This is a genomic window from Priestia sp. TSO9, assembly GCF_021029645.1.
Lineage (GTDB): Bacteria > Bacillota > Bacilli > Bacillales > Bacillaceae_H > Priestia > Priestia megaterium_E.
The window spans coordinates 57672-114072 of record NZ_JAJEKD010000008.1 but is presented as its reverse complement, the minus strand read 5'-3'; the positions used below and the strand labels follow the sequence as shown (position 1 = coordinate 114072).

64 protein-coding genes and 1 riboswitch (1 of these 65 running past the window's edge) are annotated in these 56401 nt (G+C 38.2%); of the genes, 24 read left to right on the top strand and 40 right to left on the bottom strand.

The annotated features are described in order from the left end of the window. Positions 1 to 308 precede the first annotated feature (308 nt). Entirely contained in the window at positions 309 to 743 is a 435-nt protein-coding gene (locus LJC66_RS02780; RefSeq protein WP_014461670.1) for an HIT family protein, read from the top strand. A gap of 102 nt (positions 744 to 845) precedes the next feature. On the opposite strand, the gene LJC66_RS02775 is transcribed toward LJC66_RS02780, so the two are convergent. From LJC66_RS02775 to LJC66_RS02765, 3 genes are all read right to left on the bottom strand, one after another. Continuing rightward, positions 846 to 2741 (bottom strand): acyltransferase family protein, encoded by a 1896-nt coding sequence (locus LJC66_RS02775; protein WP_195695443.1) that lies wholly within the window; start codon positions 2739 to 2741, stop codon positions 846 to 848. Between the two features lie 303 nt (positions 2742 to 3044). After that, the gene (locus LJC66_RS02770) at positions 3045 to 3488 is read right to left on the bottom strand and encodes a GNAT family N-acetyltransferase (RefSeq protein ID WP_195695444.1); all 444 of its coding nucleotides are present in this window, start codon (positions 3486 to 3488) and stop codon (positions 3045 to 3047) included. Between the two features lie 17 nt (positions 3489 to 3505). Then, complete coding sequence (locus LJC66_RS02765) at positions 3506 to 4060, bottom strand: PadR family transcriptional regulator (protein WP_025752934.1); 555 nt, start codon at positions 4058 to 4060, stop codon at positions 3506 to 3508. A gap of 253 nt (positions 4061 to 4313) precedes the next feature. Between LJC66_RS02765 and serC the strand changes: the two genes are divergently transcribed. Both serC and LJC66_RS02755 read left to right on the top strand, forming a co-directional pair. After that, positions 4314 to 5411 (top strand): 3-phosphoserine/phosphohydroxythreonine transaminase, encoded by a 1098-nt coding sequence (gene serC, locus LJC66_RS02760; protein ID WP_195695445.1) that lies wholly within the window; start codon positions 4314 to 4316, stop codon positions 5409 to 5411. A gap of 124 nt (positions 5412 to 5535) precedes the next feature. Beyond that, positions 5536 to 6066 carry a tryptophan transporter gene (locus tag LJC66_RS02755; RefSeq protein WP_153253357.1) on the top strand — a complete coding sequence of 177 codons (531 nt, stop codon included), beginning with the start codon at positions 5536 to 5538 and terminating at the stop codon, positions 6064 to 6066. Between the two features lie 246 nt (positions 6067 to 6312). On the opposite strand, the gene yhzF is transcribed toward LJC66_RS02755, so the two are convergent. Beyond that, the gene (gene yhzF, locus LJC66_RS28080) at positions 6313 to 6486 is read right to left on the bottom strand and encodes a membrane protein YhzF (protein WP_465119511.1); all 174 of its coding nucleotides are present in this window, start codon (positions 6484 to 6486) and stop codon (positions 6313 to 6315) included. Between the two features lie 119 nt (positions 6487 to 6605). Here yhzF and LJC66_RS02750 point away from each other — a divergent pair, with 119 nt between their 5' ends. Continuing rightward, positions 6606 to 7001, top strand: coding sequence for a YtxH domain-containing protein (locus tag LJC66_RS02750; RefSeq protein ID WP_050689473.1), 396 nt, complete (start codon positions 6606 to 6608; stop codon positions 6999 to 7001). A 113-nt stretch (positions 7002 to 7114) separates the two neighbouring features. After that, positions 7115 to 7711, top strand: coding sequence for an HTH-type transcriptional regulator Hpr (locus LJC66_RS02745; protein WP_014461677.1), 597 nt, complete (start codon positions 7115 to 7117; stop codon positions 7709 to 7711). Positions 7712 to 7714: 3 nt separating this feature from the next. Here the strand turns inward: LJC66_RS02745 and LJC66_RS02740 are convergent, their stop codons facing one another. Further along, entirely contained in the window at positions 7715 to 8059 is a 345-nt protein-coding gene (locus LJC66_RS02740; RefSeq protein ID WP_013081673.1) for a DUF1878 family protein, read from the bottom strand. Between the two features lie 476 nt (positions 8060 to 8535). On the opposite strand from LJC66_RS02740, the gene LJC66_RS02735 reads away from it, so the two are divergent. After that, positions 8536 to 8715 (top strand): hypothetical protein, encoded by a 180-nt coding sequence (locus LJC66_RS02735; RefSeq protein WP_013055312.1) that lies wholly within the window; start codon positions 8536 to 8538, stop codon positions 8713 to 8715. A gap of 35 nt (positions 8716 to 8750) precedes the next feature. Here the strand turns inward: LJC66_RS02735 and LJC66_RS02730 are convergent, their stop codons facing one another. Together LJC66_RS02730 and LJC66_RS02725 are read right to left on the bottom strand one after the other, a co-directional pair. Further along, complete coding sequence (locus tag LJC66_RS02730; RefSeq protein ID WP_016762974.1) at positions 8751 to 8846, bottom strand: YjcZ family sporulation protein; 96 nt, start codon at positions 8844 to 8846, stop codon at positions 8751 to 8753. 36 nt (positions 8847 to 8882) lie between these two features. Beyond that, positions 8883 to 8972, bottom strand: a complete 90-nt coding sequence (locus LJC66_RS02725) for a YjcZ family sporulation protein (RefSeq protein WP_016762973.1) — start codon at positions 8970 to 8972, stop codon at positions 8883 to 8885. A 307-nt stretch (positions 8973 to 9279) separates the two neighbouring features. On the opposite strand from LJC66_RS02725, the gene LJC66_RS02720 reads away from it, so the two are divergent. Further along, a complete protein-coding gene (locus LJC66_RS02720; RefSeq protein ID WP_193420836.1) occupies positions 9280 to 10203 on the top strand; it encodes a peptidylprolyl isomerase in 924 nt (307 codons plus the stop codon). Between the two features lie 42 nt (positions 10204 to 10245). Here LJC66_RS02720 and LJC66_RS02715 read toward each other — a convergent pair whose 3' ends face one another. From LJC66_RS02715 to LJC66_RS02700, 4 genes are all read right to left on the bottom strand, one after another. Next, positions 10246 to 10428, bottom strand: coding sequence for a sporulation YhaL family protein (locus LJC66_RS02715; protein ID WP_013055310.1), 183 nt, complete (start codon positions 10426 to 10428; stop codon positions 10246 to 10248). A 65-nt stretch (positions 10429 to 10493) separates the two neighbouring features. Next, positions 10494 to 11435, bottom strand: coding sequence for a 3'-5' exoribonuclease YhaM (gene yhaM / locus LJC66_RS02710; RefSeq protein WP_013055309.1), 942 nt, complete (start codon positions 11433 to 11435; stop codon positions 10494 to 10496). A gap of 426 nt (positions 11436 to 11861) precedes the next feature. Beyond that, entirely contained in the window at positions 11862 to 13115 is a 1254-nt protein-coding gene (locus LJC66_RS02705) for an ABC transporter permease (protein ID WP_195695446.1), read from the bottom strand. Next, positions 13108 to 14007 (bottom strand): ABC transporter ATP-binding protein, encoded by a 900-nt coding sequence (locus LJC66_RS02700; RefSeq protein ID WP_230931754.1) that lies wholly within the window; start codon positions 14005 to 14007, stop codon positions 13108 to 13110. Before LJC66_RS02700 ends, LJC66_RS02705 begins: the two co-directional genes overlap by 8 nt. Before the next feature lie 141 nt (positions 14008 to 14148). Between LJC66_RS02700 and LJC66_RS02695 the strand changes: the two genes are divergently transcribed. After that, complete coding sequence (locus LJC66_RS02695) at positions 14149 to 14334, top strand: YhzD family protein (protein ID WP_013055306.1); 186 nt, start codon at positions 14149 to 14151, stop codon at positions 14332 to 14334. A 40-nt stretch (positions 14335 to 14374) separates the two neighbouring features. Here the strand turns inward: LJC66_RS02695 and LJC66_RS02690 are convergent, their stop codons facing one another. From LJC66_RS02690 to LJC66_RS02665, 6 genes are all read right to left on the bottom strand, one after another. Continuing rightward, complete coding sequence (locus LJC66_RS02690; RefSeq protein WP_013055305.1) at positions 14375 to 14647, bottom strand: HU family DNA-binding protein; 273 nt, start codon at positions 14645 to 14647, stop codon at positions 14375 to 14377. Between the two features lie 112 nt (positions 14648 to 14759). Next, positions 14760 to 15563, bottom strand: a complete 804-nt coding sequence (locus LJC66_RS02685; protein WP_230931753.1) for an enoyl-CoA hydratase — start codon at positions 15561 to 15563, stop codon at positions 14760 to 14762. A 5-nt stretch (positions 15564 to 15568) separates the two neighbouring features. Continuing rightward, a complete protein-coding gene (locus tag LJC66_RS02680) occupies positions 15569 to 17182 on the bottom strand; it encodes a long-chain fatty acid--CoA ligase (protein WP_230931752.1) in 1614 nt (537 codons plus the stop codon). Positions 17183 to 17297: 115 nt separating this feature from the next. After that, positions 17298 to 18797 carry a coproporphyrinogen III oxidase gene (locus LJC66_RS02675; RefSeq protein ID WP_230931751.1) on the bottom strand — a complete coding sequence of 500 codons (1500 nt, stop codon included), beginning with the start codon at positions 18795 to 18797 and terminating at the stop codon, positions 17298 to 17300. A gap of 442 nt (positions 18798 to 19239) precedes the next feature. After that, complete coding sequence (locus LJC66_RS02670) at positions 19240 to 20118, bottom strand: Cof-type HAD-IIB family hydrolase (RefSeq protein ID WP_013055300.1); 879 nt, start codon at positions 20116 to 20118, stop codon at positions 19240 to 19242. Between the two features lie 180 nt (positions 20119 to 20298). Then, a complete protein-coding gene (locus LJC66_RS02665) occupies positions 20299 to 20649 on the bottom strand; it encodes a YlbF/YmcA family competence regulator (RefSeq protein ID WP_013055299.1) in 351 nt (116 codons plus the stop codon). Between the two features lie 187 nt (positions 20650 to 20836). Here LJC66_RS02665 and LJC66_RS02660 point away from each other — a divergent pair, with 187 nt between their 5' ends. The 7 genes from LJC66_RS02660 (at position 20837) to LJC66_RS02630 (ending at position 28227) form a co-directional block, all read left to right on the top strand. Next, positions 20837 to 22183, top strand: coding sequence for a YheC/YheD family endospore coat-associated protein (locus LJC66_RS02660; protein WP_230931750.1), 1347 nt, complete (start codon positions 20837 to 20839; stop codon positions 22181 to 22183). Next, positions 22180 to 23259 (top strand): YheC/YheD family endospore coat-associated protein, encoded by a 1080-nt coding sequence (locus LJC66_RS02655; protein WP_230931749.1) that lies wholly within the window; start codon positions 22180 to 22182, stop codon positions 23257 to 23259. The genes LJC66_RS02660 and LJC66_RS02655 overlap by 4 nt, the downstream gene beginning before the upstream one ends. Positions 23260 to 23263: 4 nt before the next feature. After that, positions 23264 to 24613, top strand: a complete 1350-nt coding sequence (locus tag LJC66_RS02650) for a YheC/YheD family endospore coat-associated protein (protein WP_230931748.1) — start codon at positions 23264 to 23266, stop codon at positions 24611 to 24613. After that, positions 24610 to 25770, top strand: a complete 1161-nt coding sequence (locus LJC66_RS02645; RefSeq protein WP_153253347.1) for a YheC/YheD family endospore coat-associated protein — start codon at positions 24610 to 24612, stop codon at positions 25768 to 25770. Before LJC66_RS02650 ends, LJC66_RS02645 begins: the two co-directional genes overlap by 4 nt. A gap of 66 nt (positions 25771 to 25836) precedes the next feature. Then, the gene (locus LJC66_RS02640) at positions 25837 to 26046 is read left to right on the top strand and encodes a YheE family protein (protein WP_013055294.1); all 210 of its coding nucleotides are present in this window, start codon (positions 25837 to 25839) and stop codon (positions 26044 to 26046) included. 29 nt (positions 26047 to 26075) lie between these two features. Next, positions 26076 to 26978: a PucR family transcriptional regulator gene (locus LJC66_RS02635; protein ID WP_195695453.1), complete on the top strand. Its 903-nt coding sequence runs from the start codon at positions 26076 to 26078 to the stop codon at positions 26976 to 26978. 139 nt (positions 26979 to 27117) lie between these two features. Next, positions 27118 to 28227, top strand: coding sequence for an ABC transporter ATP-binding protein (locus tag LJC66_RS02630; RefSeq protein ID WP_016762961.1), 1110 nt, complete (start codon positions 27118 to 27120; stop codon positions 28225 to 28227). Between the two features lie 24 nt (positions 28228 to 28251). Here the strand turns inward: LJC66_RS02630 and LJC66_RS02625 are convergent, their stop codons facing one another. Further along, positions 28252 to 28416, bottom strand: a complete 165-nt coding sequence (locus LJC66_RS02625) for a hypothetical protein (protein WP_308201975.1) — start codon at positions 28414 to 28416, stop codon at positions 28252 to 28254. A 371-nt stretch (positions 28417 to 28787) separates the two neighbouring features. On the opposite strand from LJC66_RS02625, the gene LJC66_RS02620 reads away from it, so the two are divergent. Continuing rightward, positions 28788 to 29006 carry an alpha/beta-type small acid-soluble spore protein gene (locus tag LJC66_RS02620; RefSeq protein WP_013055290.1) on the top strand — a complete coding sequence of 73 codons (219 nt, stop codon included), beginning with the start codon at positions 28788 to 28790 and terminating at the stop codon, positions 29004 to 29006. Between the two features lie 65 nt (positions 29007 to 29071). On the opposite strand, the gene LJC66_RS02615 is transcribed toward LJC66_RS02620, so the two are convergent. Further along, positions 29072 to 30337, bottom strand: coding sequence for a hemolysin family protein (locus LJC66_RS02615; protein ID WP_050689458.1), 1266 nt, complete (start codon positions 30335 to 30337; stop codon positions 29072 to 29074). 184 nt (positions 30338 to 30521) lie between these two features. On the opposite strand from LJC66_RS02615, the gene LJC66_RS02610 reads away from it, so the two are divergent. After that, complete coding sequence (locus LJC66_RS02610; RefSeq protein WP_013081655.1) at positions 30522 to 31142, top strand: NAD(P)-dependent oxidoreductase; 621 nt, start codon at positions 30522 to 30524, stop codon at positions 31140 to 31142. 38 nt (positions 31143 to 31180) lie between these two features. On the opposite strand, the gene LJC66_RS02605 is transcribed toward LJC66_RS02610, so the two are convergent. Next, the gene (locus LJC66_RS02605) at positions 31181 to 31378 is read right to left on the bottom strand and encodes a hypothetical protein (RefSeq protein ID WP_016762958.1); all 198 of its coding nucleotides are present in this window, start codon (positions 31376 to 31378) and stop codon (positions 31181 to 31183) included. Between the two features lie 181 nt (positions 31379 to 31559). Here LJC66_RS02605 and gpmA point away from each other — a divergent pair, with 181 nt between their 5' ends. After that, positions 31560 to 32285, top strand: coding sequence for a 2,3-diphosphoglycerate-dependent phosphoglycerate mutase (gene gpmA, locus LJC66_RS02600; RefSeq protein WP_195695456.1), 726 nt, complete (start codon positions 31560 to 31562; stop codon positions 32283 to 32285). Positions 32286 to 32315: 30 nt separating this feature from the next. Here the strand turns inward: gpmA and thiD are convergent, their stop codons facing one another. From thiD to LJC66_RS02555, 9 genes are all read right to left on the bottom strand, one after another. Then, a complete protein-coding gene (gene thiD / locus LJC66_RS02595; RefSeq protein ID WP_230931747.1) occupies positions 32316 to 33125 on the bottom strand; it encodes a bifunctional hydroxymethylpyrimidine kinase/phosphomethylpyrimidine kinase in 810 nt (269 codons plus the stop codon). Between the two features lie 22 nt (positions 33126 to 33147). After that, the gene (locus tag LJC66_RS02590) at positions 33148 to 34167 is read right to left on the bottom strand and encodes a thiazole biosynthesis adenylyltransferase ThiF (RefSeq protein WP_050689454.1); all 1020 of its coding nucleotides are present in this window, start codon (positions 34165 to 34167) and stop codon (positions 33148 to 33150) included. Then, positions 34164 to 34931: a thiazole synthase gene (locus LJC66_RS02585; protein WP_230931746.1), complete on the bottom strand. Its 768-nt coding sequence runs from the start codon at positions 34929 to 34931 to the stop codon at positions 34164 to 34166. The genes LJC66_RS02590 and LJC66_RS02585 overlap by 4 nt, the downstream gene beginning before the upstream one ends. 5 nt (positions 34932 to 34936) lie before the next feature. Then, the gene (thiS, locus tag LJC66_RS02580; protein ID WP_050689453.1) at positions 34937 to 35140 is read right to left on the bottom strand and encodes a sulfur carrier protein ThiS; all 204 of its coding nucleotides are present in this window, start codon (positions 35138 to 35140) and stop codon (positions 34937 to 34939) included. Beyond that, the gene (thiO, locus tag LJC66_RS02575) at positions 35137 to 36264 is read right to left on the bottom strand and encodes a glycine oxidase ThiO (protein WP_230931745.1); all 1128 of its coding nucleotides are present in this window, start codon (positions 36262 to 36264) and stop codon (positions 35137 to 35139) included. The genes thiS and thiO overlap by 4 nt, the downstream gene beginning before the upstream one ends. Next, positions 36248 to 36871, bottom strand: coding sequence for a thiamine phosphate synthase (locus tag LJC66_RS02570; RefSeq protein ID WP_195697128.1), 624 nt, complete (start codon positions 36869 to 36871; stop codon positions 36248 to 36250). Before LJC66_RS02570 ends, thiO begins: the two co-directional genes overlap by 17 nt. 122 nt (positions 36872 to 36993) lie before the next feature. After that, positions 36994 to 37095, bottom strand: a riboswitch (TPP riboswitch). 158 nt (positions 37096 to 37253) lie between these two features. Beyond that, positions 37254 to 37469, bottom strand: coding sequence for a hypothetical protein (locus LJC66_RS02565; RefSeq protein WP_013055279.1), 216 nt, complete (start codon positions 37467 to 37469; stop codon positions 37254 to 37256). A 47-nt stretch (positions 37470 to 37516) separates the two neighbouring features. Next, complete coding sequence (gene crcB, locus LJC66_RS02560; protein ID WP_230931744.1) at positions 37517 to 37906, bottom strand: fluoride efflux transporter CrcB; 390 nt, start codon at positions 37904 to 37906, stop codon at positions 37517 to 37519. Continuing rightward, on the bottom strand, positions 37907 to 38323 hold the full coding sequence (locus tag LJC66_RS02555; RefSeq protein ID WP_230931743.1) for a fluoride efflux transporter FluC: 417 nt from the start codon (positions 38321 to 38323) through the stop codon (positions 37907 to 37909). 323 nt (positions 38324 to 38646) lie between these two features. Between LJC66_RS02555 and LJC66_RS02550 the strand changes: the two genes are divergently transcribed. The 3 genes from LJC66_RS02550 to LJC66_RS02540 are packed head-to-tail and all read left to right on the top strand — an operon-like array spanning position 38647 to position 40921. Then, positions 38647 to 39468 (top strand): amino acid ABC transporter substrate-binding protein, encoded by an 822-nt coding sequence (locus LJC66_RS02550; protein WP_013081647.1) that lies wholly within the window; start codon positions 38647 to 38649, stop codon positions 39466 to 39468. Beyond that, positions 39452 to 40156, top strand: a complete 705-nt coding sequence (locus tag LJC66_RS02545) for an amino acid ABC transporter permease (protein WP_016762949.1) — start codon at positions 39452 to 39454, stop codon at positions 40154 to 40156. Before LJC66_RS02550 ends, LJC66_RS02545 begins: the two co-directional genes overlap by 17 nt. Before the next feature lie 30 nt (positions 40157 to 40186). Next, on the top strand, positions 40187 to 40921 hold the full coding sequence (locus LJC66_RS02540; protein WP_050689448.1) for an amino acid ABC transporter ATP-binding protein: 735 nt from the start codon (positions 40187 to 40189) through the stop codon (positions 40919 to 40921). Positions 40922 to 40955: 34 nt separating this feature from the next. On the opposite strand, the gene LJC66_RS02535 is transcribed toward LJC66_RS02540, so the two are convergent. Further along, positions 40956 to 41900, bottom strand: a complete 945-nt coding sequence (locus tag LJC66_RS02535) for a nucleoside hydrolase (RefSeq protein ID WP_050689447.1) — start codon at positions 41898 to 41900, stop codon at positions 40956 to 40958. A gap of 179 nt (positions 41901 to 42079) precedes the next feature. On the opposite strand from LJC66_RS02535, the gene LJC66_RS02530 reads away from it, so the two are divergent. Further along, complete coding sequence (locus LJC66_RS02530; protein ID WP_230931742.1) at positions 42080 to 43075, top strand: NADPH:quinone oxidoreductase family protein; 996 nt, start codon at positions 42080 to 42082, stop codon at positions 43073 to 43075. A 52-nt stretch (positions 43076 to 43127) separates the two neighbouring features. On the opposite strand, the gene LJC66_RS02525 is transcribed toward LJC66_RS02530, so the two are convergent. From LJC66_RS02525 to LJC66_RS02515, 3 genes are all read right to left on the bottom strand, one after another. Next, complete coding sequence (locus LJC66_RS02525) at positions 43128 to 43559, bottom strand: Rrf2 family transcriptional regulator (protein WP_195695462.1); 432 nt, start codon at positions 43557 to 43559, stop codon at positions 43128 to 43130. A 66-nt stretch (positions 43560 to 43625) separates the two neighbouring features. Further along, complete coding sequence (locus tag LJC66_RS02520) at positions 43626 to 43955, bottom strand: antibiotic biosynthesis monooxygenase family protein (RefSeq protein WP_195695463.1); 330 nt, start codon at positions 43953 to 43955, stop codon at positions 43626 to 43628. 123 nt (positions 43956 to 44078) lie between these two features. Further along, positions 44079 to 45488, bottom strand: coding sequence for a SpoVR family protein (locus LJC66_RS02515; protein ID WP_014461707.1), 1410 nt, complete (start codon positions 45486 to 45488; stop codon positions 44079 to 44081). Between the two features lie 321 nt (positions 45489 to 45809). On the opposite strand from LJC66_RS02515, the gene LJC66_RS02510 reads away from it, so the two are divergent. After that, positions 45810 to 46061: a YhdB family protein gene (locus tag LJC66_RS02510; protein WP_013055267.1), complete on the top strand. Its 252-nt coding sequence runs from the start codon at positions 45810 to 45812 to the stop codon at positions 46059 to 46061. A 210-nt stretch (positions 46062 to 46271) separates the two neighbouring features. Continuing rightward, positions 46272 to 46883, top strand: a complete 612-nt coding sequence (locus LJC66_RS02505; protein WP_028410248.1) for a biotin transporter BioY — start codon at positions 46272 to 46274, stop codon at positions 46881 to 46883. A 34-nt stretch (positions 46884 to 46917) separates the two neighbouring features. Here the strand turns inward: LJC66_RS02505 and LJC66_RS02500 are convergent, their stop codons facing one another. From LJC66_RS02500 to LJC66_RS02470, 7 genes are all read right to left on the bottom strand, one after another. Continuing rightward, complete coding sequence (locus LJC66_RS02500) at positions 46918 to 48672, bottom strand: phospho-sugar mutase (protein ID WP_230931741.1); 1755 nt, start codon at positions 48670 to 48672, stop codon at positions 46918 to 46920. A 164-nt stretch (positions 48673 to 48836) separates the two neighbouring features. After that, on the bottom strand, positions 48837 to 50516 hold the full coding sequence (locus LJC66_RS02495; RefSeq protein ID WP_195695465.1) for a glycerol-3-phosphate dehydrogenase/oxidase: 1680 nt from the start codon (positions 50514 to 50516) through the stop codon (positions 48837 to 48839). Between the two features lie 187 nt (positions 50517 to 50703). Further along, positions 50704 to 52194: a glycerol kinase GlpK gene (glpK, locus tag LJC66_RS02490; RefSeq protein ID WP_195695466.1), complete on the bottom strand. Its 1491-nt coding sequence runs from the start codon at positions 52192 to 52194 to the stop codon at positions 50704 to 50706. 67 nt (positions 52195 to 52261) lie between these two features. After that, a complete protein-coding gene (locus LJC66_RS02485; protein WP_195695467.1) occupies positions 52262 to 53089 on the bottom strand; it encodes an MIP/aquaporin family protein in 828 nt (275 codons plus the stop codon). Positions 53090 to 53267: 178 nt separating this feature from the next. Then, on the bottom strand, positions 53268 to 53822 hold the full coding sequence (locus LJC66_RS02480) for a glycerol-3-phosphate responsive antiterminator (protein WP_028412593.1): 555 nt from the start codon (positions 53820 to 53822) through the stop codon (positions 53268 to 53270). A gap of 113 nt (positions 53823 to 53935) precedes the next feature. Beyond that, positions 53936 to 55474 (bottom strand): carbon-nitrogen hydrolase family protein, encoded by a 1539-nt coding sequence (locus LJC66_RS02475; protein WP_195695468.1) that lies wholly within the window; start codon positions 55472 to 55474, stop codon positions 53936 to 53938. A 359-nt stretch (positions 55475 to 55833) separates the two neighbouring features. Then, positions 55834 to 56401, bottom strand: partial view of a L,D-transpeptidase gene (locus tag LJC66_RS02470; RefSeq protein WP_195695469.1) — the 3' portion only. Its footprint extends 203 nt past the window's final position; only the last 568 of its 771 coding nucleotides appear in the window; the start codon falls outside the window, past its right edge; its stop codon occupies positions 55834 to 55836.

The following is a 56401-nucleotide window of genomic DNA, read 5'->3' as shown; positions in this document are numbered from 1 at the left end:
GTTCACATTGTATATTTTTTTAGCTCAATGCTTAAATGAGGTGTTTGTTAAAGAGAATATACTTTTTCAAGTTACTGTGTCATTAGGCAATGCAATTACGTAAATGAGGTGTTCCTTAAAGATCATATGCTGCATTAAAAGCTATTTTTTCCTTCTTCACATAACGGGATGCATAATCGTTTGCATCCCGTTTTTGTGTATAAAATACCAGCAGCTATTTCTTGCCTGCTGATTGCATTTCTACTTTGTGGTAAAATAAACGTACATGTATACCCATACATTTATATTGGTAACGGAAGGTGAACATAATGAGCACACATGATGAAAACTGTATTTTTTGCAAAATTATTCGCGGTGAAATCCCAGGTGCAAAAGTATTTGAAAATGAACACGTATTAGCTTTTTTAGACATTAGTCAAGTAACAAAAGGTCATACGCTGGTGATTCCAAAAGTACATAAAAAAGACATTCACGAACTAACGCCGGAAATTGCGCGCAATTTGTTTGAAGTGGTTCCTCAAATCGCAAATGCAATTAAAGAAACATACAGCCCAATCGGCTTAAACATCTTAAATAATAATGGTGAAAAAGCTGGTCAATCCGTGTTTCATTATCATATGCACATTATTCCTCGCTATGGGGAAGGCGATGGATTCGGTGCTGTATGGAAAGAGCATACAAGCGAATACACGCCTGAAAAACTTCAAGAAATCGCTGGCAATATTTCTTCTCGCCTTTCTTGAAACAAAAAAAGCTTACACATGTAAGCTTTTTTTGTTTTATCTATTCATTTAATACATGTTTAATCAGTTTGTGGTATAAAACATCGTGCGGCTTTTCACTTATTATGAACGACTTTCCGCCTTAACTTCTAAATTCATACGTTCTTCAATCAATTTTGTTAATGCTCTTGATCCTTCAGGTACCAAGTGGACACCATCTGATGTAAAGTATTCGGGGTGCTTAGAAGCCTCTGAGTACCAATCTACGAGCGTGACGTGATCAAACTTTTCAGAAGCAGCTTTCAAGTTCTTGTTCACGGTGCTTTCCCACGAACGAGGAACGCGCGTATTCACTAAGTAAACGTCCGCGTGTGAAAAAGCTTTTAACAGTTGTTCAAGTTCTTCATTTGTAAAATAGCCGTTTGTTCCTAACTCAATAATCACTGCGCTGTTCGGATTATTAAATGCTTGATAGCTAGGAGTTAGCTGCAGTGCTTCATTGAGCTGCCTTCCTACTTTTCCGTCAATCGTAATACTAAGCGGCATCTCTTTAAGATTAGGAGCAATATCCAGCATGACCGAGTCTCCAATTGCAAGAACATCTCTGTAAGAATTCGGCTGCTGTTTTTCTTTGGCATCAGATTTTTCTTCCCCGGAACTCTTTTCCGCGTTCTCTGCTTTTTTATCATCCGCTTTGTTCTTGTCTTTGACAGAAGTTGAAGCATTTTCTTTATGATTCGTTTGAATTTTAACCTCTGTCTCTTTTGCTGTCGTTTCATCCTTTTGCTGCGTACTAATAGCAAAGCTTGTCATATCCGCTGTAAACAGCGCCAAAAAGAAAATGAGACTGCCCAAAACCGCTTGTCTCGAACGAGAGAGATTACGCCATTTAAAAAGCTCTCTCGGATGGTAGTGCCGGAAATAATAGCGAAAGCCGCGTGTGCGGATAGGCACTTCGATGTAACGGTAAGAAAGTTCAGCAATGATAAATGTAAGGCCTACTTGTAGCAGCGCATGCCAATAGACCGGGCGGCCAATCTCGGATACAGGCGTTGTAAGAACAATAACCGGATAATGCCACAAATAGATGCCGTATGATCTAGTACCAAGCCAGCGAAGCGGTTTAAACGACAGAGCTTTTCCTAAAAAACTACTAGGATGACTAATTGTTGCAACCAGTACAGCAGCGTTTAAACAAATCAGCAGCATTCCACCTTGATAAAGAAAAGATGCATGAGTATACTCATCAACGCTCCATACGCAGAGAATAAATACAAAGAAACTCACCATACTTACCGCGTTTAATACTTGCTTGCCTACGGCTGGAAGATTTTTTGATGATAAACGATACATCGGCCAGGCAAATGCAAGTAAACAGCCGATTAAAAGGGCAAACAGCCGAGTGTCGGTTCCATAATAAATACGGCTAGGATCTCCTCCTGGCTCATATAAAAAAGACATTAGAATAGCTGAGACCATTACTCCAGCTAAAATGAATAGAGAAAGAATCCCTCTCTTTTTGATAAATTTTAAACCCAACAATAAAACAAGTGGCCACACAATATAAAACTGCTCTTCAATAGCCAGTGACCATAAGTTCTTTAATGGTGACGGTGACCCAAAACTATCAAAATATGAAACTTTATGAAAAATAAACCACCAGTTACTCATATAAAAAATAGACGATAATGCATCGCCTCGTAGCGTTGTTAACAATGGCCGGTTAAATAAAATAACCCAAGCTGCAGTCAATACTACCATCACATACACAGCCGGAAGAAGTCTTCTCGTTCGGCTGATCCAAAAATGCTTCAAATTCCCCAAAGGATTTTCCCAAGATTGCACGAGTAAAATCGAGGTAATTAAATACCCTGATAATACAAAGAAAACGTCAACTCCTAGAAATCCTCCAGATGCCCATCCAAATCCTAAGTGATAGGCAATAACAGACATAACAGCGAAAGCTCGAAGTCCATCCAAACTATATATATACCTATTTTTCTTTTCCTTTGCACTCATAAAAATGCCTCCAAGCAATATGTACAACAAATTTCTTTCTCAATAAACATTAAGAATATTACGTAAATGTTACATTTTTGTTACAAAAATCATTATATACAATATTATTACTTTCTTCAATATATCACTTACTTAAAATCAAAGAATAAGTAAAAAGAAACAAATTCATTATCTATCTTATTCATAAATTACTAATTTAGTAGTAGTCATATCGATTCTATCTGCGCAGTACTAAAGCCTAACATCTTTCTTTCACCTTACCCGTTTGAGAAATAGAAAAACTTCACACAATTGGTGAAGTTTCTAAGGTGTCTTTAGCATATCTAGGTGGGGAAGCCCTTCATCTGAATAAATATCGGAAATAGGTCTAAAACCAAACGATTCATAAAATGTTTGAAGTCTGCTTTGAGCTTGAATTTTAATTGTCTTCTCGTGCAACTCATTTTCTAAAAAATCAATTCCTCTTGCTACTAGTTCTCTTCCAAGACCTGTACCGCGCTGTGCTTGTTCTACAATAATGCGCCCAAGAGAAGCTTCCCGATAGCTAATTCCTTTTGGTAAAACTCTAAGGTATGCGATAATTTTCTCATTCTCTTTTTTGAACAAGTGATAAGCAAGTTTGTCTTTTCCATCTACTTCTAAGTAAGCACACTTCTGTTCGACAACAAAAATAGCGGTGCGAACCTGTAGAATTTCGTAGAGTTCATCGTTTGTCAGCTCTTGAAATGATTTTATGCACCAAGTCATGATCCGCTCACCTTTTCTTATTGTTCTTTTTCAATTAAATTCAGCGTACGTTCAAGCCAATTGATATAGCTTGTCTCCCGGTCTTGAGCGCGAGATAGCACCAAATAATGACCAAATTGAGGAGACGAAACGGTAATGTGATGATTAACTTGTTCCAAAAGGTCATCCATTCGTTTCTTTAAAAAGGTTAGCTTCACTTTCCTGCTTGATAGCTGATTATCTATTTGCTGCTTTAACTCTTCTATTGACATGGATGAAGCAAAATAAGCTTTTAACATAAATTCATCTTTAGTTGTTTCAGGAATAGGATCAATCGTAGTGAGCCACTTGCTTAACTCGGCTCTTCCTTCTTCCGTTATCGAATACATCTTTTTTTCTAATTTCTTGCCTTGAATCACGGTTTCATAGCGAATAAATCCCTCTTCTGTTAATCGCTTTAACTCAGGATAAATCTGGCTGTGCTTAGCACTCCAAAAATTACCGACCTCTTCTTTAAAAAGCCTCGTAATGTCATACCCGCTGAGCTCCTTCTGATCTAAGAGCCCTAATATGGCATATTTTAATACTCTCATTCTGTTCCTCCACATTATTTCTTCCATCAGTATAGCATATAAACATTTCATTTACATGTTTGCCAAAACATGTTTGCGTATACTTTTTATTTATCTTTTTTCTATTATTTTCTCTTTACAGATTAATTTAAATTTTTGAAAAGTTACCTCCACAATCAATGGTTTTCATGATAGTATAATGATATTCTTTCTGACATCAGTCATTAGCCATTTTGTATGATGAGTGTTCGAACTAATTTGAGGAGGAATTAATGTGATTACGTTAAACAGAGCTTATAATTTTAATGCAGGTCCGTCTGCGCTTCCCCTACCTGTCTTACAACTTGCTCAAGAGGAGCTAGTTAATTTTAAAAATACAGGTATGTCTGTGATGGAATTATCACACCGCAGCAAAGAGTTTGAAGATGTATTAACACATGCTAAAGAAACACTCACGGAATTGCTTAACATTCCAGATACACATGAAATTTTATTCCTGCAGGGCGGAGCAAGCCTGCAATTCTCTATGATTCCAATGAATTTTTTATCTCCCGATCAAGTCGGTGCATATGTACTAACCGGATCATGGTCGGAAAAAGCATTAAAAGAAGCAAAGAAACTTGGAAAAACAGCAGTTGTTGCTTCTACTAAAGAAGAGAACTACCGCTCTATTCCAGCTTTAGATGATGTAAAGCTTCCAAAAGAAGAAATTGGGTACTTGCATATCACGTCCAACAACACCATTTTTGGTACACAATGGGCTGACTACCCTTCTATCGAAGGAGTAGACTTAATTGCCGACATGTCAAGCGACATTCTTTGCCGTCAAATTGATGTATCTAAGTTCTCACTCATTTATGCTGGTGCTCAGAAAAACCTCGGACCATCTGGTGTCACGGTTGTCATTTTGAAGAAAGAATTACTTAAACGTATTCCTGAAGGTTTACCAACAATGCTGAATTATGAGACACACGTAAAGAGCAACTCTCTTTACAACACTCCTCCAACGTTTGGCATTTACATGCTTTCACTTGTTTTAGATTGGATTAAAGAACAAGGTGGCGTTAAAGCAATTGAAGCCCAAAATCATAAAAAAGCTAAGTTACTCTACACAAGCATGGAAGGTTCAAATGGTTTCTATACCCCTCACGCTACAGAGGAAAGCCGATCAATTATGAACGTAACGTTTACTTTACCAACCGATGAGTTAACTGCTGCGTTTTTACAGCAAGCAAAAGAAAAAGGCTTCGTAGGATTAGCTGGACACCGTTCAATCGGCGGATGCCGCGCTTCTATTTACAATGCTGTACCGCTTGAAGCGTGTGAAGCTCTTGCCGCCTTTATGGATGAATTTGCACAGGCAAACGCATAATTGGCAGAATTAACAGATCCTTTTTTCACATAAATATGTTATAATCAGTATGTAAATATATGCAATGGGCATAGACGCACTATTGGTATATTTCGAGCTTAGCTTAGAAGAGGAGAGATGAGAAATGAATACAAAGGTTTTAGTTTCTTTAGCGTTATTAGTCGGAATTGGAGCGGTTCTCCACACGGTGGTACCTCCTATTTTATTTGGAATGAAGCCAGATATGATGTTAACAATGATGTTTTTAGCAATCCTGTTGTTTCCTAGCGTAAAAAATGTTGCATTGGTTAGCTTAACCACAGCGGTTATTTCTGCTTTAACAACAAGCTTTCCTGGCGGACAAATTGCAAACTTGATTGATAAACCAATTACAGCATTTGTTTTCTTTGCATTATTTATGCTTGTGAAAAAAGCAACAGGTATTAAAACACCAGTTGCCGCTGCTTTAACAGCTGTTGGCACGCTCGTATCAGGAACCGTATTCTTGTCTGCTGCCGCGCTAATCGTCGGCTTACCGGGCGGAAACAGCGTCATGGCGCTTGTTGCTGCAGTTGTATTACCTGCAACAGTAGTGAATACAATCGTTATGGTCGTTATTTACCCAATTGTTCAATCCGTTCTAAAACGCACAAGCATCAAAGCAAAATTATCGTAACGTCAAGAGCCTGATTTAATTGAGAATCAGGCTCTTTTTTTACACCAAAAGCTAAGGCCCACCAAAGCGTGGCGGACCTTTAGATAAAACGGTTCATTTATAGTATGTTGCTGATCTTTTAGAGACAGCCGGCGGTTCTTTTGTTTAAAAAGAAATGGTACAGAATGCTTTTCACTTAAATTTCATTTGCAGCCCATACAATAGGTATGAAGACTTACTATGTAATAAAGGTTTAAGTTCTTCATCCTAGGTTACATAATAAAGTATAAGCGCCAATAAAAAACTCGCAAAAGCCACTGTCGCACATGTAAGAGACTTTTGTTTCAGCACATGTTTAGGTGGATATGATGCCGTTCTAGTCGTAAGGCTAAACCATTTAAAGGCAGCCAGAAAAAAACTCAGGCTAATCATCAAAAGAATGAATAAAGCTACCCCATGTTGATAACCTCCTTCTTTTGTATCAATCTATGCTATTTTTTTTATGATTATGTCAGAAGGAAGTGTTAGCAATTACTTTACTACATAGGAGGAAATAAATAATGAGTAGAATGAAAAAACTAGCAGCTGGAGCAGTAATCGGAAGCACCGTAGCCGCTATTACAACGCTTCTTGTTACTCCATATTCAGGACGAGAACTTAAACAGCGTGTCAGCTCTCGAAAAGACCGAGTTAACGCTTCACAACAAGAGCTCTCAACAAAAATAAAAGCTGTTTCTCAACAAGTACAAATGACCGCCAGAGAAGGAAATACTATAGTGAAAAATATCGCAAGTGACCTTTCTACTACCCTTGGTCAGTTTAAAGAAGAAATTGTCCCTCATAAGGAATCCCTTCAGCATCATTTAAAAGAAATCCAAAATTCTTTGTCAAACCTAGAGGAACATGTACAGACAACTAAAAATCCCAATGAAAAAATTGACAAAAAAGAAGGTTAAGACGCCTTCTTTTTTAATTTTTTAAAATTTTGTAAATTTACATCTTTATAATTTTTTATTTTATTGGCATAATAGAAGATAAATAAAAAAAGAGACTAAGTAGGTGGGAGAAGATGAAAAAGACTAGTGATCAAGATTACAGTTTGAAAGAAGCACTTCTATTTAGCCAACGCATTGCCCAATTAAGTAAAGCCCTTTGGAAAACCGTAGAGAAGGATTGGCAGCAATGGATTAAGCCTTATGACCTTAATATTAACGAGCATCATATTTTATGGATTTCCTATCATTTAAACGGGGCTTCCATTTCCGAAATTGCCAAATTTGGAGTTATGCACGTTTCTACTGCATTTAACTTCTCCAAAAAACTAGAAGAACGAGGTTTACTCGAGTTTTCTAAAAAAGAAAGCGACAAGCGAAATACGTACATTCAGCTGACAGATAAAGGCGAGGCCATTTTATTAGATTTAATGGAACATTACGAACCTTCTAATAATTCAGTGTTCAGCGGCGCACTTCCGTTGCGCGACTTGTACGGCAAATTCCCTGAGTTTATGGAACTAATGACCGTCATCCGCAAAATTTACGGTGAAGATTTTATGGATATCTTCGAGCGATCTTTCCATCATATCGAAGAAGAATTCACTGAAGAAGATGGCAAGCTTGTCAAGAAAGATAAAGAGAACCACCAGGAGACTATTTCAAACTCTTAATGGTTAGTCCCTTATCCATTGAATAATTTCAAAAAATTCATTCATCACATCTTGATAAGAAGGTTGATAACGAAGCGATTCGACCGTCTCTCTGGGAGTTAATTTATAATTCAGCATGCCAACAAATTGTGTAAGAAGCGGAACAAAGTCTGTTAGACCTTCCGCTTTTTGCTCAATATATTCGTTTTTTGTATCTTCACACAGAATTAAAATTTCCTCTACTTCCTTCTTTGTAAGCTGATTTCTTACCACTAAATCAATAAATGGTTTAGCTTCTTGTTCAGATGTCCCAGATAACAGTTTTATGTAATATTCTAAACGTGATACTCGAGATTCTAAAGTTTCCATCCGCTTCCCCTACTCCTTCAACGTTCATATACCTCTACTCCATATTGTACATGATTCATTCATGTTCTTCCAAATAATTCTTTCTTCGTCATTCACATTTCCTGTTTAAGTAGCACCGTATAAAGATTTTCATATACTGATTATGTACTCACTGCATATATTAATATAAATCCCTCTGTCCTTTTTAACAATCCTTTTGCACAATGGGTAATTGTTACTCATTTCTTATCCATTCACTTTGCTATTTCGTTTAAAACCTATTTCTCAACTTCTTAACTACCCTTTATAAAATAAAAACCGCATTTCTGTGTAAATACCTTTTGAAATTCTTTGCTCAACTGTATATATAACTATCTATTTTACCGCTTTTTTGGTAATGTTAATATAGATATTTGTAAATTCATACAAAGCTGTACTATATAAATGACTATAAGACTTTTTGTCTTCGTCACACTGATTTTGTTAGGGGGATTTTTATGTACATATTCTTTATTGTATTTGCACTATTCATTTTATTCTACATCAATGCACTAACAAATACATTGTGTATTCAAAAAGAAATTCCAGCTGAAAAACAGCCTAAAGTTTTTCGTACGATTAATGTATTAATTACCATTTTATTAGTTTCATCTTATATTGAAGTATCATTTACATAAAAAACGGTGAGATGTCTCACCGCTTTTTTATAGGCTTAGCAAAAACAGCTAGCTCCGATGATAACTAATAAGATGAATAATACGACTAATAGCGCAAATCCACTGCCGTATCCGCATCCGTAAGAACCCATATCTATCGCCCCTTTCCTTTTATATTCATCTGTTTCCTAGTGGTAACATGCACAACCAACAATGACTAATAGGATAAACAGTACAACTAATAGTGCAAAACCGCCTCCATATCCGCCTCCGCTCATTTGAGCACCCCCTTTGTTTACTAATACTGCATCTTATGCATCAGCTCAAAAAACGTCTAGGCTTTTAGCCCAAACTCCATAATTTATTTCTCTTTCTTCTCGTTTGGAGATTACTCTGTGAGTTTGTCCACCATTTTGAAAACGCTTTATAAAAAAGCCATCATAAGCGTATAATCACTCCATGCTTAGTGGAAAATAAATGTAAATTTACGTGGTTTTAACTTCATTTGCTAACATCAGGAAATGTGATATAGTAAATCTTGAGTCAAGCTACATAAGTAAAAATGATGAGTAGGAGTGTTTACGTATGAAAAAAAGCTTAGTTGCACTAACAACGGCAGCCAGCCTCGTTGCTTTATCAGCATGCAGTGGGGGAAATGATGCTTCAAATGCCAACGATTCTTCAAAAGTAATTGTAGAAACAAAAGCAGGCAATATCACTCAAGGTGATTTGTATAAGCAAATGAAAGATACAATCGGACAAGACCAATTTAATACACTCGTACGAAGCGTTACCGAAGAAAAAGTATTGAGTGAAAAATATAAAGTAACGGATAAAGAGCTTGATCAGCAGCTGAACATTCTAAGAGAACAATACGGTGATCAGGTGGATTCAGTTATTAAGCAAAAAGGCGAAAAAGAAGTCAAAGATATGCTAAAAGTTGATATTCTCCGTGAAAAAGCTGCTACGGCAGGCATTAAGGTATCGGACAAAGAGCTGAAAAAAGCTTATGATGAATATAAAGCTCAAAAACCTCAAATTCGCGCAAGTCATATTTTAGTAAAAGACGAAAAGACAGCAAACGAAGTAGAAGCGAAAATCAAAAAAGGCGAGGACTTTGCTAGTCTGGCAAAAGAATATTCAACGGATCAGCAGTCTGCAGCTAACGGCGGCGATTTAGGCTACTTCGGTGAAGGTCAAATGGTTAAAGAATTTGAAGAAGCGGCTTACAAGCTGAAAAAAGGTGAAGTAAGTAAACCAATCAAAACAGAGTACGGCTACCATATCATTAAACTAGTCGATAAAAAGAAAGTAGAATCGTTTGAGAAAAAGAAACCCGAACTTGAGCAGCAAATCAAACGTTCAAAAGTAGATCAAGCAGAAGCGAATAAGAAGATTCAAAAAGAGCTTGATAAAGCAAAAGTGGAAGTCAAAGATAAAAATGTAAAACCAATTTTTGAAGAAGGTGCGACAGATAGTCAATCTGGCGTAGAAACTCCTCAGCAGTAATGCTAAGAGCCTGTCACTCATGTGACAGGCTCTTTTATATAATCAGATGGAATCGCTGTTGCGTCTTTCTTTTTCCACTTGCATTCTTTCAATGAAGACTTGTCCCTCTTTTTCAATAAACGAATCATCCACTTGCTTATCATGTTGTGCAGCACGAATCGCCATAAATCCACTAAAGAAAATGCCTGCTACAACTAAATAAATCCAAATTGGTAGTGTCACCATATATTGATCCCCCATCACAGTTATTTACAACCACTATATGCGAAGGAAGAAAGACTTATACCTTTTTAATCAATCGTTGGTTTATAAAATGAGCGATTATCCAGTGCAAAAATACGCTCTGTAAACTCACCGGGCTTCACTTTTGTTAATGCTCGGTCAAGCATATTCATTTTAGCGTCTACATTGTCAATCAAATGAAGCATTTCAGCCTCTTTAATTAACGGCTTTTTCGGACTTCCCCACTCTTCCTTACCATGATGCGATAACACAAGGTGCTGAAGAAGCATAACCTCTTCTCCTTCAATCGCTAATTCTTCTGCCGCTTTTCCAATTTCATTCACCATAATCGAAATATGGCCAAGCAAATTTCCTTCGACTGTATATATCGTCGAAACAGGACCTGAAAGTTCAAATACTTTGCCAAGGTCATGAAGAATAACTCCAGCGTACAGCAAGTCGCGGTTTAAGCTTGGATAAAGGGTTGAAAATGACTCAGCCAGCTTCAGCATAGACACCACATGGTAGGCAAGTCCTGATACAAACTCATGGTGATTTTTAGTTGCTGCCGGATATTCTAAAAATTCCGTTTGATATTTTTTAAACAAATGGCGAGTAATGCGCTGGACATTCGAATTTTTCATTTCAAATATGCTCTTTGTAATATGTTCGACCATTTCTTCTTGAGATAAAGGCGCCACTTCTAAAAAGTCAGATGTGCGTACTCCGTCTTGGGGCTGTGCAGGACGAATGTTGCGTATTTTCAGCTGGTTGCGCCCGCGGTAATTCATTACTTCTCCAGCAGCTCGCACAATCTTTTGAGCAGCATAATTTTCCTCGTCATCTGGGGATGCATCCCACAGCTTGGCTTCAATATCACCTGTTTTATCCTGTAGGATTACCGTTAAAAATGGCTTTCCATTGCTTGCAATTCCTCTCGTTGAGGATTTAATTAAAAAATAAAGATCAACTTGCTCTCCTACTTCGTATTGAGCAATTCCTTTTGTCATGATCTTTTCCTCCTTACCACTTCATTCTATGTATTTGATAACGAAGCTCTTATCGCTTCGTCCGCTTATTTACAGCTCTTTACATTTCATTTTACCATCGCTTGGCACCGAATGCACGGGTAGACGCTTTTTCATAAAAGATGAGATTGCGACATAACAAAATCAATGCAATCTAAAGACGAACAAATTGGATAAAGGAGCTGCACTGCTTGAGACACTGCTGTTGATTTCCGTGCAAGCCTTCGCTTTCCGCGGGAGTCTTCGTCTTGTTCTCCAATACACCGCTAGAAGCAACTACATACATGAAAACTATGGTCACTATAGCAATTAAAAAATCCGAACGAGTTGGATTCTCCATCAAGAATCTAGGTTGTTCGTTCGGACCTTTCTTCAACTAAACTACTTTTGTCTCAACCTCTCACTTCTTTATGTTTCTTTTTTCGTTAGCTGCAGCGCCTTTTTAATATCTTTAAAAGAGGTAGATTGCCCATACATAAGGACTCCTCCTTTATACACACGGGCACCAAATATAGCTAAAGCAGTAATCGTCACAACTAAAATCCCTATTGATACACTCACTTCCCACATAGGAACATTTAACATACCTACACGCAAAAACATAATCATCGGAGCAAAAAACGGGATAAAAGATGTGACCGTAATGATTGTGGTTTCAGGATCACCAAGTCCAAACATAGCAATTAAAAAAGCGGCCACAATCACAAGGGTCATGGGCGTAATCATTTGCTGTACATCTTCAATACGGCTCACAAGAGAACCTAAAAAAGCCGCCAGCGTAGCAAAAAGGAAGTACCCCAATATGAAAAAGACAAATGCATACACGAATGTAGTCAGCGGAACATCATTAAATCCGAGGTAAGAAAAGATACCGTTATGATTTGTTTCCACACTGGCTTTTAATGATGTGTAGCCCACGCTCAGTATCACTGCAAGCTGTGTTAAGCTGAGCAGTGCAATTCCAATGATTTTAGCAAACATTTGTGTAATAGGTGATACGCTCGATACAAGGATCTCCATAACGCGGGATGATTTTTCAGTAGCTACTTCCATCGCAATCATGCTCCCATACATGATAACGGCAAAATAAATAACAAACAGCAGCACATACACAAGACCTCTTGCTTGATTTAGCTCTTGTTCTGTTTTAGCATTTTCAACTAACGCTTTCTTTTTAAATGAAACAGGGCTGTAAAGCTGATCAATTTGCTTTTCTTCTAACCCGATTTTTACTGTAGCCATAGCCACTTTTGTTTGCTGTACCGCCTGTTCTAAGGTAGAAGAAAGGTTTGATTCGGCCAAAGAGTTAGCTTTGTACACAGCTTGAGGCAGCTGCTTATCGTTTAAGGATAAAAGTAAATAGCTATCGAGCTCCCCGCTTTCTACCGCTTGTTTTGCCTTAGACTCAGACGTAAATTCTTTTAAATGAATGTCTTTATCCATGACATTTACATTTTGTTTGAACAACGTATATACGCTTTCCACTTCATAGATGACACCCACATTTGTTCCATTATCGTCTGAATTAAAAACGTCGATAATTTTCTCCATATTTGTAAGAGCAACTAGAATAAGAGCAGTAATAATCGTCGTAATAATAAAAGATTTTGTTTTTAATTTATTAAGATATGTATGAAAGACAATGACCCAAAATTTATTCATAGGAAGCACCTACCTTTTCAATGAAAATATCATTTAATGAAGGCTCTTCCACTGCAAATTTAGATACAAATGAAAAGTGTTTAAGTTCTTGAAAAATGAGTTGCGATACGGATTCATGTTGAATTTGAACAATTATGCCTTCAACCGTTTTTTTCACCTTTACAACGCCTTCAAGCTCTGTAATTCTCTCAAACGGACCTTTTCCGTGTACAATGACGTTTTTCTTGCCAAATGAACGCTTGATCTCCGGCAGCCTTCCATACACAACAGGCGTGCCATGATGCATAATACATAAATATTCACAAAGTTCTTCCACATGTTCCATTCGATGACTTGAAAAAACAATCGTCGTTCCGCGCTTTTTCAAATCAAGCACCGCTTCTTTTAATACCTCTACATTTACAGGATCCAAACCGCTAAAAGGTTCGTCTAAAATAAGCAGCTCGGGCCGATGAATAACGGAGGCAATAAATTGAATTTTTTGCTGATTTCCTTTGGATAGCTCTTCTACTTTTTTCGAAGCATATTGAGGAATATTAAATCGAGATAACCAGTGCTCCATTTCTTGCAGCACGTTCGCTTTTTTCATTCCGCGCAGCCGTCCAAGGTACACAAGCTGATCTTTGACTTTTAATTTCGGATACAATCCCCTTTCTTCTGGAAGGTACCCAACTAGATGACTTCTACTGTAAGTTAAAGATTTATCATTCCATTGGATGTGACCTGAGGTTGGTTCAATGAGCCCTAAAATCATTCGAAACGTCGTCGTTTTGCCAGCACCGTTTGCACCTAAAAAACCAAACACTTCGCCTTTTGGAATTTGCAAGAATAGCTCATTTACAGCTGTAAATTCACCGTACCTTTTTGAAACTTCACGGATAGAAAGAGACATTTAATTCCTCCTTTGTAAATAAACCTATGTTTATTGTATGGAAAAAAATGATATCTGTAAACCTTAGCAGGATTTAGAGGAATAGGACGAGAAATATGTTGAATACGCTTACAATTATACTATAAGAGGAGAGTAGATTTTATGAGTACTTACACATTAACCGCTTTTGAAAAGACTGGAGAAAAATTAATAGATGAAAGTTTTGAAGCAGCTTCTGAGACAGAAGCAAAGACTATCGGCACCAAGAAGTTAGAAGAGCTTTCCTATTTAGAAAAAACGCATCGATGCGTTAGCTCTAGCGGAAAACTTGTATTGTTTCATCGTTAATACAAAACGCCGGAAAGGTTTAGCTTTCCGGCGTTTTATATTACTTTACAGCTTCTTTTAGTTCTTTACCAGCTTTAAATGCCGGTACTTTTGATGCTGGAATTTGCATTTCTTCACCCGTTTGAGGGTTACGGCCTGTACGAGCAGCACGCTCGCGTACTTCAAATGTACCGAAGCCGATTAACTGAATTTTTTCACCTTCACCTAGCGTTGATGAAATTGTTTCTAGTAATGCATCAACTGCTTTAGATGCATCTGCTTTTGTTAACTCTGATTTTGTTGCCACTGCGTTTACTAAATCTGTTTTGTTCATTTCCAATCACCTCATTAGTTTCTACATTATCTTGTGTTACCACTGTTTTGCAACTTTTAAACATGCTCTATCAATATGATAGACAAAAATATTGGCTTTTAAACTAGTTCACTTAATTTTCGGAAATATCTTTTTCACTTTGATTAAAAACAGGCGCTCGCTTTTCCAGAAACGCACGTACACCTTCCTTATGATCCGAACTTTGGCTCATAGCAAACTGACTTCTTTTCTCAAGCGCGAGCACTTGCTTTAATTGTGAAACAGATGTCTCCACATAAATTCGCTTTGTTTCCTTCAAAGCACGTGAAGGTTTTTTTAGCCAATATGAGAGATAATCTTCTACATGCTTCGCCAAATCTCCTTCTTTTATTTCATCAATTATGCCAAATTGATGAGCTTCCTCTGCTTTTAATGTCTTTCCTTCCCAAATTAGCTGTTTTGCACGATGAGCACCGATGCGCTTTTCTAGTAAAAAGTGACCGCCTCCGTCTGGAATTAGAGCAATACCGATAAAGTTCATCGCAATTTTTGTGTGTCTTTCTGCAATAATATAATCAGAAGCAAGCGCAATGCTGAGCCCTAGCCCTGCTGCCGCACCGTGCAGTACACTTATCGTCATTTGAGGAAGGCTGTATAAAGTCAGCACGGCTTCATTAATCAAATCCATCACCTGCTCAAAACGTTCTGATTGTGAAGGTGACATCATCATATTAATGTCTCCGCCTGCTGAAAATACTTTTCCGTTTCCTTTTACTATTAAAAAGTCCACTTCGCTTTCTTCGACAACTTTTAAACATTGAATAAATTGCTCTAGCACTTCTTCGTTTAATGCATTTAAGGCATCCGGCCTGTTAAACGAAATTGTGGCGATACGCTCTTGCAAAACTAGTTCTACTACTTTTAATTCGACGGTCATCTTACTCACCCTTTCTGATAATGATTAAGGACTTGTTCACGAAGCGTACGTTTTAAAAATTTTCCTACCGTTGTCTTTGGAATTACATTCATAAATAAAATGTCATCTGGAAGCCACCATTTTGCAAACTGCGGCGCTAAAAATCCGAGCAGCTCTTCTGATGAAACGACACCTTTGTATGCATCTTTTAACATGACACAAGCCACTGGACGCTCTTGCCACACCTTATGAGGGACTGCTATGACACAGGCTTCAAAAACAGCTTCATGGGCAATAAGAGCGTTTTCTAGATCAACCGATGAAATCCATTCTCCTCCGCTTTTAATTAAATCTTTTGTTCGGTCTACGATTTTGATTGTTCCCTCTTCGTCAACCGTCACAATATCTCCGGTATACAGCCAGCCGTCTTTAAACGTATCTTCTGTTCTTTTATCTTTGTAATATTCAGAAGCTACCCATGGCCCCTTTAGTAATAGCTCACCCATTTCCACTCCATCCCAAGCAACTTCTCCATTTTGACCTATTACTTTCATTTCAACCCCAGGAACTAAGAAACCTTGCTTTGCTTTTACGTTGAGCTGATACTCAAAGTCTTCGCTGTACTGATAGCTTTTCAAGCGGGAGACGGTCACCACAGGGCTTGTTTCCGTCATTCCGTATGCATGCATAAATTCAATTTGATATTTTTCCTGAAATTCTCGAATGACGCTTTTTGGAGCCGCTGATCCACCGCATAAAATAGCTCGCAAACTGTCAACTGCGTAAGGTTTTTCTTCTAACTCTTGTAAAAAATTTAGCCAAACGGTAGGCACAGCTGCAGCAAGAGTTACTTTCTCTTGTTCAATCAGAGAAGCAATCGTCTCTGAAGTACAAAAAGCACCCGGCAGCACGAGCTTTGTTCCAAACCAAACGGCAGCAAAAGGAATTCCCCATGCGTTCACGTGAAACATTGGAACGATAGGCATAGCAGTATCAGCTTCTGATAATCCAGCACTATCAGCAAGCCCTAGCGCCATACAGTGCAGATAAATAGCGCGATGAGAATATACAACGCCCTTTGGCTCTCCTGTAGTAGCAGAGGTATAACAAAGACCTGCCGGTTCTTCTTCGTTTAAATCTTGAACAAAAGAATGCGATGCATCCCCTCGCTCAATCCAATTTTCGTAATGATAAACTGGCAAGCCTGTTTCTGGCAGTTCATCTTCATCTGACATAATGATATAGGCTTCAACATGTGGAAGCTTTTGATGAATACTTTCAAATAAAGGTAAAAAGCATTCATCAAATAAAATAACTTTATCGCGTGCATGGTTAATGATGTATACAATTTGCTCAGGATCTAACCGGATATTGATGGTGTGAAGAACAGCGCCTATTCCGGGCACGGCGAAATAAGCCTCTAGATGTCTATGGTGATTCCATGCAAACGTCCCGACTCTTTCTCCTCGCTTCACTCCGATTTGTTCTAGCATACTAGAGAGTTGCCGAGTCCGTTTTATTAACTGGTTATAAGTTAAACGCTGAATTCCTTTTGAAGATTTAGAAATCACTTCTTTTTTACTAAACAGCTTTTCAGCTCTTTCCATCATAGATGGTACGGTTAACTGTACATTCATCATTAAGCGGCACCTCGCATCGTCATAATAAGAAAACGCTTACAACTTTTTTATATATTCAACATATTCCGACATTTCCCTGCCGGAAATAAAAAAAGATCACTAAAAAGTGACCTTTTTATTTCATAAATAATTCATCTAAAATCTTGAGTTTCTCTTGTGTGTAGTGCTCGAATCCATCGTTGTACGATTTTGGGTCTTTTGGATTCGCAAACCTTGTAATAATGCCTGTTTCTGGATGCACGAACTTACTTGATGCCCCGCATCCAAGACCAATAATCGTCTGCTTTTCTTCCATGATCATAATATTGTACAGGCTCTCTTGACCAGGGAATGAATATCCAACGTTCTCTAAATTACCTAAAATATTTTTTTGGCGATATAAATAATAAGGTTCATACCCTTGTTCTTGAGTCCACTCGGTTGCTAAATCCATCATTTCACCAATTTCATAGCGATCTGCCACTTTGTATTTCCGTTTATTTTGAGTCATTTCAGACGCGCGTTTAAACGATAGCGTATGAACAGTTAAAGATTCAGGAAGCAATTTTTTAGATTCGTCTAGCGTATGCTGAAATTCTTCTACACCTTCATTTGGAAGCCCAATAATTAAGTCCATGTTAATGTTATTCATCCCCATTTTTCGAGAAAGATGAAATTTATCAATAGTTTCTTCAACTGTATGATGGCGTCCAATAGCTTTTAAGGTTTCTTGAATATAAGACTGCGGATTTACACTAATCCGGTCAATATTCCATTTGTTCAAAACAGCTAGTTTTTCTTCCGTAATCGTATCGGGTCTTCCTGCTTCTACCGTAATTTCACGGATATTTTGTACATCCGGGAACGATTCATACATCTCTTCATACAGCATGTCCATTTCTTCAGCGGTAATGCTCGTTGGTGTGCCTCCACCATAATAGACGGTTGTAATCTTGATGTTATTGTCTTTTAGCCATTTTCCTACTTCACGCATTTCATAATGCAAGCCGCCTAAAAATGACGTAACGGATCCTTGACGTCCGTTAATCGCATAGGCTGGGAATGTACAGTATGCACACTTCGTCGGACAAAACGGAATGCCTATATAAATGCTGACTTCATTCTTTAACTCATGTAAATCGGGAATAGCTGCTAGTTGACGATCTACAATATGCTGCATTAAATTAATTTTGTCATCGGTAATTAAATATTCTTCCTTTAGCTCACGATGCGCTTGTTCTTTACTTTTGCCTGACTGCAGTTTCATATGAAGCAGCTTCGTCGGGCGTATACCGGTCAAAATACCCCATTTTTGAACGATGCTTGTATACTCCTGTAGTACAGATAAGTAGACGCGAAGCACCACATTTTTTATTTGCTTAAATTCTTCTTTTTCTGTTTCATACGGCGTAAACGATTTAGAAAGCTCTTCTGTAAACACCTTGTCCGTTTCAGCGTCATGCAGCACTGCTTTCGCATAAATTTCTTCATGTACTTTTAGCTCTACTTCGACCTTCAGCTGAGCTTCGTTATCATCCTCAAAGGAGACATTGCTTTCTTCAAAAAACAAATCTGAAATTCGGTGAAGCGGACGTAAAAAACGCTCATCTTCTATACCTTTTATATAAATGTTCAATATAATCACCTTTCAAATCAATTCTATCTAAGTAATCAGTTTACAAAACCTACGTATGTCCGGTCAAGGTGCTCAGCTCAAGGGAATGCGCGGACAGGAAACAAACGGAAAAAAGAGACTAAACCATAACTACATTCATTCAATCTAAAGACGAACAAATGAGATACATGAGCTGAACCGCTTGTTACACTTGTTGATTTCCAGGCAAGGCTTTGCTTTCCGCGGGCGGCCGATGAGCCTTCTCGTCGCTTACGCTTTTCGCGCAGAAGTCTTCGCCTTGTCCTCCAGTCAACAGCTAGAATTATCTACATATATGAAACCTACGTCCACTCTTCCAATAAAAAAATCCGAACGAATTGGATTCTCTATCAAGAATCTCGATTCATCGTTCGGATCTTCCTTCGGCTAAACTACTTTTGTACTAGCCTCTTTTTTCCTTTATTTATTTTAAACGAAAGCTGTCAATTTGATGAAGATAACCAAGGCGCTGCTGCTTTCTAAATAATTCTTTTACCATATAGGCTACACCATTTTCATTATTAGAACGAGTAACCCAATCCGCAAGCATTTTTAATTCTGTTGGTGAATTGCCCATGGCCACACCCATTCCTGCATGTTCAATCGTTTCTAAATCATCATAGCAATTTCCAATTGCTACTACGTCTTCCATTGGTATCCCTAGACGATTTGCTACATAACGAACGCCTGCAGCTTTTGTGGCTCCTTTTGGCGTAATATAACATCTATTTTCATTTGGATACGAAAACCATTCAATATCCGGAACTGCACTAGCAATTGTTTGCTCCGCGTATTCTTTTTCTCTACGATCTGCAAAATACACTTCTATTTTTGGCGTAGAAACAGGTTCATCACGAAGCGTATCTCCTAATGAATCTACGAACTGCACGGGATAAAAGAGCGGTTCTCCCGTTTTTAACACACTTTTAGCTACAATATTATTAGGAAGCTTTACACGATTTCCAATTGAAAACCTTTCATGCAAAATGCGGACATGACAATTAAAATTTTCAAAAAGCTGAATGAGATTAAATGTTTTTTCCTCGCTAATTCTCTTATCTAGTATCGGTTTGTCTATCGATGTTCCGATAAAGGCACCGCTATGAGTAATTAGCATTGCTGGATGAACTTTAAGTGACCGAGCAATTTTTTTAGCAGACGGAAAATGCCTGTTTGTTACTAACGTAACGTAAACCCCTTTATTTTTCACAAATTGAATTGCGTCTTTCGTTTCTTTTGTAACGCGCCCTTGGCTATTTAAAATGGTTCCATCAATATTCAACGCTAGCAATCGATAAGCCATATGAGAACCCCTTCTTTCATAGATGTCTAATCCGTTAGGATACGGTTATAAATGACCTTTTCATGATAGTCGGCATGTGTAGCCTTGTTACTAAGCTTATGAGCAGAACTGCACAATTAGAAGGAATTTCCGCACAAAAAAAAGAGGAAAAGATTTCTCTTTTCCTCTTTCCTCTATCTCTTATTCAGCCGCACCGTAAAGTTCTTCAAGTGGCTTCATGATAATTTTGTTTAATTCACCAATTACCATGCTCATACGCTGCTCAGCTTCCATTAGCTTCGCAATATTTTGATCTTGTTGAACGATTGCAACTGTTTGTTGAGCTTGCTGAACTTCTTCTTCAGTGATTTCTTGGCCCATCATTTGCTTTTGTTGCAGCTCCATTTGCATTGTACGGAAACGCTCAAATAATTGTTTTGAACCTTGATCAGCGTTTACTGCTGCATATAAGTTTTTTAAGTTTGTGTAATCGTCGCTTTGACGAATTGCTTTTTCTAAATCATTTGCTACATCATGTAAGTTTACAGACACGTTAAGTTCCTCCTAATTAAGTTCTATAATTTCTTGACTTCCCTAACTATAACAAATTATTATATAAAATTCAGCTTAAGACCTTTATTTTCTCAGAAAACGATAAATTCTCTTCACAGATTGGGCTAATTCCTCATAGTATATATCAGCATTCGCCTACTAAAGGAAAGAAAAAGAGGATTCGTTTATGAATACTTTTACCATCTCTCTAAAACCACTAGAGAACCATATGAGCAGCGACATTTACATTAGTTCTGCTCTGTTCTCCCGCGTGAAGTGCAAGCACGAGTTTACGCTAACAGTAGGCTCCATTACGAAAGAAGTCGAAGCCACCGTTTTTCAGCATCGAGAATGCTGTTTCATGATGTCAGAAGCTCTATTTACAGACTTTCGCTTTCCTTATGAAACGCATCAGCTGAGAGGCATTTATGAAGAGAACTCGTTTAGGTTGGGACCCGTAATTAGCATCATAACAGAAGTTCGAGAAGATGAAGAACTCTTTGGCTCCATTTCTGTATTTTGTAAGGAATTTGTTCAAGCTTGCAAGGAGTTAGGGTGTTTTTGCTATGTGAGCAAATTAAGCGACGTGCAGTCATTATCCCCTAAAGGATATGTTTATCGCGCTGATCGATGGGTTTATTCAGACGTTCCCTTTCCGGGAATCGTACACAATCGGATTCATGCCAGGAAAACGGAGCAAACCGCTGATTTTCAAACCTTTAAAACATTTTTAAAAGAACATGACGTTCCTTTCTTTAACGCACGCTATTTAAATAAATGGACGGTTTTTCAACAGCTTAAAGATGTCGTACACTTGCTTCCATATTTGCCAAAAACGTATCAGCTTCGTTCACGGCAAGATCTTCTTGACGCTTTGGAACTCCATGACGATGTTTTTTTGAAGCCCGTTCATGGTAGCCAAGGAAAAAACATTTTTAAAATTTCAAAAAAAGAGAAGTATATTTTAGACTATACAACGTTTACGCAGACGTATGAAAAAGAATATGAATCTCTTTATGACTTATTTGAAACGCTTTATAGTCAATTAAAAAGGCAAGGATTCCTCATCCAAGAAGGAATTTCACTGCAGACATACAAACAGTGCCCTTTTGATTTCCGCATTCTCTGTCATAAAAAAGACGACTTGACGTGGAAAATCACGTCCATTGTCACACGTGTATCAAAACCCGGCAATTTCGTTTCAAATCTTGCCCGTGGAGGAGATATTCATCCTCCTCATCAAGTGTTAAATCAGCTCTATGATTCAAAAACTACGCGCCATATCCTTTCACTTTTAAAAGAGATTGCGATTGAAATTTGCACACAGCTTTCTCATCCGTCTGAACTTTATGCGGAATTCGGTATTGATTTAGCGATTGATCAAGAAGGAAAGCCTTGGATTATTGAAGTAAATGTCAAACCTTCCAAACAATCCGATTCAAGCGCTTTCTCCGTCCGTCCATCAACAAAAGCACTGCTTGACTATTGTCTGCATGCAACAAATTTTCAATTTCCCAAGGAGGATTTACGATGATTTCATTAGGCTTTTTAACGATTCACCCACAGCAAGAAGTGGAGTACGTGACAGAAATTGCTAAACATGCTTCTGAGTTTTCGATTGAAATATACCGTTTTACTCCTTTTAACATTCATCCTAACACCGAAAATATTGAAGGCTTCCGCTACGATTTACAACAAAAGAAATGGATAGAAGATTCCTTCTTACTTCCTTCGTTTATTTACGATCGCTGCTTTTATCGAAAAGACTCGCTTTCTAAAAAGGCTCGCCCTATTGTAAACTGGCTTAAACAGCGGGAAGATGTTACATTTTTAGGCCATGGATTACCCAATAAACTAGATGTCTATGAAGTAATTAAAAAAGATAGCTATTTATCTTCATATATTCCTCCTACCACTCCAATCGAAAGTGTAGAGCAACTTGTTCAGCTGCTTCGAACAAACGATAGCCTAATGATTAAACCTGCCAATGGCTCACAAGGTAAAGGAATTGTGAAATTAAGACAGCGCGGACGTGAAATTGAAGCTTCTTATCAACAAAATGATATTGTAAACACCATTCTGTTTTTCTCTTTTCAAGAGTTTAAGAACTGGTTTACGAAAACGACCCGTGATGTACTGTATATTGCTCAGCCCCATATTTCATTTTTCCCTTATGAACGCACTCCTTTTGATATAAGACTGCTATTACAAAAAGGAAACGATGGTAATTGGAAAGAAATTGGAAGAGGAATTAGACAAGGTGAACGGGACTCCATCGTAACAAATGTAAGTTCAGGAGCATCTATTGTACCTTTTGAGAACTTGCTGCCTCGCATCCCTCGCGTTCATCGTCAATATGTAATGGATGAAATCAGCACCATTTGTAAAACGATTCCGTCCGTGCTGGAAAATCACTTTCCTTCTCTTTTTGAATTAGGTATTGATTTATGTATCTCGAGAGACTTCAGCATCTGGATTCTAGATTTAAATTCGAAACCGGGAAGAAAAATAGTAATGGAGACCGCACCTGAACAAAAAGAAGTCATGTATAAAAATGTCCTGTCTTACTGCGTCTATTTAGCTAACACACTATCGTATCGTAAGGAGTAATGCTATGAAAAAAACTCTTACTCGCCTTGTTGTAGTAGAGCAGCTGGGCTGCGATCTTTCTATTCCTGCATCTCTTTACAAAGACTCCTTGAAACAAGCAGCCTTTGGAACAATGACAGCTCCATGCCTTATACAATCTTCAGAACGTGAAGAAATTCAGATTTCAGCTGAGCTAATGACAAAACTTCAAATTCCTTTCGCCCATATGATGCATCCTATTATTGTGAATGAGACCATTCACTTAGGACCTTTAATCGGTGTGTTATCCGCTGGTTTTACTGGTTCTCTGCTGCGGCCAATTGGAAAGCGTTCCCTTCACTTAGCTAAACTTCTTTCTACTGCAAGTATAACCGGGGGCCTGCCTTTTATTTTTGGAACTCATCATATCAACTGGGAAACCGGGACCATAAACGGCTATTTTTATGAAGAAAGCGGCTGGACACAGCATGAAATCCCGCTTCCTAACGTTGTATATAATCGTTTGCCAAATCGAAAAACAGAGGGGTTAGCTCCTTTTAAGTTCATTAAAGAAAAGATGATGACTGATTACGGCATTCCATTTTTTAATCCTGATTTTTTCAACAAGTGGGAAATTCATGAGCTTTTAAAACTGAACGAGCAGACAGCCTATTTGTTACCTTACACGGTTGAAAGTCCTTCGTGTGAGCAAATAAAGAAACTTCTGCTTCTTCATCAAACCGTTTATTTAAAACCGAAAAACGGAAGCTTAGGCCGCGGCATTTATACCCTATCTTTTAAGGATTCCATGTACACGCTGACTTACAAAGGAGAAAAAGGTCTTCATGTTCAAGCAAAAGAAACCTTAGAGGATCTATTATCAGAATTTGAATATTTACTTACTAACCCTTCCTACATTGCTCAGCAAGGTATTTCATTAATCAAAAAAGAAAAGCGCTGTGTAGACTTTCGCGTGCATACGAATAAAGACGGGAATAACCAATGGATGCTTACTGCTCTAGCTGCTAAAGTGGCCGGTCCCAACAGCATCACTACGCATCTTGATTACGGCGGAGAAATTGAAGCTACAGCCAAAATATTCACTAACCCTTCTTACAAAAAAGAAATTGAAAATAAGCTAGAAGATGCCGCTATCTCAATTAGTCATGTGCTTGAACAGGAGTTGAACGGATTAATTGGAGAGCTTGGATTCGATTTTGGAGTGGATTATCAAGGAAACGTATGGCTGTTTGAAGCTAACTCTAAGCCCGGTCGCTCTATTTTTTCACACCCTGCCTTACGAAAAGCGGACCAACAAACTAGAAAACTTTCTCTAGAATACGCGATTTACTTATCTGGATACTATCTAAATACACCTGAAGGCATCAGCATATGATTACAATTTACTATCACAAAGAAGAGCAACAGTGGTTTCATCACAACCCTTCAGCATCTTACACATGGGGAGTTCAAGAAATTGAACTTCCCTTTACTCAAAACATTTCTTCTACTCAAGCTTTTCTTCGTTTAAAAGGAGAAAAAGCTGGTCCTATTGTGGGGGTTTTAACGAACAAAGCTGTTTTGGAAAAACTGAATGTAAAACAGCGTCCTTTATTAGAACTCTTACATCATACCCTGCAAGAAAAAGGAGGGCTTCTTGCTTTATTCGCTGAAGAAACAATGTCTCATCACTTCTTTGAAGGGTATTGCTTTGACGGTGCAAAAAAGCAGTGGATCAAAACAACCTTGCCGCTGCCAAACGTTATATATAATCGTTATCCAGGAAGAAAATCAGAAACCAAGAAGCTGACATCTTTACATCAAAAAATTAAAGGCAAGCACATCCCACTTTTTAATTCCGCTTTTTTTTCAAAATGGAAAGTATATCAATTATTTTCAAAGGATCCACTGCTATCTTCTCACCTTCCTAAAACCTATCGTTTAACACCAGAAATTGATATTGCTAAGCTTCTGCAAAAACACTCTTCCCTTTACTTTAAGCCTATTAACAGCAGTAAAGGTGCTGGAATTTTTCGATTATCTTCCCATAAGCATACGATTATTTATCAAGATCATAAACGCAAAGAAGAATTTTCTTCTTTACAAGCAATTGACCTTCCCAGGTCTGCTTATCTCATTCAAGAAGCGATTGAGACGCAACCATTCAAAGACAGGCGCTATGACTTACGTATTTTAGCCCATCACAAAGATAGCCGATATGTTATTAGCGGTGTCGGTATTCGACATAGTCCCTATCAATCCATTACAACACATACGTTAAACGGCGGCAGCATTTCATCTTTTCAAGATCTTGAAGATGAAGTAGATACTTCCTTTCTTTCGTCCTTTGTAAATACGTGCGGGCAAGTCCTTCAAAAGTCTTTCCCTCTGGTTGAAGAATTTTCTCTTGATATGGCAAAGTCAGCCCAAGGACAGTATTATTTGTTTGAAGTGAATGCAAAACCGATGATTTTTGATGAAACAGATATTCAAACGCAAGGTGCTAAACACATATGCAACATATTTTACAAATTAACAAAATTTTTAGATTAAATGATTTTTCATCTCCTTTTCTCATGGTAAGCTTATAATAACTAATTGAGAAAGGAGATTTTCTTTATGGTTTCACACTTTCAGGTTAAACCACTGTATCAAAATAATCGAATGCCGGGCTGGCACATCTCGTTTTATATGAATCGGGTTTATTATGAGGCTGATTATTTAAAAGATGGACAAATTGTATGGAAAACTGCGCTTTCTAATCAAATAGATGAAACACAATTAATTGATTATATTCATGAGCTTATGCTTTTTCATGTTTATGAATAGTAAGCTTTCACCGAAGGGAACGAGCACAGATGAAACAGCTGCACACACTATTTGGGGATAAAATGATTAAGGCTAAAATCCCTTCTCAATTTGAGCGTTACAAATGGTTTTCATGTGATGAAGGCTTCATTGGAATTGAACACACGGCTTTATCTCAAAAAGAGCAGGCGTTACTTTCTGCTTTTTTAACCCCTTATGATGAGAAAGTTTCTTTACTGACGCCAGAGCAATTGTATTGGTCAGACCTGTTATTTGAAGCACCTGAAAAAGTCATTCACTCTCATCATACGCACCATTCTTTTCGCTTCACCCAGTTTTTAATTAAACGTTTGTTTGAACAAAAAATAGAGTTTGAAAATGCGCTTCACGCCTTGTATTCTACCTCGATTACTGTGTTGTGGATTGATAAACAATCAGGTATCGTTATCGAAACCTTTAATGATCCTAATGACTTAACTGAAAATTTATCAGATTCTATCGAGGTGCTATGTCATGATTTTGAAACTTCGATTCAGTTCTTTGAGGGACAAATTCACTTTTTTCCGTCTTCACCGCGATTAATTTTTGAGCGTGAAAAGAGATGGTTTTATCAAATTAAGCATACAGTCGAACAAAACCATGTTATCCATTTTGCCGACGTTTTACCCCATTTGGTTCTGCAAGAGTCTTCAGAGGCAATTCAAAACCATATGATACATTTACTTGACTTAGTAAAAGATGATGGAGATCTTTTAGAAACGATTAAAGTTTATTTAGAATGTAATTTAAACGTATCTCTTGCTGCTAAGAAATTGTACATGCATCGTAACAGCTTGCAGTATAGAATTGAGAAATTTATTGATCGCACACACCTTGATATCAAACACTTCACAGGAGCTGTGTCTGCTTACTTAGCCATTCTTGCTTTAAAAAATTTGCAAGATGGAGAATAAAATGAAAGGGTTTTCGTTAATAATGCACGAAAACTCTTTCTTTTTTTTGTGCATGTTTGCCATTTACCGTTTCATTAAAAAAAATTACACTAGAGTTAAGAAAACGGTTTCACAGAGTACATACAAGGGGGAAATGGAAATGGCTGAATTACGTTTAGAACATATTTATAAAATGTATGATAAAGATGTGACGGCGGTAAAAGATTTTAACCTTCACATTCAAGATAAAGAATTTATTGTATTTGTTGGGCCTTCAGGCTGCGGGAAATCGACAACGCTTCGTATGGTTGCAGGGCTAGAAGAAATTTCCAAAGGTGATTTTTATATTGACAGCAAGCGTGTAAATGACGTTGCTCCAAAAGATCGCGATATTGCAATGGTATTCCAAAACTACGCATTGTATCCGCATATGAGCGTATATGACAACATGGCTTTCGGCTTAAAACTTCGTAAATTACCAAAAGATGAAATCGAACGCCGCGTAAAAGATGCCGCTCGTATTTTAGGACTTGAGCAATACTTAGAGCGTAAGCCAAAAGCATTATCCGGCGGACAGCGTCAGCGTGTAGCTCTAGGTCGTGCAATCGTTCGTGATGCTAAGGTCTTCTTAATGGACGAACCTTTATCAAACTTAGACGCGAAATTACGTGTGCAAATGCGTTCTGAAATTGCGAAGCTTCACCAGCGTTTGGGTACAACGACAATTTACGTAACACATGACCAAACCGAAGCAATGACAATGGCTTCTCGTCTGGTTGTTATGAAAGACGGGATTATCCAGCAGGTTGGTACACCAAAAGAAGTATATGAAAAACCTGAAAATGTATTTGTAGGCGGGTTTATTGGTTCTCCTGCTATGAACTTCTTAACCGGAACGTTAAAAGACGGAAAGGTTCAAGTAGGCGATTCTCTTCTTGCAGTTCCGGAAGGTAAAATGAAAATACTTCGCGAGCAAGGATATTTAAACAAACAAATTATTTTAGGCATCCGTCCTGAAGATTTCCATGATGAGCCTGTATTTATTGAATCTTCACCTGGCACAAAAGTTACAATCAAAGTCGATGTATCCGAGTTAATGGGAGCTGAAACCATGCTTTATTCTAAACTTGGCGGACAAGATTTTGTAGCACGCGTAGATTCAAGAACAGATATTAAACCGCTTCAGTCTCTGGACTTAGCATTAGATATGAACAAAGCGCATTTCTTTGATGCAGAATCTGAACAGCGCATCCGTGCTGAGCAGGAATAAAAAAAGACCCCTAGGGGTCTTTTTTTATTCCTGTATTTGCTTGAATTCTTCACTGTGACAAGTAGAGCAGTAAAAGAGATGAATACATTGGTGATTTGCTAAGTCACTAGGATACCCATTTTCTACTTTTAACTGATCGATTTCCATGTAAGCACTGTAATCATCAAAATAATCGCTGACTTTGCCCATATCCCCCAGCACTCCTCCACATGTTTTGCACGTCATTTGTACATCACTAAACCCATTACATAAGGAACAAATCGACATCCGCACACCTCGCTTTACCTGATCAATATATACCTATAATATGCACGGAATAAAACTCTCTTACTCTTTATCAAACTCCACACAAAAATTTCTATAAATTACCAACAAATTTCTATGTATATGTTTTTTTTCCTTTCGCCATAATACTAGTAACAACCGAGCACAACAGCTCGCAAGCATTGAGTTACGCCGCGGTAGGCAAGCAGATCTAATCGATCCATCTGCTCGGCTGGTTCAACTCCAGCTAACTCAACCATTACAATCTATTTTATCTAACGAGGAGATGAATACACATGGCAAATTATCAAAACGCATCAAACAGAAATTCATCAAACAAGTTAGTAGCGCCTGGTGCTCAAGCTGCTATCGATCAAATGAAGTTCGAAATCGCTAGTGAGTTTGGTGTAAACTTAGGACCAGATGCAACAGCTCGTGCGAACGGATCTGTTGGTGGCGAAATCACAAAACGTTTAGTACAATTAGCTGAGCAAAACCTAGGCGGCAAGTACTAATATTAACTAATTTCATATTATGGCTTTAGCGCTCCAAGATTTCTTGGAGCGCTTTCTAGTTTCTTTTAATCAACTTCCTCATTCTTATTCGCAAATGATTTTACGGAAACTTTGCGAATACGTCGATTTTCTACTTCCTTAATGGTAAACAATATCTCTTCATATGAGAAAAAGTCTCCTTTAGCAGGAATATGATCAAACTGCTCATATATCCATCCCCCTAAGGTATGACACGTACTGTCAGGAGAACTAACCGCTATATAGGTTAAAAATTCATCAATAGGGATGTCGGCGTTAAATTCGTACTCTTTTTCCCCTATCTGGTGTACATACTTAACAGCTTCATCATGTTCATCCCAAATCTCTCCTACAATTTCTTCTAATATATCCTCTAAGGTCACAAGACCGGCCGTTCCCCCAAACTCATCAACTACAATTGCCATGTGAACCTTACTTTTTTGGAGCTCTGGCAATAGAACAGATATTTTCATGGATTCTACTACAAAAATAGGTTGTCTCAACAAATCACGAATAGAAATCTCTTTTCTTTGGACTAAACAGGTTAAAAATTCTCTTTCTGATAAAATGCCAATAATATTATCAATATGATCTTCGTATACAGGGACTCTTGAATATCTCTCTTCAAGAAACATTTGACAAACCGAATCAATATCGGCATTTACGTCAACTGCTGTGACATCTATTCTAGGTTTTAAAATTTGCCCCACCACAATGTCATTAAAATTGAGTGAACGATGAACTAGCTCTTTTTCAATATTATTAATCGTTCCTTCTTCTTCGCTTAAATCTACCATCACTTTAATTTCATCTTCTGTAATCGTTGGTGTAGGAGCAGACGCTAACAAGTGAGAAGTTCCTTTTTTCACCTGTAAAAATAAGAAGGAAATCGGGGTTAACAATTTAATAATAATAAATAACAAGGAAGAAATCATCAGCGCAAAAGATTCGGCATGCTCTTTAGCTAACGATTTTGGCAAGACTTCACCAAAAATCAAAATGATGATGGTCATAACGATGATACTAATCACAAGTGCTAGGTTTCCTTTAAACATATCGAGGGCAATTTTAGCTGCCAAAGAGGACGCAGCAATGTTTACGACAATATTTCCTACTAAAATTGTCGATAGCGTCTGCTCAAAGTGTTCAGCAATATGCAGCGCTTTTTTACTTCCCCGATATTTTTTCTCAGCGTAATGTTTTAAACGAATTTTATTTACGCTTGAAAAGGCTGTCTCAGCAGATGAAAAGAAAGCTGATAACATAAGCAAAACGACTAATATCATCATTTGATTCAGAGGCAAGTCTCCCAAAAGACATTCACTCTCCTATTTTTTGATTTTTCTGTCTTTTTATCATATCAAATTTTTTTGTTGGTGAATATTTCATTCATCAACTTTGTATTACTTTATGCTACGCATGCTTTTTATTATGAATAAGTATACAGATTGTATATCCTAAAGAATAGATACTATCTTTTATAGAGGGGTGTAGCCAATGAAAATTTTACTATTAGGCTCTACAGGGCGAGTTGGACAGTCTTTATTAAAAATGATGCTAAAAGATGAAAACGACGTTACTGTACTTGTTAGAGACCGCAATAAGCTACAGGTTAGTCATCCAAACCTACATATCTTACAAGGCGATGTACTTCATCAAGAAAATATCAACTTTGCCCTCAAGCACCAAGATATCGTAGTCAGCGCGTTAAATACAGATGGTGCAGAGACGATTTCAAAAAGTATGCCGCTTATTATAAACAGCATGAAGTATTACGGCGTTCATCGTATTCTTACTATTGGAACTGCAGGCATCTTACAATCACGAACAGAACCAGAAAAGTATCGTTTTCAATCAAATGAATCAAAGCGTAAAACGACGAGAGCAGCAGAAGATCATTTAAAAGGATACTTACACTTGAAGGAAAGTGATCTAAACTGGACGGTTATATGCCCAACATACTTGCCTGAGGGTGAAATAACAGGCACATACCGAGTGGAAAAAGATATTTTACCAGCTGATGCCGTTAAAATTTCAACGGGAGATACGGCTCACTTTACCTACCATGAGATATGGGCTCAAAAGTTTTCCAAATGCCGCGTTGGAATTGCTTATTGAAAAATCAGGAGAACTTTTCGTTTTCAAAACGAGAAGTTCTACATCCAGAAAATACCGATTATAGCTAATCCACCTAGAACAAAACCTCCTATTTGACCAACGAGAGCCGGTGTCAAAACAGGCTTTCCTTTTTCTTTCTCTAATGTGCTAATATCAAGCTTCATCTGATACATTTCTTCTTTTAAATCTTCAATCTGGCCGTGCAGCGCTTGAATCTGACGTTCTTGGTCACTCATTCACTATCTTCCCTTCCCTTTTTTATTTTTATCATATGCGTAAAAAAGTTAAAGCTTTACTTTTCGGCATCACTTTTTCTAAATGATAAAAACTCCTTTCCCCGGCTTTAGGATAAAAAACTCTTTCCTTCTCATAATAAAAAAGAATAGAGTCCTTAGTCACTGTTGAAAGGAGAACACGATGATAAAACTTGTGTTGATTCGGCACGGACAAAGCGTGTGGAATCTTGAAAATAAATTTACAGGCTGGACGGATGTAGATCTTTCTAAAAATGGATTGCAAGAAGCGCGAGAAGCTGGAAAAGTGCTAAAGAAAAACGAATATACTTTTGATATTGCCTATACTTCTGTTTTAAAACGATCCATTCGCACTCTGTGGATTGTCTTACATCAAATGGACTTCATGTGGATTCCCGTATATAAATCTTGGAGGCTGAATGAACGGCACTACGGGGCTCTTCAAGGTTTGAACAAAGAAGAAACCGCAAAAAAATTTGGAGAAGAGCAAGTGCATTTGTGGAGAAGGTCGATGAACGAACGCCCTCCTGCTTTAGAGACAACAGATATTCGCTATGAAGCTTCCAACCCTAAGTATAAGGAATTAGCTAAGGGACAATTTCCTGTAACGGAAAACTTAGCTGATACAGAAAAGCGGGTTCTAGAATACTGGGACGAAACTATTGCTCCTTCTATTAAAGCTGGCAAAAAGGTTATTATTTCCGCTCACGGTAATACGATTAGGGCTCTGATGCAGTACTTGGATAACATTTCCCCTGATGGCATTGCGAACTTGAATGTTCCTACAAGCGTGCCGCTTGTTTATGAGCTTGATGATAATTTAAAGCCCCTTAGACATTATTATTTAGGCATCGATGGAGAGATTCCTACCCATATTCCTTCTTCATAAAAAACGTGCCTAGATTGTAGGCACGTTTTTTTATATGTTTGAACGAAAGTATTTTCCATACGCCCAGTGATTAGTAGGACCGTGCCCGGAACCAATTTCAAGCGTGTGCTTAATCGCATAGTGAACAAAATCGGAAGCGATTTGAACTGCTTCAACCACGCTTTTGCCTTTCGCTAGTTCAGCTGTGACGCAAGCAGCAAACGTGCATCCCGTTCCATGTGTATGCTTTGTATTCATCTTTTCATGCGTGATTTCAACGTACGTATGACCATCATACACTATATCAATCATATCTTGATGAGATTGATCATGTCCGCCTTTAATTACCACGTGCTTTACACCTAGCTCATGAATCTGTTTTGCCGCTTCTTTTCGGTCTTCGATCGTGTGAATTTCTTTACCCGTGATGACTTCCGCCTCCGGTATGTTCGGCGTAATGACTTCACAAAGAGGCAATAATTCTTTTAGAGCCTGTACGGCTTCTCTTTGAAGAAGAGACTGACCGCCTTTTGCAATCATAACGGGATCAACTACAACATTTTGCAGTCCGTACTGTTTGATTTTACGAGCCACTGCGTAAATAATATCAGCACTGAACAACATACCTGTCTTCACTGCATTAGGAAATAAGTCAGTGGCAATTGAATCTAACTGCGTTTCAACTGCTTCTACTTCTAAAGGATAAACTCCTTGAACGCCAACTGTATTTTGTGCAGTCACAGCTGTAATAACAGACATGCCAAAAACGTTACGCTCTTGAAATGTTTTTAAATCAGCTTGAATGCCTGCTCCTCCACCGCTGTCTGATCCAGCAATGGTTAATGCTTTTGGTACTGTCATGCTTGAAACCTCCATCTCTTTCTTACCCAATATACCGATGATAAAGTGACTTTGCTTCTACTATATCATTTGTTCCATGGACAAAGACGCGCCCATCTTGAAACATAACTAAACGGTAATCATCTACATAAAAAGAAAGCAGATACGGATTTTGTTCAATTTTATATCCTTTTTCTTTTAATCGTTCACCTAAAGACTGCAGCGGCTGCTTAGCTGATTTGCCCGGACGGATTTGTACCGTGTTTCTTCCGCATAGCACAGCTGTTTTCGTTTGATTTTCATATTGTAAAAAGGGATAGGTTTGTTCACTGCCGCATGAGCGGCAAGCAGATTTGCGAAACACGTTCACATTGATGCTCGTATACTCATTTTTCCATACGTCAAACGAAACAAGTTCCCTCCTGAGCGCATTCCAGTCTCCGACTAATATTTTTAACACTTCTGTTACTTGATGAGCGACTACCATTTGTACAGCAGGACTAATAATCCCCACTGTATCACATGTTAACCCTCCAAGCGGTACAGATTCAAGCAAACAGGATAAACACGGTGTTTCACTTGGTATGATCGTATAACTAATTCCATAACTTCCTACACAAGCTCCGTAAATCCAAGGAATATCATATTTTTGTGATAAATCATTCATTACAAGGCGTGTGTCAAAATTATCGGTCGCATCAATCATAACATCTACCCCCTCAACAAGCTGTTCTAAAACTTGAGGGGTACCGTCTGCTACGTGCGCTTCTATTTTTACATCATGATTAATATCGTGAAGCCTTTTTTTAGCAGCAATTGCTTTTGGAATTCTTTTATCAGCATCTTTTTCACTATATAATTGCTGACGCTGAAGGTTGCTCCACTCTACATAGTCCCGGTCAATGAGCGTTATTTTCTTTACCCCCGCTCGCGCAAGGGCCTCGGCGTTCCCTGTTCCAAGAGCACCTGCTCCTACAATCAGAACATGCTTTTCTTGAATTAGCTGCTGTCCGCCTTTTCCAATAGGTTGAAACAGTTCTTGGCGGGAATAACGATTAATCAACCGATACTCATCCCTTCTGTTGGACTGCTTGCCGTTGCATATTGTTTCTTTTCAATACGTCCTGCTTCAAATGCTGCTCTTCCTGCCTCAATCGCTAGCTTCATAGCACGAGCCATTTTCACAGGATCTTTTGCTCCTGAAACAGCTGTATTTAATAACACACCATCTGCTCCTAGCTCCATAGCTTGAGCTGCGTCTGAAGCCGTTCCAATACCTGCATCTACAATTACTGGAACAGTTGATTGTTCAATGATAAAACGCATGTTCAACGGATTAATAATACCTTGACCTGAACCGATAGGCGAAGCTCCTGGCATAATGGCATGTACGCCTAACTCCTCTAAACGACGCGAAAGTAAAACATCATCTGATGTGTAAGGTAAAACGGTAAAGCCCTCTTTTAACAGTTCTTCACTAGCTTTTAATGTTTCAACTGGATCAGGAAGCAGCGTCTTATCACATCCAATTACTTCTACTTTCACCATATCACAAAGTCCAGAAGCCTTTGCTAATTTAGCAATACGTACGGCCTCTTCTGCATTTTTTGCTCCAGCAGTGTTAGGCAAAAGAGTGAAACGCTTCACATCAAGCGCTTCTAGTAAATTAGGCTGATTTTGATCAAAAATATCCATTCGTCTAACAGCAAATGTTAAAATTTCTGTTTCCGACTCTTCTACCGCTTGACGCTGAGTCATAAAGTCCGGAAATTTCCCTGTTCCTAATAATAAACGTGAATTAAATGTATATTGTCCAATTTTTAACATACTCTTCATCCTCCTCCTACAAATGAAACGACTTCTAACGCATCTCCATCTTTTAAACTTGCATCACTATGTTCTTCTTTTTGTAAAATATTCTTGTTTAGCTCAACAATTACCACTCGTTCATGCAGGTTCTGAGCCTGCAACAAGTGCTGAACCGTTTCAATTTCCTCTCCAACAGTAACGGTCTTACCATTAATGATTAGATTCAATGAACTCCCTCCATTACTCTAGTTAGCTGAAATGATGTAAAAAATGAATGATTCGGCTTTTTCCTTAACAAAGCATCAGCCATAATTTTTCCAGTTGCAGCACTTAATAAAATACCGTTTCGGTAGTGGCCAAACGCCATGTGTAGATTCACTATTTCAGGATGCTCTCCTAAATAAGGCCAGCCATCATTTGTTTGTGGACGAAGACCTGCCCATGCTTTTTCAAATGTGGCTTCTTTAATAGCCGGCAGAAGCGCAGAAGCTTTATTCAGCAAAAATTGAATACCTTGTGCAGAAACCGTCTTGGTAAAATCATGCTGTAGCTTAGTTGCCCCTATTACGATTCTTCCACCAGTCTTTGGCACTAAGTAAAAACCTTCATCTAAAAATATCGTTTTAGAAAGCAAAGGCTTATGACTTTGCAAAGCAATACACTCCCCTTTTACAGGAAACACCTGACCTAAATGTTCAGAAGAAATAAAGCGTTTAGCCCATGAGCCTGCTGCAATAACTACTTTTTCTCCATAAAAAGATCCTTTGGACGTCTGTACACCTTTTACTGTTTCATTTTCCATAATAAGAGAATGAACGTCACAGTATTCGAATATATCTGTTCCGTGATACAAGGCTCCATGAGCAAGAGCTTGCGTTAACTTAGCCGGAGCTAGCTGGCCGTCCCCCGGTATTGTAATGGCTCCGTATATGTCTGGAGAGAGCCCGGGTTCTAACAAACGCGCTTCTTTTACATCAATCCATTTTACATGTTCATCCCACCTGTGGTGCTGAGCGGCTTTTTTCTTTAATACGTGTGCATCTTCTTCTGTTACAGCGACTTTTAATAAGCCTTTTTGAATGAGCTCTACGTCGATGGCCGTTTTTTCTTTTAGTTCCTTCACCAGCTCAGGAAACATGCTTCTGCTCTTAATAGCAAGGTCTAAAAGAGGACCTTCTTCATCAATTTCAGCTTGAGCACCTAAAATACCAGCGGCTGCACTTGAAGCTTCACAACCAATTTGATTGCGCTCAAGAATGGCTACTGATGCTCCTTGTTTTGACAAATGATAAGCGATAGAAGAGCTAATTATGCCTCCTCCGACTAACAGTACATCATAATGCTGCTTCATTTTCTCCACCTCCAGATGTCCATATATGAGAATATTGTTTAATCGCTTTAAGGGGATCTTGCGCAAGCATGACACTAGACATCACAGCTATACCATGTGCTCCTGTTTGCAGTACCTCTTTGGCATTTCCAGGTGTAATCCCACCAATCGCAATAACTGGTATCTCCACAGCGTCTACTACTTCTTTTAGCGCTGCTATCCCTCGACTTTTTAATCCTTTTTTTGAATGAGTTGAATAAATATGTCCGTATAGAATATAATGAGCGCCATCTTTTTCAGCTTCTAGAGCTTCTTCCACAGAGTGAACTGATTTTCCCACAATAAGAGAAGGAAATGCGTCTCTAACACACGAAACATCTAAACTATGATAGGCAAGCTGTACGCCTTTTGCTTTTAAAGCATGCGCTACATCAACTCGGTCATTTACAATAATTTTAGAGCGACAAAATGGCAGGCTTTCTAGCAAACATTGAATCTGCTTTGCCGTTTTCTTTTTTTCTCTAATATGAATGACACCCACAAAAGGCTCAATAGCCGTTAAAATGTCCCGAACCTCTTTAACTGGCTGCTTATCTGTTGTAATGACATGAAATTTAGGAATATCCATATGATCGAAACCTTTCCGTTCAGAATAAAGAGAAATTTCAATCACTTCATCTTGTGTAGAGGGCTTGATTACATACAAAAAAACCACTCTACAACGTAGAGTGGTTAGCATGTATCGTTATGTAAACATGATCGCCACTTCCCTACGCTGGTACAAACCAGATCAGGTTCAAAGGGTCCGAAATACATTCGTCTCAGCTTCAAAAAGCTCCCCTAGTGATTGCTATTTATTGATTTTGTTTTTGCACTTAAAATTATAACACAACTAGATGTAAATACAATATCTCTTTATGCTCTTACGGCTCTCTTCCTTTTATAGATGTATCTTTTAAGCTTCTTTACTAAGAGGCCCGGCGCACCGCATCATTCTGCTTTTTATATAGTTAGTAATCGGTATAGTCGTCAAATTCTTCTTTGTCTTTTTCCTTTTTCCGATCCCATATAAACAGCAGGAGTAACATAATAAAAGTTAGAATATAAAAACCGTAAAAAATAAATGCCGCCACAACATTTATAAATAAAAATAAAAAACCGATGATCTGACCTGCAACAGCTACAATCAACAAAATGTATTTCCAAACTTCTGCTTTTCTATCCATTCTCTACTTCTCCGTCTTTTTGTTTTTCCCTACTAGAAACGTTCTCTTTACTTAAATAAAAACGTTCCTGCAATTAAACCGACTGTAAATAAACCAACTGTTCCAAATGCTGAAATCCCCACGTAAGCCAACATTTTCCGATAAGATTTTTCTCGAATTAACTGTACGGTTTCCACACTAAACGTTGAAAAAGTGGTAAAGGCACCAAAAAAACCAATGCCAATCATTAAAAATATTGAATCATCATAAGCATGACTCGGAACCTTTCCATAATAACTACCGTAAAAAAGACCAAGGCCAAACGCACCGAGCAAGTTTACAAACAGCATTGATACTGGAAAAGGAGGGTTTGAAACTGCTTTTGTAACTTTTAAACCCAAAAGATAACGGCATATTCCTCCAGCTGCTCCACCAAGTGCCAAGCTCACTATGCTCATTTACTTCACCTCATGTACTTTCACTAAATTTTCCCCTGCCGCTTCACCGCATAGATAGCCTGCTAAAGCAAGAAGGATTCCACCTACTAAAGAGACAATGACATAAATGGCTCCCCCAAATAAATGGTGCTGAGTGAGAGAAATGACGTCTCCTGCAAACGTTGAATACGTTGTAAAACCGCCGCACACGCCAACTCCTAGTCCAAGCTTTATCCATTCTTTTGGCTTTTTCCACACAAAAAATCCTGTTAATAGGCCTAGTATGAAGCTTCCTAATAGGTTTTCGATTACCGTTCCTATTGGATAGCCCGTATATAATAAGGAAAGATTCAGCAAATAACGTGCATATGTACCAGCGATAGCGCCAAAGGCAATTGAGATTAAGTTTATGGCTTTCATCATATCGCTCCGTTTCATAAATTCTTCTTTAAGTGTACCATAAGGAATTTATTTCTACCTTAACATTTAACTATATGTTTATTGCACCAAAAGTCATGAAAAAATGAAAGAGAAAATCGTCGCATGAAACTTCCTTTTTACTCCTCAAATATCCCTTAAAAATCCACTTAATCCAAATTTTAAAATCTTTCTGTATCCTTATGACAAACCGTGTATAGAAGGTATATTTCCCTTATTTTAAGTCACATTAATCGTATAAGTTTTTTTTGTTGACTTTTGCTGTGTTCTTGTTTAGTATCACAGAGTATTATTTCCTATCAGAATACTAGGGGGTTTAGAAAATGAAGAAATTTGCTGCACTTTTGTCGCTACTATTAGCTTTCACAGTTGTGCTTGCCGCATGCGGTTCTAGCTCAAAAAATGAAGCAAACAATGGAGACAATAAATCTTCACAAGAAGATTTATATAATAAAGTGAAAAAAGATGGCGTATTAACAATTGGAACTGAAGGTACATACCCTCCGTTCACTTTTCATGATGACAAACAAAAGCTAACTGGGTTTGATGTAGAATTGGCTCAAGAAGTAGCTAAACGTCTTGGCGTAAAAGCTGAGTTCAAAGAAACACAGTGGGATGGCATGTTTGCTGGATTAGATGCTAAACGATTTGACATGATTGCTAATGAAGTTGGTATTCGTGAAGATCGTCAAAAAAAATACGATTTCTCTGATCCATACATCCAGTCAGGGGCTGTATTAATTGTTCGTAAAGACGAAAAAGATATCAAATCATTTAAAGATTTAAAAGGAAAAAAATCAGCGCAGTCATTAACAAGTAACTATAAAGACATGGCTCAATCTTATGGTGCAAACATTACGAGTGCTGAAGGTTTTGCTCAAGCAGTAGAACTAATGAGCGCAAACCGTGTTGATGCTACAATCAATGATAAATTATCGTTCCTTGACTATAAGAAAAAGCACCCTAACGCACCTATCAAAATCGCGGATGAAAAATCCGATGGTGCTGCAAGCGGCTTTATGTTTAGAAAAGACAGCGGTAAGTTAGTGGATGAAGTAAACAAAGCATTGAAAGATATGAAAAAAGACGGAACATACGCAAAAATTTCTAAGAAATGGTTTGGCGAAGATGTTTCTCCTAAATAATATTTTTCCTGATGGAGAGCGATTGAATCAATTGATTTCAATCGCTCAATCATCTCTTTTACCAATGCTAAAGGGAGCTATTCAATATTCTATTCCACTAACATTAATCACGTTTGTACTCGGTATCATTTTAGCTGTCTTAACAGCCTTGGCTCGTTTATCATCTATAAAAGTTTTAAATATAATTGCGCGCATCTATGTATCGATTATTCGAGGTACACCGCTGCTTGTGCAATTATTTATTATTTTCTACGGCTTACCCAATTTAGATATAACAATTGACCCATTTATCTCTGCTGTTATTGGATTTTCATTAAGTGTAGGTGCGTATGCATCTGAAATTATCCGAGCAGCGATTCAATCTATTCCTAAAGGACAGTGGGAAGCTGGTTACTCACTTGGTATGACCTATTCCCAAGCGTTAAGACGGATTATTTTACCGCAAGCAGCACGTGTATCGATTCCGCCATTATCTAACTCTTTTATTAGCCTTATTAAAGATACGTCACTTGCATCGCTTATTCTTGTTTCTGAGATGTTCCGTAAAGCTCAAGAAATTGCTTCGACTAACTATGAATTTTTACTTCTTTATAGTGAAGCAGCGCTCTTGTACTGGATTATGTGTACAATCTTATCCATTATCCAAGGACGCATTGAAATAAGACTAGATCGTTACGTATCTAAATAACCGTTTCGAGTAGCTAAAGGAGTTTTTTATATGATTAATATCAAAAATTTGCATAAATCATTCGGTGATTTGCAAGTATTAAAAGGGATTGATTTAGAAGTTGAACAGGGCAAGGTAATTGTATTAATCGGTCCTTCTGGATCGGGTAAAACTACTTTTTTACGTTGCTTAAATCTGTTAGAAATCCCAACAGACGGCACGATTGAACTTGATAAAAAAAGCATGAATTTTACCAAGCCTGTTCGTAAAAAAGACATTACTTCATTTCGAAGTCTAACAGGTATGGTCTTTCAAAACTATAACTTGTTTCCTCATAAAAATGCTCTTGAAAATGTTATGGAAGGTCCTGTAATTGTAAAAGGTGTTTCCGCTCAAGAAGCAGAAAAAAGAGGGAAAGAATTATTAACACGAGTTGGCTTAGGAGACAAGCTCGACTTTTATCCTTTCCAGCTGTCTGGCGGACAACAACAGCGTGTTGGCATCGCCAGAGCAATGGCGATGGATCCAAAAGTTATGCTGTTTGATGAGCCTACTTCAGCTCTTGATCCTGAGCTTGTAGGAGACGTTCTTCAAGCGATGAAAGACTTGGCAAAAGAAGGAATGACGATGGTGGTGGTAACTCACGAAATGCGCTTTGCCCGTGAAGTAGCGGATGAAGTTATTTTTATGGATCAAGGTGTCATTATGGAAAGAGGGACACCGGATCAAATATTTTCAAATCCTCAGCAAGAGCGGACACGTCAATTCTTGAATATGATTCATTAAAAAGGTTGCACACTTTCATGTGCAACCTTTTTCTTTATTTGACTACTGCTTTTTTCATTAAATCGGTAATGTACGTAAAGAATGCTTCAGCTGTGACGTCATATACGACATCTACAGGTCGTCCCTCTTCGGAAATTTCTGTTCTTCCTTGGCTCGGTGTTTCTGTATGCACAATACTCGAAACGGTTTTTACCTTCACAAGTGTTGAATTCCCTGTAAATGCTGTTGTGAGTACATCCCACAAATAATATGTTGAATTGGTTTCAACGTGTACAAGCGGCGGGCAAGCCGCGTAGCACTGCCCTACAAAGTCTACTCCTTCATATCTTCGAAGTGAAGCCCACATTTGACGAATAGCGGGCGTTAAGGGAACTTGATTCGTGCTTTCTAAAGCAACCATCTCAATTTTAATTTTGCTTTCCCATACTTTCGCTACTGCTTCTGGATCCCAAAAAGCATTCCACTCCGCCGTTCCATCGTGTTCGGGCTCTTGCACGTTTCCTACTTCTTGAAATGTACCGCCCATCCATACTAACTTGTCAATTTTCTCTTCTATTTCCGGCGCTTTTTCCAATGCTCTTGCTAAATCTGTTAACGGTCCTGTAAACAATAAAGTTGTTTTCCCGGCTGTGTGCTGCAATGTCTCGATTAAATGATCATGAGCAGGGAGCTGACTTATTTTTGTTTGTACTTCCCCTTTTTCATTTAAAATCGGTAGTGCATCCACATAAAACGTATGCATGCGCCATTCTTTTGGAAATGGATTCATGCCGCGTGAAGTAGATTTGGCTACCTCGATATCATAACTTCCAAAACGATCAATAATCTTTTGGCTTGCGCTGATACCTGGCTCTAGATATCCGTCAGCGGGAATGACAGATACTCCCGTTACTTTTACATCATCCATTTGCAGCAGTAAAAAAAGCGATACTAAATCATCGATGCCTGCATCGTGGTTAAAATATACATTTGTACTCATTTCTCTTCTCCTCTTTTCTATGTATTGCTAACTAATAGCTATACCGCTATTTTACAATGAAATAATCCCTTTCGTAATCAAAGTATTAGGAACTTCTTTTACTATTTTCTATAATGGGTATAGAAATAAGGTAATCTATGTATAGATGTATACATCTCATTATAGAAAGGAGAAATAAAATGGAGCAATCATTTTCAGCATTAATCGTAGATAAAAAAAGTGAACACCAAGTGGAGGCGTCCGTCCAAGAACTGACGCTAAACGATTTGCCAGAAGGCGATGTACTTATTCGCGTTCATTATTCAGGGGTGAATTATAAAGATAGCTTAGCCAGCATCGCAAACGGAAATATTGTGACAAGCTACCCATTTGTCCCAGGAATCGACCTAGCAGGCGTCGTTGTATCTTCTGACAGCCCTGATTTTAAAGAAGGTGATCGTGTCATTGCAACAAGCTATGACATTGGCGTATCACACTTTGGAGGCTATAGTGAGTATGCGCGCATACGCAGCGAATGGATTGTCCCTCTTCCTCAAAATCTAACGTTAAAAGAAGCAATGATTATCGGAACAGCTGGCTTTACAGCTGCTTTATCTGTGCATCGCTTAGAGGAAAACCATACTAGTCCATCTAATGGCTCTGTGCTTGTAACAGGCGCTACGGGAGGTGTAGGAAGCTTTGCGGTTGCCATTCTTTCAAAATTAGGCTACACAGTGGAAGCAAGTACGGGAAAAAGCTCGGAAGCAGCTTATTTGAAAGAGCTTGGCGCTTCCTCTATTGTAGCGCGTGAAGACGTTTATAACGGTAAATTAAAAGCATTAGGCAAGGAAAAATGGGCCGCTGCGGTGGATCCTGTGGGCGGAGAGCCTCTAGCTTCTGTTCTCAGTCAAATTCAGTACGGAGGCTCTGTAGCTGTCAGCGGGCTAACAGCTGGAGGCAAAGTGCCAACAACCGTCTTTCCCTTCATTTTAAGAGGGATTAATTTATTAGGTATCGATTCTGTTTACTGTCCAATGCCTACTCGAAAAGAGATTTGGAATAGACTCGCTAATGACTTTAAGCCTGAGAGCTTAGAACCTTTCATTCAGCAGGAAATTTCACTACAACAGCTCCCTGAGGTACTTCCGACTTTATTAAAAGGACAAGCTCGAGGACGAACAATTGTGAAGCTATAAAAAAACGGAGAAACCTAGGTTTCTCCGTTTTTTCACGAACAGAAGCATGTTATTATGCATCTATTTTTGCTATTAAATCCGTCACTAATTCTTTCATGGTCACATCAGCTAAGACTTGTTCCATGGCATCTTGAGAATGTTTTAAAATCAATTCAAGAACACTTTGAATATTGGCTCCTACAGGACACTCCACATTCGGATTTTCATGCATTTGAAACAATTCTCCTTCTTCCACTGCCGCCACCGCTCGATAAACGTCTAACAACGTTATCTCTTCTAAATCTTTCAATAGATAAGCTCCGCCAGCTCCGGCTTTTACACCCACGAGTCCAGCTTTCTTTAACATCCCAATTACTCGTCTTATAACAACAGGATTTGTATTTACACTGCTAGCAATCCACTCTGAAGTACTAGGATGACTGCTATCTACTTTAATTAAAGATAGTATGTGAACGGCCACGGTGAATCGACTGCTAATTTTCATTGCTCTCACTCCTATTTTGTTGTAATCATTATAGTTACAACATTTAGGAAAGTCAAGCATGCTTTTTTAGGAAAGAATGTCCTCTTCTACCGCCTCATAAAAACGCAGCGTTTTCTTGATTTCCATAGCTTCAGAAAATACTTTCGTTTTCTTTTTATTCGCTTCTTTATGTTCGTTCACATGTTCTTCTCTTGAGATCCACGCTTGAAAGAACTGCTTATCTTCCCACTTGGATACAAAGACATATTCAACTTTATCTGCGGAATCTTTTTTCCAGCATTCGAACGATAAATTTCCTTTGGCTGCCTCAATTTCTGTTTTGTTTTTCTTAGCTTTTTGCTTGAGCTGTTCTTCAAATTTCTTTTCTGTTTCAAAACTTGCGTTTACAACAAACATCTTATCTTCCTTTCTAAATGAAAGTAATTCTCATTGAATTATCGCATACTCATTTTATTTTTTCAATTTATATGGATAAGTTACAGAAACCCAAAAAGACCGCTGTTTAAGCGGTCTTCTCTTTTACAAATGCTTTCTATGCACTGTTTTTCCATCATACGTAAAGGCAATAGGTTTGCCTTCCATCATCGTTTCTAAATGAACGGGGCGGCCCCAAAGCTGATGAACATAAGGTACCACTTTTTCTAAGTATTTGACATCTAATTCAATTCCTTCATACCAGTGTTTTAAATAGAGCTCTCCATTTTTTAAATAGTCTCCATTGGTTACTGTGATGTAAGGAAATCCGCCGTTTACGCGCATATTAACAAGCTGATCTCTAACTTCTGTCCATTCTTTATCGACAATTTTGTAATCTTTCCCTTGCTTTTGGAATAAGTACATATCCTCCCGCATGACTAAATCTTTTGTTAAGTAATTGCGGATAAAGGAAATATCTGATTCAACTTCACGTACCTCAAACATCTTCTCTCTTCCTGATCCGGGCTCGACGCCCCGGCGAATCATATCTTCTGTTGGATTATTGTAGCGTTCTTCAATGTCTTCAAAGATTTTTAATCCTAAATAATATGGATTAATTCCCGTCTTAGACGGCTGCACAACCCCTGCATTTAGCTTGGCGAATTCTATCGCTTCATCACTCGTTAAGTCCATTTCTCGAATAATGCGCTGATGCCAGAAAGAAGCCCAGCCTTCATTCATAATTTTTGTTTCAAGCTGCGGCCAGAAATAAAGCATTTCTTCTCGCATCATCGTTAAAATATCCCGCTGCCAGTCCTCTAAATAAGGACTGTATTCTTCGATAAATAATAAGATGTCTTTTTCAGGCTGAGGCGGAAATTTTTTAAAAGATTTTGGAGGTTTTGGTTTTTTCTTTTCTTTATAATCCAAATTCCATAAATCATCGTAAGGAGAAATGATTTCTTCTTCCGATGATTCTACATCATCTATGCTCCAAGAAAGCTTGGCACGCATAAGGGACGGATCAATATGTTCCTGAATCGATAGGACAGCATCTAAAAACTTTTCTACTTCACGCTTACCGTGCTTTACTTCGTATTCTTTAATTCGATCAGCGGTCGCTGCCATACTTTCTACCATATCCCGTTTAGTGTTAGCAAAACGGCTGTTATTTTTAAAGAAGTCACAGTGGGCTAACACGTGAGCTACAATTAATTTATTTTGAATAAGCGCATTGGAATCCAATAAAAATGCATAACAAGGATCTGAATTGATAACTAATTCATAAATTTTACTCAATCCCAGATCGTAGTGTAATTTCATTTTGTAAAATTGTTTTCCAAAGCTCCAATGTGAAAAACGAGTTGGCATCCCATATGCACCAAACGTATAAATAATATCTGCCGGGCAAATTTCATAGCGCATCGGATAAAAATCTAAGCCGAAACCGCTAGCTATTTCCGTAATTTCATCAATCGCACGGTATAATTGCTTATAATCTGCTTCTTTCACGACAGCTCCCCCTTTCACTCCTTACTTCAATCTATGTACAAACATGTCAATTCATGTGTTTTCATCAAAAAGAAGCTTTATTTTTTCAAGAAAAGGGGATTTTTATTTAGTTGTCTTAAATAATGGATGTAATATACCTATTATGCTGCATCATTCTTTGCTCTTCTTATCATTTATCCGGTGCTGTACGTTTATTCTTCTTGCATAATGACTACAACCTCTTTTAATTATGCACTGGTCTTTTGCCCAACATTTACAGCGTAAGAATTCCCGCAAATATCATACACTAATTTCAACTCCTCAAAAGGAGGAACGTTATTAATGGATGTAATTGATTATGATCGAGCTTTATATTACACACACCGTTCACAATGGGATAACTTATTAATTTTAATGGTTCGAACAGACGACGATTTTCTTTCAAAAAAGATTGAACATTTTTTGCACGCCTACAATTTTGAACGAAACTACCGCATCATTCAAGAAGAGCTTTATTCTTTACTACGCTACATTGATCATGCAACGGAATATTCGGAGCACAACCCGGAGCTTCTGGAAGAATCATTGTACTAGTATTTTTGATACACACACTTGGACAAAGAAGGGATGAATTCCCTTCTTTATTTTTTTATGTTGCACTAAAAATATGCATACTTTATTTCAAAAAACCTTACATAATATATGTAAACACATTTATTTTTATCGTTGACATAAAAGTGAATTCGACGTACAATCTTCAGTACATACGCTAAGATATTTCAGTACATACTGGGAGGAACATATATGAGTACTAATAAAAGGTTTCGCACATTAGATTTAACGCTAGCCGGTATGTTTGCGGCTCTGATGGCTATTGGTGCAAACATTACTTCTTGGGCACCTTTTTTACAAGTAGGCGGCGTGCCTCTTTCACTTCAGCCTTTTTTTGTTATATTAGCAGGACTTTTACTTGGGAGCCGAATGGGTTCTATTTCGATGATTGTATACGTATTAATTGGCATTGCCGGCGCCCCGGTATTTGCTCAATTTAAAGCAGGAATTGGTATTTTATTTGGAAGCACCGGCGGCTTTTTGCTTTCTTATATCGTAGCAGCATTTATCACAGGAAAAATTATGGAAATGCGCGGGAAGCCAACTTTTTCTATCTTTTTAATTTCATCGCTAGTTGGTATTGCGGTTATTTATTTAATTGGTACTACGTATATGTATGCAGCAGTTAATTACTGGCTTGAAGCTCCTGCAATGACATATGCAGCCGCTTGGAAGATTATGTCGTGGTTTGCGGTAAAGGATCTTATTTTTACTGTTCTTGGGGCTATGCTTGCTCCGAAAATTTATAAAGCCCTACGATCTTCTTCGTACTTGTCAAATACGCAATCAAACAAAGTATCATAAAAGAAGCCTGCTCAAGTTTGAGCAGGCTTTACTTTTATACCGTTTTCACTTTATCCAATACACGTTCTACTTCACCCATTACAGCTGTTTGTACAGCTTCTAAATGAGCAATGCTTGTTGCTTCATCTTCTGACACGACGCCAAAATAGAACTTCACCTTTGGCTCTGTACCAGACGGACGAAGGCAGAACCAAGAACCGTCTTCTAAGATATATTTTAATACATTTGATTTTGGTAATGTAATTTCTTCTACTTTTCCTGCTTTAATATGCTGACGCTCACTTAATGTATAATCCTCTACAACCGAAACATTTAATCCTGCAATGTCAGTAGGAGGTTCATTTCTAAATGTAGCCAAAATATGCTGAATTTGCTCAGATCCTTCTTTTCCTTTAAGCGTTAAAGATTTCAGACCTTCACGATAGAAACCATATTTAGTAAACACTTGCTGAAGCGCTTCGTATAGTATCATGCCCTGCTTTTTATAATAAGCACAAGCTTCTACTGCTAGAATGGCTGCTTGTACAGCGTCTTTGTCACGAGCAAAGTCACCAATTAAATAGCCATAGCTTTCTTCATAACCGAATTGGAATGTATACTCGCCCGTTTGCTCATATTGCTTAATTTTTTCACCGATAAATTTAAAACCTGTTAGAGTGTCAACAACTTGCAGTCCAAATGAACGAGCAATTTGTGCGCCGATTTCTGACGTTACAATCGTTTTTAACACAACGCCATTAGCAGGCAGCACGCCTTTTTCTTTCTTTTGAGAAAGCAAATAGTGAAGCAATAAAGCACCCGTTTGGTTTCCTGTTAATAACGCATATTCGCCGCTTGGATCTTTGACAGCAATTCCTAAACGGTCTGCATCTGGATCCGTTGCGATTAAGATATCTGCATCAATTTCTTTTCCTTTACGAACAGCATATTCAAATGCAGCAGGCTCTTCAGGATTCGGAGATTTAACCGTCGAGAAATTTGGATCAGGAAGTTCTTGTTCTTCAATAACCGTGACATTTTCGTAACCGATGGATTGAAGCGCGTTGCGAACTGGCTTATTAGCTGTACCATGCAGAGGTGTAAAAACCACTTTTAAGTCTTTACCTGTTTCAGAAGCTAGCTCTGGATTAATTAAAATCGTTTTTAGTTTCTCATTGTATGCTTCGTCAATCGCTGAACCAATCATTTCAATAAGACCTTTTTCTTTTAGCTCCGCTTCAGATTGAACAGCTAATGCAAGTTCATTTTCCACAGCATTTACAAAGCCAACTAGTTCATCAGCTTCTTTTGGCGGCAACTGACCACCGTCTGGACCATATACTTTGTATCCATTATATTCAGGAGGATTGTGGCTCGCTGTAATAACAATACCTCCAAATGCGTTTAACTCACGCACTGCAAATGAAAGTTCAGGTGTTGGTCTTAGCTCTTCAAATACATACGTTTTAATTCCGTGACTTGCTAATGTTTTTGCTGCTTCCATTGCAAATTCAGGGGATTTGTGGCGAGAATCATACGCTATGACTACTCCTTGGTTAATAGCTTCTTCGCCAGCTTGTTTAATGTACTCAGCAAAGCCTTCGGAAGCTTTTCGGATTGTATACGTATTCATACGGTTTGTACCCGCTCCAATTTCCCCACGCATTCCGCCTGTTCCAAATTCTAATGTTTTGTAAAAACTATCTTCTAATTGTTTTTCATCACCTTTGATTGCGTCTAAATTTTGACGTAATTCAGGATCTAAATTTGGATGATTAACCCAAGATGTATACGTTTCTTTCCAACTCATAAAAAAAAGCCCCCTTATATAAATGTAAATATGTATGAAAAGAGAAAAACGAGTAATCGTCTTTCTCTTTTTTTAACAGTCATATTATATTTCTTCGTCAAAATTTGACTTCCTGCTATTATATTATGGCTGTATTGACAAATTTTGAGGTACTTTTTATTTTATCATGAAATACCTGTCATACGGTTAACTTTTTCATCTACTGGTACAACTGCGTCATGAAGGTGCTGTTCTAATTCATCCGTATAAGCTTTTGTTTGCTCAGGCGTCCACTTTAACTCTTCGGCCATATGAGCAATCACTTGTTTTTTCCAGCTTCTTACCCAATTGATATCAAAGAATAAAGCGCCCGTACGTCTAATAAAGAAGTCCACTGGTTTTGAAACCATTTCTTCTTCTATGCCATATTGAATTTGCAGAAATACACTAGCTGGAAGGTCGCTGTTTTTTAGCTGATCCGGACGTTCAATCATGTAGCGGTATACTTTATCTACGTTTGAGCCATAGCGTTTTACAAGCTTTTCAGCAGCGTCACGTGATAACCCTAGTTTGATGCCTTCTTTGACTTTTTGCTCTACAAACGTTGGGAACCCACCTGAACCTCCTACATTACCTCCAGAAATCGGTAAATGTTTAGTTTGACAGCTTTCAAATTCGCGTCCTTCTGCTTTAAAATCTTCAGCTACGCGATTTACGACAATTTCAGCCATTTTACGGTACCCAGTTAATTTCCCTCCAGCGATCGTAATTAAACCTGATTCCGATGTCCAGATTTCATCTTTACGCGAGATTTCAGAAGGGTCTTTTCCTTGTTCGTGAATAAGTGGACGAACACCAGCCCAGCTTGATTCCACATCGTCTACTGTAAGATCAACCGTTGGGAACATATAGTTAATCGCATCAATAACATATTGACGGTCTTTTACAGTCATACGCGGATGTCTAGCGTCTTCTTTATAGACCGTGTCTGTTGTGCCCACATATGTTTTTCCATCACGCGGAATTGCAAACACCATACGTCCATCAGGTGTATCAAAATAAATGGCTTGTTTTAACGGAAAGCGCTCTTGATCAATAACTAAGTGAATTCCTTTTGTTAATTGAAGCTGCTTGCCTTTTTTTGAATTATCTTTTTCACGCAGCGTGTCCACCCATGGACCTGCAGCGTTGACGATTTTTTTCGCATAGATATTATATTCTTTATTCGTAAGCTGATCACGAACAACAGCCCCTACTACTTTTCCTTTATCATAAATGAAGTTTTCCACTTTTGTGTAATTGACTAAATCTGCTCCTCTTGCGGCAGCTTCTTTAGCTACTTCAATTGTTAAACGTGCATCATCTGTTTTATATTCAACGTAGTAACCGCCGCCTTTTAAGTCTTTAGATTTCACCAATGGCTCGCGGCTAAGCGTTTCTTGTGCACTAAACATTTTGCGGCGCTCTGAGCGTTTTACACCAGCTAAGAAATCATATACGCGCAGTCCGATTGAAGTTGAGAATTTACCGAATGTTCCACCCGTATGGAAAGGTAACAGCATCCACTCCGGAGTCGTTACATGAGGGCCATTTTCATATACGATGGCACGTTCTTTACCAACTTCAGCTACCATTTTAACTTCAAACTGTTTTAAATAGCGTAGGCCGCCGTGAACAAGCTTCGTTGAACGACTAGATGTTCCTGCTGCGAAATCCTGCATTTCAACTAATGCCGTTTTCATACCTCGATGAGTCGCGTCAAGGGCAATACCCGAACCAGTAATTCCCCCACCAATTACTAGTAAATCATATTGATTTTGTGTCATGTCTACCAATTTATTCGAACGTGTTTGACTTGAAAACATACGTCATTCCCCTTTCATTTTTCAAAGATATCAATTTTTTCCAATATACCAAAAAGAGAGACCACAAATCACATATATAGTATGCCTACATATGGATCTGTGGTCTCTCCGATTCTCCAACCAATTTATTAACTTGAGTAAATTATATCATACATGCACTTTTAATTAAAGGATTTTTATCAAATAATTACTTAAAAGCCATTGTTGCATGCACGGCTTTTTTCCAGCCGCTATATAATTCTTCACGCTTTTCTTCTTCCATATTTGGTTCGAAAGATTTTTCCATATTCCACTGCTGCGCAATTTCATCGCAATCTTTCCAGTAGCCAACCGCTAGACCCGCTAAATATGCTGCCCCAAGAGCTGTTGTTTCATTCACTTGAGGACGCTCAACCGGAACGTCTAACACATCACTTTGGAACTGCATTAAGAAATTATTCTTAACTGCTCCTCCGTCTACACGCAGTGTTTTTAATGTAATTCCAGAGTCGGCTTCCATTGCACTTAATACATCTCTTGTTTGATAAGCTAGTGATTCAAGCGTTGCACGGATAAAGTGTTCTTTTTTTGTACCACGAGTCAATCCAAACATCGCTCCCCGTACATCGCTATCCCAATATGGCGTTCCAAGTCCTACGAAAGCCGGCACGATATATACGCCGTCTGTAGACTCTACTCGCGTTGCATAGTTTTCAGTTTCAGCCGCATTTTTAAACATTCTTAAACCGTCCCGAAGCCACTGAATAGCAGATCCTGCTACAAAAATACTGCCTTCAAGCGCATATTCTACCTTACCGTTAATCCCCCATGCTAATGTAGTTAACAAACCGTGATCGGACTTAACTGCTTTTTCACCCGTATTCATTAACATGAAGCAACCTGTTCCATACGTGTTCTTCGCCATTCCTTTTTCATAGCACGCTTGTCCGAATAAAGCGGCTTGCTGATCTCCTGCTGCTCCCGCAATTGGAATACTCTGACCGAAGAAGTGATAATCTACTGTATGAGCGTATACTTCAGAAGAAGGCTTTACTTCTGGAAGCATAGATTTCGGTACTCCTAAAATATCTAGCAGTTCATCATCCCATTTTAAATCGTAGATATTGAACATAAGCGTACGGGATGCGTTTGAGTAATCCGTTACATGCGCTTTTCCACCTGATAGCTTCCAAATTAACCATGTATCGATTGTTCCGAATAACAATTCACCGTTTTCTGCTTTTTCTCGTGCACCTTCTACGTTATCTAAAATCCACTTTACTTTTGTTCCAGAGAAGTATGCATCAATTAATAATCCCGTTTTGTCGCGGAACGTATCGTTTAATCCTTTTGCTTTTAACTCTTCACAAATGCCAGACGTTTGTCGAGACTGCCATACAATTGCATTGTATACTGGCTTTCCTGTTGCTTTTTCCCATACTACTGCTGTTTCACGCTGATTGGTAATTCCAATTCCTTCGATTTGATCAGCATGAACACCTGACTCAGATAAACAAGATGCGATAACTGCTAAGATAGAACCCCAAATTTCACTTGCATTATGCTCTACCCAACCTGGTTTTGGAAAGTACTGTGTAAACTCTTTTTGAGCTACATGTACAACTTCACCTTTTTTATTAAATAACATTGCTCGTGAGCTTGTCGTTCCCTGGTCTAAAGATAAAATAAATTTTTCCATATCAATATCCCCTATTCTCTGTATAGTGTCGTTTCTTTATTGTACATAGTTAGATGGTAAAGCGCATTCATTTTTTTGGTACTACTGCTGATTGAATTTGTGCTGCCTTTTGTTTAGAAACAGCGTAGATAACAGCTAAAACAATCACCGCAATGCTTAAGACAATCCATAAGCTGCTAGACATTTTATTTAAGAATGCCGCTTGATAAAATACTGCGCCAATTGATCCGCCTACTAAAGGACCCACTACTGGCACCCAAGCGTATTTCCAGTTCGAGCTGCCTTTGCCAGGTATCGGCAAGATAGCATGAGCAATACGAGGTCCTAAATCACGAGCCGGGTTGATGGCATAGCCTGTTGTTCCTCCTAATGATAAACCAATACTTACGATTAAAAATCCTACTACTAACGGATTTAATCCATCTGTAAATTTATTTGCTCCAATTGCTAAGATTCCTACTACTAATACAAACGTTCCAATTGCCTCACTTAAAACGTTTGCAAATGGGTTAGCAATTGCTGGCCCCGTTGCGAATACGCCTAATTTTGTACCAGCATCTTTTGTTTCTTTCCAGTGTGGAAGATAGTGTAAATAAACAACTGTTGCACCAAGAATGGCTCCAATAAACTGAGCTAAGATGTAGATCGGTACTTGTGACCATGGAAAATCACCTGTAATAGCAAGCGCTAAGGTTAACGCTGGATTTAAGTGTGCCCCACTCATATTACCAACCGCATATGCTGCCATCGCTACTGCCATTCCCCATCCCATTGTGATAACAATCCATCCTGAATTAGCAGCAAACGATTTTTTTAAATTGACGCCCGCACATACACCAGCGCCAAGGATAATTAAAATCATTGTTCCAATTATTTCTCCTAAGAATGCTTGCATATAAATAACCTCCCCTTTGTATGAAAACAATTAAAGTAACAAGAAAATAAGAAAATCCACCATACATCCCCCTAATAAAATCATTAAAAGGCTATACCGTGGATCTCCTATTCTCCCTCACATCTATTAACTTATCTAGAAGTTTACTAGATGATGAAAGCGTTGTCAAACAGTTTTTTTAAGTTGAAATACTCCACAGTTCTCTATTTGATGTTGTAACAGCAGAAGCCCCGGCTTCTAAAGCATTATGAACTTCTTCTGCCGTTCGTATTAAACCTCCAGCTAACACCGGAATGCCCGTTTCAGCTTTAACTTCTTGGATTAAAGTGGGCACAATTCCAGGAAGAAGCTCAATATAATCCGGTTTTACTTTCTTCATTAACTCATAGCTTTTCTTCAAAGCCGTGCTGTCCAATAAAAAGACCCGCTGAATGGCATAAATCCCTCTTTGTTTAGCTTTTAAAATAACGTTTGTTCTTGTCGAAATAATTCCCGCAGGCTTAAACTCCTGACACAAAAAATCAACCGCATATTCATCGTGCTTTAAGCCATGAATTAAGTCTAAATGAATAATTAGCTTTTTTTCATGCTTATGGACTTCTTTCATAATTCCTTTTAGCATGCCCACTTGATTGTCTAAAAGAACTCCGTACTCATAATTACTTGCTAAAAACTTTTCCAATTGCTTCATATCTCGAACAGCGGGTAATACCGATTGTCCATGAAAACTCATGTTTTCCCCTCTTTTCCATGGTTAGTCCACAAAATTCATTGTAATAGTTTTTATTATGGCAAAAGTTGAAATAAAAAACACCATGCATTTGCATGATGTTTTTAGAAACTGCGTTATTTTTTATATTTGATATTGTAAACGTCATGGCGTCGGTCTTTTAATTGACGAACCGTTCCTGATTGACGCTGGCGGCGAAGAATTTCTAAATCTACATCTCCAATAACCACCATTTCAATATTAGGATTACATTCTCCTACAATACCGTCTCGTGCAAATTCAAAGTCAGACGGTGCAAAAATAGCAGACTGAGCGTACTGAATATCCATGTTTTCTGTTTCAGGCAGGTTTCCAACTGTACCTGCGATAACCGTATAAATTTGGTTTTCGATCGCGCGCGCCTGAGAACAGTATCTTACGCGCAGATAGCCTTGACGGTCTTCTGTACAGAATGGCGTAAAAATAATATTTGCACCTTTATCGGTAGCAATACGAGCAAGCTCCGGAAATTCGATGTCATAGCAAATTTGGATGGCAATTTTACCGCAATCTGTATCAAACACTTCAACTTTATCTCCTGGGCTAATTCCCCACCATTTTCTTTCATTAGGTGTAATATGCACTTTATACTGCTTTTCAATTGTTCCATCTCGGCGGAATAAATACGCAATATTAAAGATATCTCCATTATCTTCTTCGACGAAGTGGGATCCTCCAATAATATTTACGTTATATTTAACCGCCAAGTTAGTGAATAGCTCAATGTACTCTTCCGTATATCCTGCTACGCGCTGAACCGCTTTGCTTGGAATCTTTTCGTTCAAGAAAGACATTAGCTGAGTTGTGAAAATTTCCGGGAATACGCAGAAGTCGGCTTTTGCGTCATAAGCAACATCTGTATAATATTCTACCTGTGTTGCAAACTCTTCAAATGAATTGATCTGTTTCATCATATACTGAACAACACAAATACGCACTGGGAATGACGTTTTAAAATGGCGTTTTGAACGGCGAACGTAATCTACGTTGTTCCATTCCATCAGCGTTGCATACTTATTAGAAGCTAGATCGTCAGGAAGATAACCAGGGTTTATACGCATAAGCGTAAATCCGTTCATTAGCTGAAAAGATAGGACTGGATCATAAATTTTATGATGAATAACTTGCTCTACATATTCTCTAGGCGACATTTCAGCTGAATGCTTATGGTAATTAGGAATTCTTCCGCCGATAATGATACTTTTCAGATTCAATTCACGTGCTAAATCTTTACGCGCTTCATACAAGCGGCGTCCTATTTTCATGCCGCGATACTTTGGATGAACCATTACTTCAATTCCATACAGATTGTAGCCTTCCGGGTTATGATTTGTAATGTATCCTTCGTCTGTAATATCGTCCCACGTATGCTGATCATCGTACTCATCAAAGTTCACAATCAAGCTTGAACAAGATCCGATAATTTCCCCGTCGTACTCTGCACATATTTGTCCTTCTGGAAAAATGGCCAGGTGACTTTCAAGCTGTTCTTTTTTCCACGGATCCATTCCCGGGAATGATAGTTTTTGAAGTGCTAAAATTTCATCTATATCGTCCGGTTTGATGTTACGAATAATCATTTTTTTCTCGAATTTTGATAAATCTATTGTAGACATACGCTAAAACAACCCTTTCTCTCTCTTCATTAGGCAATTAGTTTCCCTGTTTTTTATTATAATAAACATTATTAAAAATTCAAAAAATGAAGTTGAGACATAACGAAATAAATCCAATCTAAAGACGAACAAATGAATACATTAGCTCTTATGAATAGCTTGTGACCACGCTTTTGGTTTCCGTCCAACACTTCGCTTTCCGCGGGAGTCTTTGCCTTTCTCTCCCATCAACTGCTAGAAGGAACAAAACAGATGAAACCTGCGTTCACCATAATAAAAAAACGAACCACCAATCAAACATGTTGATCAATGGCTCGTTTTTCACTTAGGCTAAAATACTATTGTTTCAGCCTTATTTTCTATTTGCAAATATCTAATTTTATGGATGTTTTTTTATTAGGATAATTTTCAATAAATCCTGGTCCTAAAGAGACTTTAATGCCATTTATTTTATATACATTATAGCGTTCACCGCGATTTAACGTACGAATCTTTACCCATTTTCCTTTTTCTTCTTTTAACAAAACCATCGGTGATTGAATCGTTACAAAACCAATTTGGCCTTTTGAGAGCTTTTTCGTTTTACAAAGATTCTGGACGACTGGAGCACTGCTTACTTTGTATTTGTTTTTAACAGCGATCGAATCAAAACTTTGAGAATGAAATTGACCAATAACCACTTTTGTACCGGTTTGAACGCGGTCAAACAGCCAGCGTACCTCTTCATCATACATACGAATGCACCCTGAACTTGCATAAGTCCCGATAGAACTTGGATTATTATTTCCATGAATAGCATACGTCGTTCCATATGTTCCCCGCGCATTTAATCCTAGCCAGCGATCACCTAGCGGATTCCTAGGATCTCCTCCCCGAATGTTGTCTTTATAATAAGGCCGGTTTTTAATTTTATTTACAATGCTAAAG

Bases quoted from the DNA above. Each gene is read 5' to 3' on its own strand.
- glpK (WP_195695466.1), bottom strand. From the start codon at position 52,194: ATGGAAAAATTTATTTTATCTTTAGACCAGGGAACGACAAGCTCACGA.
- LJC66_RS02525 (WP_195695462.1), bottom strand. From the start codon at position 43,559: ATGAAAATTAGCAGTCGATTCACCGTGGCCGTTCACATACTATCTTTA.
- LJC66_RS02555 (WP_230931743.1), bottom strand. From the start codon at position 38,323: ATGAAACGGAGCGATATGATGAAAGCCATAAACTTAATCTCAATTGCC.
- LJC66_RS02715 (WP_013055310.1), bottom strand. From the start codon at position 10,428: ATGGTGACACTACCAATTTGGATTTATTTAGTTGTAGCAGGCATTTTC.
- LJC66_RS02605 (WP_016762958.1), bottom strand. From the start codon at position 31,378: ATGAGTGACCAAGAACGTCAGATTCAAGCGCTGCACGGCCAGATTGAA.
- LJC66_RS02495 (WP_195695465.1), bottom strand. From the start codon at position 50,516: ATGTTTTCAAGTCAAACACGTTCGAATAAATTGGTAGACATGACACAA.
- LJC66_RS02765 (WP_025752934.1), bottom strand. From the start codon at position 4,060: ATGAGAGTATTAAAATATGCCATATTAGGGCTCTTAGATCAGAAGGAG.
- LJC66_RS02670 (WP_013055300.1), bottom strand. From the start codon at position 20,118: ATGGCTTATCGATTGCTAGCGTTGAATATTGATGGAACCATTTTAAAT.
- LJC66_RS02530 (WP_230931742.1), top strand. From the start codon at position 42,080: ATGGAGCAATCATTTTCAGCATTAATCGTAGATAAAAAAAGTGAACAC.
- LJC66_RS02730 (WP_016762974.1), bottom strand. From the start codon at position 8,846: ATGGGTTCTTACGGATGCGGATACGGCAGTGGATTTGCGCTATTAGTC.
- LJC66_RS02625 (WP_308201975.1), bottom strand. From the start codon at position 28,416: ATGGGCAAAGTCAGCGATTATTTTGATGATTACAGTGCTTACATGGAA.
- LJC66_RS02585 (WP_230931746.1), bottom strand. From the start codon at position 34,931: ATGTTAAAAATTGGACAATATACATTTAATTCACGTTTATTATTAGGA.
- LJC66_RS02635 (WP_195695453.1), top strand. From the start codon at position 26,076: ATGAAACAGCTGCACACACTATTTGGGGATAAAATGATTAAGGCTAAA.
- LJC66_RS02545 (WP_016762949.1), top strand. From the start codon at position 39,452: ATGTTTCTCCTAAATAATATTTTTCCTGATGGAGAGCGATTGAATCAA.
- yhaM (WP_013055309.1), bottom strand. From the start codon at position 11,435: ATGACAAAAGGAATTGCTCAATACGAAGTAGGAGAGCAAGTTGATCTT.
- LJC66_RS02660 (WP_230931750.1), top strand. From the start codon at position 20,837: ATGAATACTTTTACCATCTCTCTAAAACCACTAGAGAACCATATGAGC.
- LJC66_RS02685 (WP_230931753.1), bottom strand. From the start codon at position 15,563: ATGACCGTCGAATTAAAAGTAGTAGAACTAGTTTTGCAAGAGCGTATC.
- LJC66_RS02690 (WP_013055305.1), bottom strand. From the start codon at position 14,647: ATGAACAAAACAGATTTAGTAAACGCAGTGGCAACAAAATCAGAGTTA.
- LJC66_RS02705 (WP_195695446.1), bottom strand. From the start codon at position 13,115: ATGAATAAATTTTGGGTCATTGTCTTTCATACATATCTTAATAAATTA.
- LJC66_RS02500 (WP_230931741.1), bottom strand. From the start codon at position 48,672: ATGAGTTGGAAAGAAACGTATACATCTTGGGTTAATCATCCAAATTTA.
- gpmA (WP_195695456.1), top strand. From the start codon at position 31,560: ATGATAAAACTTGTGTTGATTCGGCACGGACAAAGCGTGTGGAATCTT.
- LJC66_RS02735 (WP_013055312.1), top strand. From the start codon at position 8,536: ATGTACATATTCTTTATTGTATTTGCACTATTCATTTTATTCTACATC.
- LJC66_RS02620 (WP_013055290.1), top strand. From the start codon at position 28,788: ATGGCAAATTATCAAAACGCATCAAACAGAAATTCATCAAACAAGTTA.
- LJC66_RS02680 (WP_230931752.1), bottom strand. From the start codon at position 17,182: ATGATGAATGTACAGTTAACCGTACCATCTATGATGGAAAGAGCTGAA.
- LJC66_RS02480 (WP_028412593.1), bottom strand. From the start codon at position 53,822: ATGAGTTTTCATGGACAATCGGTATTACCCGCTGTTCGAGATATGAAG.
- LJC66_RS02755 (WP_153253357.1), top strand. From the start codon at position 5,536: ATGAATACAAAGGTTTTAGTTTCTTTAGCGTTATTAGTCGGAATTGGA.
- crcB (WP_230931744.1), bottom strand. From the start codon at position 37,906: ATGAGCATAGTGAGCTTGGCACTTGGTGGAGCAGCTGGAGGAATATGC.
- LJC66_RS02565 (WP_013055279.1), bottom strand. From the start codon at position 37,469: ATGGATAGAAAAGCAGAAGTTTGGAAATACATTTTGTTGATTGTAGCT.
- LJC66_RS02610 (WP_013081655.1), top strand. From the start codon at position 30,522: ATGAAAATTTTACTATTAGGCTCTACAGGGCGAGTTGGACAGTCTTTA.
- LJC66_RS02510 (WP_013055267.1), top strand. From the start codon at position 45,810: ATGGATGTAATTGATTATGATCGAGCTTTATATTACACACACCGTTCA.
- LJC66_RS02780 (WP_014461670.1), top strand. From the start codon at position 309: ATGAGCACACATGATGAAAACTGTATTTTTTGCAAAATTATTCGCGGT.
- LJC66_RS02775 (WP_195695443.1), bottom strand. From the start codon at position 2,741: ATGAGTGCAAAGGAAAAGAAAAATAGGTATATATATAGTTTGGATGGA.
- thiO (WP_230931745.1), bottom strand. From the start codon at position 36,264: ATGAAGCAGCATTATGATGTACTGTTAGTCGGAGGAGGCATAATTAGC.
- LJC66_RS02645 (WP_153253347.1), top strand. From the start codon at position 24,610: ATGATTACAATTTACTATCACAAAGAAGAGCAACAGTGGTTTCATCAC.
- LJC66_RS02475 (WP_195695468.1), bottom strand. From the start codon at position 55,474: ATGTCTACAATAGATTTATCAAAATTCGAGAAAAAAATGATTATTCGT.
- LJC66_RS02655 (WP_230931749.1), top strand. From the start codon at position 22,180: ATGATTTCATTAGGCTTTTTAACGATTCACCCACAGCAAGAAGTGGAG.
- LJC66_RS02650 (WP_230931748.1), top strand. From the start codon at position 23,264: ATGAAAAAAACTCTTACTCGCCTTGTTGTAGTAGAGCAGCTGGGCTGC.
- LJC66_RS02700 (WP_230931754.1), bottom strand. From the start codon at position 14,007: ATGTCTCTTTCTATCCGTGAAGTTTCAAAAAGGTACGGTGAATTTACA.
- LJC66_RS02485 (WP_195695467.1), bottom strand. From the start codon at position 53,089: ATGCAAGCATTCTTAGGAGAAATAATTGGAACAATGATTTTAATTATC.
- LJC66_RS02720 (WP_193420836.1), top strand. From the start codon at position 9,280: ATGAAAAAAAGCTTAGTTGCACTAACAACGGCAGCCAGCCTCGTTGCT.
- LJC66_RS02745 (WP_014461677.1), top strand. From the start codon at position 7,115: ATGAAAAAGACTAGTGATCAAGATTACAGTTTGAAAGAAGCACTTCTA.
- LJC66_RS02725 (WP_016762973.1), bottom strand. From the start codon at position 8,972: ATGAGCGGAGGCGGATATGGAGGCGGTTTTGCACTATTAGTTGTACTG.
- LJC66_RS02535 (WP_050689447.1), bottom strand. From the start codon at position 41,900: ATGAGTACAAATGTATATTTTAACCACGATGCAGGCATCGATGATTTA.
- LJC66_RS02750 (WP_050689473.1), top strand. From the start codon at position 6,606: ATGAGTAGAATGAAAAAACTAGCAGCTGGAGCAGTAATCGGAAGCACC.
- LJC66_RS02640 (WP_013055294.1), top strand. From the start codon at position 25,837: ATGGTTTCACACTTTCAGGTTAAACCACTGTATCAAAATAATCGAATG.
- LJC66_RS02630 (WP_016762961.1), top strand. From the start codon at position 27,118: ATGGCTGAATTACGTTTAGAACATATTTATAAAATGTATGATAAAGAT.
- LJC66_RS02740 (WP_013081673.1), bottom strand. From the start codon at position 8,059: ATGGAAACTTTAGAATCTCGAGTATCACGTTTAGAATATTACATAAAA.
- thiD (WP_230931747.1), bottom strand. From the start codon at position 33,125: ATGACAGTACCAAAAGCATTAACCATTGCTGGATCAGACAGCGGTGGA.
- LJC66_RS02695 (WP_013055306.1), top strand. From the start codon at position 14,149: ATGAGTACTTACACATTAACCGCTTTTGAAAAGACTGGAGAAAAATTA.
- LJC66_RS02550 (WP_013081647.1), top strand. From the start codon at position 38,647: ATGAAGAAATTTGCTGCACTTTTGTCGCTACTATTAGCTTTCACAGTT.
- LJC66_RS02770 (WP_195695444.1), bottom strand. From the start codon at position 3,488: ATGACTTGGTGCATAAAATCATTTCAAGAGCTGACAAACGATGAACTC.
- LJC66_RS02570 (WP_195697128.1), bottom strand. From the start codon at position 36,871: ATGGATATTCCTAAATTTCATGTCATTACAACAGATAAGCAGCCAGTT.
- LJC66_RS02540 (WP_050689448.1), top strand. From the start codon at position 40,187: ATGATTAATATCAAAAATTTGCATAAATCATTCGGTGATTTGCAAGTA.
- LJC66_RS02505 (WP_028410248.1), top strand. From the start codon at position 46,272: ATGAGTACTAATAAAAGGTTTCGCACATTAGATTTAACGCTAGCCGGT.
- LJC66_RS02520 (WP_195695463.1), bottom strand. From the start codon at position 43,955: ATGTTTGTTGTAAACGCAAGTTTTGAAACAGAAAAGAAATTTGAAGAA.